The following is a 56,609-nucleotide window of genomic DNA, read 5'->3' as shown; positions in this document are numbered from 1 at the left end:
GTTGTCCTGTGATGATCTCTAGAACGGGTTATACCGGTGAGCGGGGATACGAGATTTTTTGTAAAGCGGCTGATGTGGGATTGCTTTGGGACACTATTTTAGAGAAAGGCCAATCGCTTGGCATTATTCCCTGTGCTTTTACTGCCTTGGATATGTTGCGGGTGGAGAGCTATCTGCTCTTTTATCCTTATGACAATTCGGAAATGTACCCATTTCCTGACGAAGCCGCTGGAGACACATTGTGGGAGCTAGGGCTGGATTTCACCGTCTCAAAAGATAAGCGTCACTTTCGAGGTTCGATTGAACATTTTCGTTTGGAAAATAAAGAAAGATTTAAAATATTTGGTGTCTTGTTAGAAGGCGATCAAGCAGCGGCGGAAGGGGATACTCTTTGGGTGGATGGTCAGCAGGTAGGTGTCATTACGTGTGCCATGTATTCACGGTTGACCAAAAAATCCATGGCCATCGCCCGTTATGAAGTGGCGTATGCCGTGCAGGACAAGCCGCTTCAAGTCAGGGGCAGTATTGAAGTGGCTGCTGTGGCGCATAGTTTGCCATTTGATGATCCGGAAAAGAAAAAACGCACCGCTAAAGGCTAATTGCGAGGAGAATTTATGGAAGCCGACTTTGATTCGAGTATTAAGAGTCGTCCACTGTATCAAGCTGTTAGCATTAATGATAAGGCGGATTTTTCTTTGTTTGTAATAGAAGCAGAAGCCAGTCAGGATTCACATTTAGAGACGTTATATCAATCTTGTAACACGCAAAAAGCCATTATGACCTTGTCCCTCGATGAGCTATCTGATGATTCATTGAAGGGGTTTGAGCGGACAGTATGTCCAGATGCGTTGTCCGTTGTTTTTGCTAACCTGCCTATGTCTGCGCAATTGTATGTCAGTGGATCGGAAGCGTTCTTGTGGGATGTCCATAAATTGGCGGTACAGGCAGGTCTGTTAGCTGAACAGATTATACTTAGCCAACCGACCACGCCTGCTCGTCGCGTTTTTTGTACACATTGTTATAACCAAATGGAGAATGTTTTGCATACGCCTGTGGTGTGTTCTGGATGCGGTTTACCCTTGTTAGTAAGAGACCATTTTTCGCGACGGTTAGGGGCTTATGTTGGTTTAAACATTAATGCTGAGGATAAAGCTGAGTTACCAGAAAGGGAGGCATTAAAATGAATAATGGACAATTAACGGTTCGAGTGGTCAATATCCATCAAGTTGCTCCGAGCATTCGTGAATTTGTTTTAGAAGCCTGCGATGATACCCCAACGTTATTGCCATTTTCACCGGGTTCTCATGTGGTGGTCACTATGCAAGATGGGGCTAAAAAATGGCGTAATCCCTATTCTTTACTCAGTGATCCGAGCCACCCTTTGCAATATAAAATTGCGGTACGTCTTCAGGATCAATCACGTGGTGGTTCTGTGTATATGCACAATAAAGTCAATGTAGGTGATCAACTGAGTATTTCCGCGCCGGCGAATTTATTTGCACCTTATTGGCGTGCCAAAAAGCATTTAATGTTGGCTGGTGGTGTTGGTATTACGCCATTTATGTCTTTTTTGCCTGAGATGCGGCGACGTCATGCGGAGGTTGAATTGCACTATATGTTTGATGGTTCTGTGACGGGAGCCTATCAAGCAGTGTTATCTGACATGCTGGATGACAAATTACATTGCTACGATTCCAATCAAAATAATCGTTGTTCTGTTGCTGAAGTGATGGCTGAGCAGCCTTTGGGGACGCATCTTTATATTTGTGGTCCACAAAGTCTGTTGGAAATGGTGAAAAACATTGCCGCTGACATGGGATGGCCGCAAAGCGCCATTCACTATGAAGCTTTTACGGCACCTGCACCGGGTAAGCCTTTTGTCGCGGAATTAAGTAATGGTAAACGCATCAAGGTTGCAGACGATGAGAGTCTATTAGATGCATTGGAAGCGGCAGATGTGGAAATTCAAAGCTCATGCCGTGGTGGGGTCTGTGGACGTTGTTTTACACGAGTCTTACAGGGCCAAGTAGAACACAGAGATGAATTTTTATCGTCGCCAGAGAAATCCCGTCAAGATTGTATGATGCCATGTGTGTCTCGCGCGATCAGCGATACACTTGTGCTTGATTTATAAAGGAAATGAAGTATGCGAGTTGCTCCAAAACCCATTCAAACCTTTCGTGATGACTTTTCTTATACCAACAGTGCTGCTGCGATAAAGCGTTTCCCTTTCCCTTTTCCTGATGACACTTATCGATATTCGGTCAATATAGAACCTCATCTGCCAAAAGAAGGTAAGGGCTCGGCTTATGAGTTTTTTTATGATGTGGATGAGCATTATTTGTCTGAAATGGCGGAGCGTGATCTTGTCTTGAACAAACGTCCTGCTAGTTGTTTGATGTTGCCTCATATGGACTTGGCTTGTTGGGACTTGATTGATGTTTCCATGACGCATCTTGCTAAAGATTATCCTGAGTATTTTGCTTTGAGTAAAAATGCTGATAAGTGGTGTTGGGAAAATAAGTTGTTAAACATTAAGGATGAGTTTGTGTTTGGCGATTCTTCAAGCTTACCTTTGCCACCCATGGAATACATAGGTAGACAAGTACAAGGGGATTTGGTGCTCATGGATCAGCGTGAGCAAAACCTTTATCTTGATGCGGGTATTTTGACCTGTCCAGCAGATTGGTCATTGGCCTTTGATGTGGGCATGGCATTTGCCGAATGGCACGGCCCAGTTCCTTTTGTGCACAGTGAAGGCATTATTGATCGGGCGCTTAAATTTTTAATGTCCATTCCTCAAGGTCAGGCAACACGACGTTTGAATTGGACCTTAACCGTTAACCCAAGAATGGATGTTTCACCTGAAACCTACCCTGAATGGGGGCCAGATCGCTTGACGGTAACGCCTGATAATATTGGTGAAAAAGTTTTTCTAAGGGTCGAGTTGCAGGTGTTTGATCGCATGCCACGCAGTAATGCGTTAATGATGAACATTCGAACTTATTTAATGAGTATGCAGGATCTGGTGACCAATCCAGTTTGGGCAAAAAGGCTTTATCATGTCATGAAAACCTTGCCACCAGAGTTGGTTGAATATAAAGGCTTAACCCGTTATCACCCTATGCTGGTCGATTGGTTGGCAAAATACTGGGAGTGAGTTTTTACTGTGGAGCAGGTAAGGCATCTAAAGTATTTGTTTTGTCGAGTGAGATTCACAAAATCATTCTTCTTGATAAGGGATAGAAAGACGTAAGGGCAGACGAATCTGAAAATGCGCCCCTAAGGAGGCATCTTGTTTTATAGAACGGATGTCACCTTGCAATCTTTGTGATATCAGATTGTATATTGTAGATAGTCCTAACCCCGTTCCTCCCCCAGATCGGTTGGTCGTAAAGAAGGGGGTGAAAATGTTTTTTGCTACTTCATCTTTTATGCCCACACCATTGTCTTGGTAGTCAATGATAAAGTCGTTTTGCTGAATAAACACCTTAATATAAATCTGATTATGGTCGTTATCGGAAGGTTGGAAGCCATGAATACAGCTGTTGTTAATTAGGTTGGATAATATCTGATCAATGGACTCTGAGTAGGTCACAATGGTTAAATTATTTGGAATGTCTAAGGTAAATTCTACCTCGTAAGGAGCGTACATGGGTTCAAGACTATTTATGATGGTATGAATAAGGGAATTAAGGTCGAATTTAACCAGTACTTTATGACTTTGGTTGGCTGCGGTTTGTTTAAATTCCTGTACCAAGTTCGCTGCACGACGTAGATTTACCTTGGCAATGTCATGTGCTGGAAGGGTTGCACCTATAAAATTAACAAAAATAGATTCGTCTAGGGTGCCCTTTTCGTAGGCATCCCTTAATTTATAGATTTCTTCACCAATTATAGAATGAGAGGTAATGGCAACTCCTAATGGAGTATTGACCTCATGAGCGACACCACTGACTAACTCTCCTAAAGCCGCCATTTTTTCCGATTCAACCAAATAGGATTGTGCAGTTTTTAAATCTTCAAGCGTCTTTTTTAATTCGGCGTTGCGTATAAGGATTTTTTGCTCTAGTTCTAAATTGGTATGAGTTAGCGCTTGTTGTAGTTTATTGTTTTGAGTAGCAAGAATAACGCGTCCAAAAACGTCGGCAAGCGCACAAGAGAATTGTAATGTGTTGTCATCAAATCGAGATTGATGATTCTGCCTTCTGCCTTGTAAGAAACCAACAACTTTTCCTTTATGATAAATAGGAGCAATGACTAAAAAGTGCTTGTTTAAGTTAACATTTGATAGCCATGAAGTCGTTGTGGCGTGGCTTGAATTTAATAGCAGAAAAGAGTTACTGTCTAGCTCTCTGATGAATCCTTCCACTTGTTGTTCATCCATTGGTGAAAAGGGACTGCTTGTGTTGTTGTGCAAATCCAGCATGAATGAACAGGTCATTGAGCCATTTTCATCCAATAACCAAATACTGGCATCTTTGAGGAAGGCTGCTTTGACATAACTGTTTAATACCGACTGTGATGCGTTATAAAGATTGCCTGTATCAATCACAGGATCCGATAAAAGCGCAGTTATGTACTTCTGGTATTTCATATTAGATGGGATTCCTCTTCGTCTGGAAATTGCTCGCGAATGTCCATGATGTGATCAAAATTTTTGATAACTAGATCACAGATTTTAGGATCAAAGTGCTTGCCTTTTTGTTCTGCTAACAAATTCAAAATCTGCTTATGACTCCAGGCTTTTTTATAAGAACGATTAGAACCTAATGCATCGATTACATCTGCAATCGCCATAATGCGACCTTCTAGAGGAATGTTTTCACCGGAGGTGCCGTTTGGATAACCTGAACCGTCCCATTTTTCATGATGTGCTATGGAAACCATTGCCCCCATTCTTGGTAAACCGTGTTTTGATCTGCTTAACAGATTATAGCCAATCATAGGATGAGAACGCATGATATCCCATTCTTCATCGGTTAATTTGCCAGGTTTATGCAGTATGCTTTCAGGTACGCCAATTTTACCTAAATCATGCATAGGTGCTGCATGTTTAATCATATAAATATGTTTTTCGGGCAGTTCAAGCAAACTACCAATGTATTCACAAATATGTGCGACACGGCGCACATGTGCACCCGTTTCTTTTGATCTTTCTTCGATCGCCTCACTGAGCATTAACATGAGTTCTTCTTGAACCTTTTCTACTTCCTGTTTGGCACAGAGCTTTTCCAAAGCCAGCGCTAAATTGGCAGTAAACAGAGGTAATAATTTAAGTTTATTTTTTGTCAAAGGTGCCTTTAATGATAATTGTATCGTTACATGACTAAACTCATCAGTCGACACTTGATGAGTTATCTCTAATGGTTCAGCGTGAAATAAAGTTTGTTGAATATGTGGATTATGTTGTTGTTTAAAATTTTCTAGCGCTTTGGATACCGGCTCAATGAAAGCATTTTGTTCTAACTTGCCATCTTTAACATAAAATTGGCTGATATTAGCTTCTGCATAGGGAACATAGGAATGATAGCTGACTCCCAAGCTAAGCTCATCTTGCTTAAGAAAAGCCTTAAGCTCATTTAAGGCGGTTAATAAGAAATCATCAAGTGAAGAAAACTTTAACACTTCACTACAGGAAGAAAGCATTTGTTGAACTTTCTCACGATTGCTTGAAATGGCTTTAATATCACGGTACGAGCGCAATGAAGTAAGAGTGGTTGTTTTTAAATGGGATGAAGACAATTCTGTTTTGTGCTTGTAATCATTAATTTCATACTCATGGATAATTCTGTCTTCCGGTGCTTGGCCTGGCTGCCCAGTTCTTAATACTAAGCGAATGTGAGGGTTTTGCTGCTCTTGTCGTATCCATTTAATAAGATCAAGGCCCGCATGATCCGTCTCCATCACAACATCAACAAAAGCCAAAGCAAAATCACTGTGAAGCTTTAATAATGTTTTGGCTTCACTTGCAGAATTTGCTTCATAAATCTCAATAGGAGCACCTTCAAAAGAGAGTCCCTTTAGTGCCATTTTGGATATTGAAATGACATCTTTTTCGTCATCGATTAAGAGTATTTTCCAAGGCCTTAAGTTTGAAGAGGATGCGGTTTTCGGGAGTGGTTCAGGCTTATTTTGTGCCAAAGCAAAAAGTGAATTTTTCATAATAGGTTTGGCCCACGAATAAAATGACTTAAAAAAATATGACAGTATGACTAATGCTAATTGATAAGATGATTTAACTGACTAAATGTGCAGGGATTATGCACAGTGTGATTTGTATAGATAATGTGTGATTATGAAAAGTTTCTTATTTAACTGTCCTCAAAGACTTTTTCCATATCGACTTTTTTATTTTCCCAGAAATCCAAATTGAGGTGGCTTTCAATCTCTTTTAAGTGGATTTTCATGCAATGAACAGCGGCCTTCACATCACTTCGTTCAAGGGCATCCACTATGTCCTTATGATCGTTACAACCACATAGATCTCCGGCTTCTATTTGATAGAGGGATATGATCAATGAACTTCTGGTGATGAGGTTTTGCAACATATCCGCCAGTACAGAATTGCCTGCCAATCTTGCTAAAAGTAAATGGAACTCACCGGATTCTTTGATGATTTGACCACGTTTATTTAACTTGATGGCGTCTAATTCTGTTTTCAATTGCTTTTTTAAGATGGCAATGTCCATTTGTCGACATTTTTCACTCAGGGTCTCAATGATGCCTCGTTCAACAATGGATCTTGCCGTAAAGACTTCTCGCGCTTCCTCTACGGAAGGTTGAGAAATACTGGCGCCTTTATTTGGCACTATGGTCACAATACGGTTAAGTTCTAGTCTTTTTAATGCGGAGCGAACGTGATTTCGGTTGGCTTTTAATCGAATGACTAATTCGGCTTCTATCAAACGTGTTCCTGGTGGTAAGCGTTGCTCTGCAACGGCATTACTGATGACATGGACAAGACGCTGGATTTCAGATTCTTTGTTAAGAGACATAATGAATAGCAGATTGTTAACAATATGATGTTTTTAATTTACCCTCGCTCATTCCCGAAATCAAACGACAATTTTGCACTAATTGAGTACTTTATGCGTAAAACCGCACCAAAATAACCTGTTTTATCTGGTCAGTTCAAAACATCTTCGTCTCGAATAAAAGTAGTTTATATAAGCATTTACTCAATATGGCACCAGTATTGCAGTATCAAAATATATGATTGCTAACAATTTTGGATGTTAATGTATGTCGGGTTCAGTGGAGTTGATTCAGACGACCAAAATCTATGATCAGGTTGCGGTGGTGGATGCGATAAATGTCAAGGTAGAAAAGGGAAGCTACTGCTGCCTGCTTGGTCCAAGTGGCTGTGGTAAAAGCACCACTCTTAGAATGATTGCGGGTCATGAAAACGTCACGGAAGGAGACATTCTACTGAATGATCGAAATGTGACGAATTTGACGCCTCGACAACGTGGCACGGCAATGATGTTTCAGAACTACGCCTTATTTCCTCATATGAGTTGTCTGGACAATATTGCTTATGGTTTAAAAGTCAGCGGTGTCAGTAAAGCCGAGCGCTATGCCAAGGCGAATGACATGTTATCGCTGGTGAATATGACTGAGCATGCGCATAAACTACCGGGGCAACTTTCTGGTGGACAACAACAGCGTATTGCTTTGGCTCGAGCTCTTATTTGTAAGCCGGATGTGGTGTTGCTGGATGAACCTCTGTCGGCACTCGATCCTTTTTTACGCATTCAAATGCGTAAGGAATTAAAACAGTTACAGCAACAGCTTGGCTTAACCTTTATTCATGTTACTCACTCGCAAGAAGAAGCCTTTGCTTTGGCCGATCAAGCCATTGTCATGTCGGCCGGTAAAATTGAACAAGCAGGCTCCCCAAGAAGCATATTTGAATCCCCTAAAACGGAGTTTGTGGCAAACTTTATTGGCGGACACAATGTACTCACTGTATCTGCTGCGCTTCCCATCCAAGATGTTACCAACACTTTTTCGGTGCGAGCCGATCATATTCAAACCTCAGCCACGTCTGCTAATGATGTTGTTGTGACAGTACACATTATAGACGTCGAATTTCAGGCGCAATTCTATCTTCTGGAAGCCAAATTAGAGGACGGACAACCGGTAATTTGTTATTTACCGGAAGATAAATTCGATGCCGAACGGATGAAGATAGGTAAGTCTATTAACCTGTATTGGTCCCCTGAGCGGATCAATGCGTTTCACTGTTAGTCAACCCAAACGGAGACAACAAATGAAAGAGAAAGCGATAATTGATCCAACACATCAGGCGGATACTGCTGCTACTGAGACGCAAGCAAATACTCCGTCTTTCAGTCGTCGTTCGTTATTGAAAGGGGCCGCAAAAGCGGGTGTCGCCGCGGGTGCCATATCAGGCTTCCCGATGATATGGGCACAAAATATCAAAAATGTAACCTTGCGTCAGTTTGGTACTGGGGTGTCGAATCTTAATGCCATTGCAGATAAGTGCAAGGAAGACCTTGGATTTAACTTACAACTAACTTCATTGGATTCTGACAGTGTCACTCAGCGCGCGGTGACGCAACCCAAATCATACGATATTGCCGATATCGAATACTGGATATGTAAAAAGGTGTTCCCAGCGGGTGTGATGCAACCATTGGATACCAGTAAATTAAAGAACTTTAGCAAAATATCACCGCTCTTTATTAATGGTAAGTTGACACCGGATGCTGAGATTGCACAGGGTACTGCGCCTCACACAGTGGGTTTCGTTGAATCAAAAGGCTCTACAAAATTTGCCACAGAGCAAACCAACTGGATGACCTTGATTCCAACTATCTACAATGCCGATACATTGGGTATTCGCCCTGATTTAGTGGGTCGTCCGATCACCACTTGGGCAGACATTATGGATCCGGCCTATAAAGGTAAAACCTCAATACTAAACATTCCATCCATCGGCATCATGGACGCCGCCATGATTTGTGAAGCGATGGGGGAAATTAAATACGCTGACAAAGGCAATATGAGCAAAGCGGAAATCGATAAAACCATCGATATTTTGATCGCTGCGAAAAATCAGGGGCAATTTCGTGCATTTTGGAAATCATTTGACGAATCAATCAACCTGATGGCATCCGGTGAAGTGGTGATTCAGAGTATGTGGTCTCCTGCGGTAACGGCAGTTCGCAGTCGCGGTATTCCATGTGTGTATCAACCCTTGAAAGAAGGCTATCGAGCGTGGGGTGGCGGTTTAGGCTTAGCGTCTCATTTGTCCGGCTTAGAGTTGGAAGCTGCCTATGAATATATTGACTGGTATCTATCAGGTTGGGTCGGTGCTTACTTGAATCGTCAAGGTTACTACAGTGCTGCGCCTGAAACCTCTAAGAATTATATGACACCAGATGAATGGGGCTTCTGGATAGAAGGCAAAGCCGCTAAGGGCGATATTTTAAACCCGGATGGTAAGGTCATGGAAAAAGCGGGTGCGGTTCGTGATGGCGGTTCTTACTGGGATCGTATGGGGGCTGTCGCTTGCTGGAACTCAGTAATGGATGAAAATAAGTATATGGTCAGAAAATGGAATGAGTTCATCGTTTCTTAATCTGTCCTTGGATAAGAGGGCAGGAAGCCCTCTTTTTTGATGAAGGTTTAATATTACATGGCGTTATCAAGAAACAATCACAGTTACTGGCAGTCTTTGCCCCTTAGTTTGGTACTTTTAGGCTTTCTGGTTTTTCCCATTGGCGTGATGCTAGTGGTCAGTTTTTGGGATTATAATGAGTATTCTCTAATACCGGATTTTATTTTAGACAATTATGAGTTTCTTTTAACCTCAAGTGTGACATTAAAAGCTTATTTACAAACCGTTAAGTATGCTTTTTTAACTTGGCTATGTACCTTTGGTATTGGTTTTATTCTGGCCTATTTTTTAGCCTTTCATGTCCGTACACAAAAAATGCAAACGCTATTGTTTTTGTTGTGTACTGTGCCATTTTTTACGTCAAATATTATTCGTATGATTTCTTGGATTCCGCTACTTGGTCGAAATGGCCTAGTGAATTCGGCATTGCAGACAGGCGGTTTGATTGATCAGCCAGTGGATTGGCTACTTTATAGTGACTTTGCCATTATTCTTGCCTATGTCCATCTCTATACCATGTTTATGGTGGTGCCCATATTCAACAGCATGATGCGCATTGATCGTCATCTTGTTGAGGCCGCTCTGGATGCTGGGGCAGCCCCTTGGCAAATAATGAAAGACATTATTGTGCCTCTATCTAAGTCCGGCATCATGGTCGGTAGTATTTTTGTGTTTACTTTGGTAATGGGCGATTTTATTACCGTCAAAATTATGGGAGGAGGGATTAAAGCCAATGTGGCTACTTTGATTTATAACGAAATTTCTTTACTGCAGTATCCAGCTGCTGCCGCGGGTGCCATTGTCTTGCTTATTACTGTGTTAATGATGTTGATGATTCTATTTCGTTTAGTGGATGTTCGTAAGGAGCTTTAGAATGAATAAACGACCTTTGAGCTTCTACTTTTTGGCCGCCTTCTTTGGCCTTTTTATGTTGTTTCTCTATGGGCCAAATATCACCATTGCTATTTTGTCTTTTCAAGGAGCCGATGGTGGTCTGACCTTCCCAATGCGTGGCGTGTCTTTGCATTGGTTTGCTCAGTTATTAGAACGTCAGGCGGTTGGTGACTTTGCCAGTGCTTTAGTGCGATCTCTTAGTCTGGGGGCCATGGTGATGGTGTGTACGGTAATCTTTTCCTTGCTGGCCGGTCTTGCTTTTCGCAAGCGATTTGCTGGCAGCCGTGTTATTTTTTATCTTACCCTTGCCAGTTTGATACTACCTTCTATTTTGGTGAGTCTTGGTATTGGTCTCATGTTTGATCGCTTGGGCTTAACGCCTGACTGGTTTACTTCTGGCTTTGGGGCGCATCTTACTTGGACCTTGCCTTTTGGTTTGCTCATTATGTTTGCCGTGTTTAATCGTTTTAACCCCAATTATGAGATGGCTTCTGCGGACTTGGGTGCCACGTCTTGGCAAACCTTTCGATTCATTTTGTTACCCTTGCTGGCACCAAGCCTGATAGGCATAGGCTTATTTGGTTTCACCTTAAGTTATGATGAGTTCGCTCGAACTCTGATGACGTCGGGCAGCTTAAATACTTTACCACTGGAATTGTTTGCCATGACCACCAACGTAACGTCGCCCGTATTGTATGCTTTGGGCACCGTGACGACCTTGGTGTCATTCGGGGTTATCTTATTAACCTTAATATTAGTAAAGCGGCTGAGTTCGACCTCAAAGAAATAATATAGCTGGTGCCGCTTGCTGCCATTTTTGCAGACTTTGAGTAGTCAATTTAAACGCGTTTTTCGCATGGATTAAACGGCTAAATAGGCTAAGGATGATCCGATGACAATTGCAATTATTAACCCCAATGCCTCCCATATCATGACCAAGCAAATGCAGGTATCTTGCTCAAATCTGACATTACATAATGAGACTTTATGGTTGGAATGTGAGAAAAGTCCGGTCAGTATAGAAGGACACAGTGATGGCATAAACGCAGCGTATCATTTGCTGGAAAAAATTCGGCAACTTGAGAATTCTGTCACGCCACCTAAAGCCTATGTTATTGCTTGTTTTGATGATACTGGCTTAGATGCTGCGCGAGAAATTACCGCCTCTCCTGTGATTGGTATTGGTGAAGCCGCGATGCATGCAGCAAGTTTTTTGAGTCAGAATTTTTTGGTTATGACGACCTTACAAAGGTCGGTTACCATACTGGAAGGTAATCTTAATCGCTATGGCCTAATGGTGAAATGTGCTGGGGTTGCGGCATCTGGTTTGCCGGTTTTGTCTCTTGAAGCGGATACGAACAGTTATTATATCGTGAAGCAAGCGGCACAGAAGATGTTACAGGAGAGAAATGCCGATGCTTTAGTACTAGGCTGTGGTGGAATGAGCCATTGGGTGGACGCTTTACAGCAGGACTTGGGCTTGCCGGTTTTAGATGGGGTGCGCATTGCCATTAGCTTTGCAGATAGTTTTATCGGCTTACAATTATCCACCAGTAAGACATTGGGATATGCTTGGCCAGAGAAAAAACAAATTTAGTATGGCGTTAACGGTTTTATTTTGTTCGTAATTATTTCCTAATGCGTTAACTTCTTTGAGTTCACTTCTGTGAATGAGATAAGTTGACTTAGCAACATACGCTAGCCTGGTATACAAAGCGCGTTTTAATACCGGGATTCATCGTCTCTCTAAAAAAATATCAACAAAAAGGCAGGCAGTGTCTCTTACTGAATTTTTATTAGCCAAATCGTCCAGTGATGTAATTTTGTGTACGTTCTGCTTTAGGGCGCAGGAACATTTCACTGGTATCAGAAGCTTCTATCACTTCGCCAAGATACATAAAAATAGTTTGTTGCGACACCCGCGATGCTTGCTGCATATTATGAGTGACCATGATAATAGTAAATTCTTCACGCAGGCTGTCCATTAAGTTTTCAATTTTAGTGGTTGATACTGGATCAAGGGCCGAGGTTGGTTCATCTAACAATAATATTTGTGGCTTTAAGGCGATAGTTCGAGCAATACAAAGGCGTTGTTGTTGGCCGCCAGAAAGGCTTTGTCCATTTTGATTTAGTTTATCTTTGACTTCGTCCCACAGGGCTGAGCTACGTAACGCTAACTCAACCCGTTCATCCATTTCTCGGCGAGTGGTTTTTTCGTATAAGCGAATGCCGTAGGCAATATTGTCATAAACGGACATAGGGAAAGGAGTGGGAGATTGAAACACCATTCCAACCTGGGCTCGTAAAGCGGGTACGTTGAACTTAGGGTCTAAGATATTTTTATCGTTAATAATGACTTGGCCTTTCGCTTTTTGTCCTGGGTAAAGGGTGTAAATTCTATTCAGAATGCGTAATAAGGTCGATTTTCCACAGCCTGACGGACCTATAATCGCAGTTGTTTTATGTCGCTGGATATTCAGGTTAATGTTCTTTAAGGCATGTGTATTGTGGTAATAAAAGTCCAGATTGCGAATGGCAATATCGATTGGTTCGGCTTGAGTTGACAGCTGCTGTTTTACAATATGATTGCTGTTAACGATAAAGTCTGCAGTAGTGTTTGCGGTGGATGACATGATCGACTCCAAATTAATCGTGTGTATTAGATTGGCGTAAAATGACTCGGGAGAAAATAGATAAACCGAGTGTAGATAAGGTAATGAGTAAAGCGCCCGCCCAAGCAAGGGCTTGCCAATCTGGATAAGGGTTCATGGCAAACTGGAAAATCATGACAGGCAAGTTGGCGATGGGTTCGGACATATTCGTGGACCAAAATTGGTTATTCAATGCCGTAAATAGCAAGGGCGCGGTTTCCCCTGCAATCCTTGCCACAGCTAATAAAATGCCTGTGGTAATGCCAACTTTTGCAGCACGGTAACTGACGCTCAAGATGACCCAAGAGCGACTTGCACCTAAAGCATAGGCTGCTTCGCGCATATTGTTAGGTACCAGATTTAGCATATCTTCTGTCGTACGTATCATGACAGGAATCGCAATGATGGCTAAAGCAGCCGAGCCTGCCCAACCCGAAAATCCGTTTGTTGGCGCTACTAGGATCTCGTAAATAAACAAACCTGCCAGAATAGAAGGTTTGGCTAATAACACATCATTGATAAAACTAACCACTGTCGCCAATCTGCTGCCACGGCCATATTCATTTAGATAGGTTCCGGCTAATACCCCTACCGGAGTGGCGATTAACATGGCTACAGCAACCAAGAGTAAACTACCAATAATTGCGTTTGATAAACCACCTGATTCACCCGGAGGTGGTGTGGTTTCAATGAATAAGGAAGGCGAGAAGGCAGAAAAACCTTCATATAATAAGACGGAACAAATCCATATTAAAATAGTTAGGACAAATAAGGTCGCCACTATGATTAAGATTCGCACGATATGGTTGGTAAGATAACGACGTTTAACAATTGGGCTCACATAAGACTCCTAAGAAGAAATACGGTTAAGCATCAAACGCGCAATGGCGAGGACGATGAAGGTAATAACAAAGAGCAATAAGCCAAGTGCAATTAATGCTGAAGAATGTATGGGGGTATAAGCTTCCTGAAACTCATTGGCAATGGTTGAAGCAATGGTATTCCCAGGAGCAAAGATGGCGGCTGTAATACGATTAGCATTACCAATAATAAAGGTGACTGCCATGGTTTCGCCTAACGCTCTGCCTAATCCTAAAAACACAGCACCTGCTAAACCAGTTCGACAATGAGGAATAATAATGTCGCGCATGACTTCCCAATCAGTGGCACCAATTGCATAACCACTTTCCTTGAGGCGTTTGGGGACGGTATTGATTACATCACGCATCACAGAAGCAACAAAGGGTAAAATCATAATGGCTAAAACAATGCCAGCAGTTGCCATACCAAGGCCAATGGCTGGTCCTTTGAAAATACAAGAAAAAATAGGCACATTCTTGAATAAATCGACAATCGGGCTTTCTATGTAATCGGCAAAGAATGGAGCGAAGTAAAATAACCCCCACATGCCATAGATAATACTGGGAATAGCAGCAAGTAATTCAATGGCCATACCGAGTGGATGACGTAACCATCTGGGCGCCAGCTGAGTAATGAAAATGGCAATTGCGAAGGACAAAGGAACCGCTAATAGCATGGCAATGCCAGACGTTATTAAGGTACCAGCAATCGCCGCTAAGGCGCCAAACTGCTCTGTAACAGGGTTCCAGCTCGTACTCCAGACAAAGGCCAACCCAAATTGTTTTATAGCAGGCCAGGCGCCCAGAGTTAAAGAGATGAAAAAACCACCTAAGATTAGCAATACAAAAAAGGCGGCTCCGATAGATAGCCATTTGAAGGTATGATCAACGGCTGTGCCATTTAAAAAACGCGGAGACCGCTGGAATGAACCAGCGACCTCTGCATGCGCTTTTGTTTGATCATTATTGTGCGTCATGGGGGAACTCATCAATACACTTATGAACCCATGTAAACGGATTGGCCGTTCCGGGTTTTTAAGTCGTGTTTCCAGGCAGTACGCACCATAGTTTTTACACTATCAGGAAAAGGGACATAATCGAGATTGGCAGCTGCTTGGTCACCATGTTTATAAGCCCAATCAAAGAACTTAAGTACTGCTTTAGTGGCTGTAGGATCTTCTACTTTCTTGTGTAATAGGATAAAAGTAGCGGCCGTCATCGGCCAACTTTTGGCGCCAGGTTGGTTAGCCAGAATGAGATAAAAGCCCTTGGCATGTTGCCAGTCCGCATCGGCCGCGGCGGCTTGGAAGGTTTTCATGGTTGGAGACACTACGTTGCCGTCTCTGTTTTTCATTTTGGCAAAGGTCAGTTTGTTTTGTAGGGCATAAGCATACTCAACATAACCAATGGAATTTTTGATACGTGAAACATAGTTTGCAACGCCCTGATTACCTTTACCACCTGTACCCACTGGCCATTGTACTGAAGCATCTACTCCTACTTTGTTTTGCCATTCCTGAGCGACATCTGAAAGATAATACGTGAAGTTAAAAGTGGTCCCAGAACCATCGGATCGGTGCACCACAGAAATGGTGTTGCTGGGCAAGTTAAGTTTGGGATTAAGTGCTCTAATTTCACTGTCATTCCAGTGCGTCACTTTGCCAAGGTATATGTCAGCTAAGGTTTTACCATCTAAGACTAATTGACCTGGCTTAATGCCTTTTACATTAAGAATCGGTACGATACCGCCCATCACGGTTGGGAATTGCATTAGGCCACTTTTATTAAGTTCTGTTGCCGTTAGTGGTTTGTCCGAGGCCCCAAAATCGACTGTTTTGGCTTTGATTTGTTTTATGCCTCCACCGGAACCAATTGCTTGATAATTAAGCTGTGAGCCATTTTCTTTTTGATAGGCTTGAGCCCATTTGGAATACACTGGATAGGGAAAAGTGGCACCAGCCCCCGTAATGTGATCGGCAGCGAAGGCTGAGGTTGCTGTCATGAGGTTTATGGCTGCACACGCAACCAAACTAGCAAATACGCGTTTCATCAGAGATCTCTCCTTTCGTACTTTACGTCGTACATTGAGTTTTCAATCTAATAGTGAAATAGCCAAAAAATGCGATTCGCCCCATTTGATGTGGGTACTTAATGAACCGCTTTCGGCGAGAATCGTCCCTGGAGTCGAATGATTAAATGCTTTGATGACAGTTCTGTGATGTTTTTATGACCAGTTTTTCGATAGGGCAGGAGTGTCTGTTTATGGCCACATAATCTGCTCATTCTGACAAATAAAAGGCAGTTAGGCCGACTTTTATACATGAGAAGGAGGTAATCTACTCTAATGCTTACATTATTTTGACAACCAAAGTGTCAGCATACATTGACAAATTACTCTGCAGATACAGTTTATTTCACTTTCAAACTCAATTATCAGCGACCTCTTATGGTTTTCCCATCAGGCATTTCGGGAATATGAAAAAAATACGATTATGAAATGTTTGCAAACGACAAGGCTCGTTTTCTTTCTAACTAGGCTTTAAAAAGGATGAGTTGTTCGCTTTATATCAATATTTTGACTTCATCATGAAGCGGAATTTAACCAACTGATCTTATGAATTATTCATTTGTTCATTATTTTTTTTCAATGAAAATATAGGCACTTTTGCTATAGTAACCTCGCTTAAATTTTTGTGAGGTAGTAAGGGTGTCTAAATCGGTGTCGTATTCTGTTCTTGAGCAGCGTCTATCTGAAAATGTATTGATCCTAGATGGTGCTATGGGAACCATGATCCAAGCTTATAAGCTTGAGGAACAGGATTACCGAGGCGAACGCTTTGCTGATTGGCAGAGTGACCTAAAAGGCAATAACGATTTATTGTCAATCACTCAGCCCGCGATCATTAAAGAGATACACGCCAAATATCTCGACGCGGGTGCCGACATCATAGAAACTAATACTTTTAATGCCAACTCAATTTCCATGCTGGATTACCACATGGAAGCATTAAGCTACGAATTAAATTTTGAATCCGCACGATTAGCCCGCGCAGCGGCCGATGAATTTACGGCAAAAAATCCTGCCAAACCGCGTTTTGTAGCGGGAGCAGTAGGCCCAACCAGCCGAACTTGTACTATTTCCCCAGACGTCAATGATCCTGGTTTTCGTAACATTCATTTTGATGAATTGGTGGAAGCTTATACCACTGCCGTAGATGGCTTGATTAAAGGTGGTGTCGACATTCTTTTAATCGAAACCATATTCGATACTCTGAATGCGAAAGCGGCTATTTATGCTGTGTTGGATTATTTTGAGAAAACTGGTGTGCGTTATCCCATCATGATCTCAGGAACCATCACGGATGCGTCTGGCCGAACCTTATCAGGTCAAACGACAGAGGCTTTTTGGAATTCCATTGCTCACGCCAAACCCATTTCTGTTGGTCTTAATTGTGCTCTGGGGCCGAAAGACTTACGTCAATATGTGGAAGAGATGTCGCGAATTGCAGACACTCATGTTTCCGCTCACCCTAATGCGGGTTTTCCAAACGCCTTTGGTGAATACGATGAATCGCCTGAAGAAATGCTAGAAGAGATTCAAGGCTGGGTAGAGTCTGGTTTCTTAAACATCATTGGTGGTTGCTGTGGTACAGCACCTGAGCACATAGAGACCTTTGCCAAAGCCTTCGCTGAGGCAAAACCACGCCTTATTCCTGAGGTTGTTAAAGAGTGTCGCTTGTCTGGCTTGGAGCCGTTCAATATTGGTGCTGATACCTTGTTTGTCAACGTAGGTGAGCGAACCAATGTTACGGGTTCCGCCATGTTCAAACGCTTAATCAAAGAAGGGGATTTTGATACCGCCTTGGATGTGGCGCGTCAGCAAGTTGAGAATGGTGCGCAGATAATCGACATCAACATGGACGAAGGCATGCTGGATTCGCAAGCGGCCATGGAGCGCTTTTTGAAGCTGATTGCGTCTGAGCCAGACATTTCTCGTGTGCCCATCATGTTGGACTCTTCCAAATGGGAGATTCTTGAAGCGGGTTTAAAATGGATTCAAGGCAAAGGCGTAGTGAATTCCATCAGCATCAAGGAAGGAGAAGAGAAGTTTAAAGAACAAGCTCGTAAGCTGATGAAATATGGCGCCGCGGTGATTGTTATGGCGTTTGACGAAGTTGGCCAAGCGGATACTCGTGAACGTAAGATCGAAATTTGTCGTCGCTCCTATCGTATCTTGGTGGATGAAGTGGGCTTTCCACCAGAAGACATTATTTTTGACCCGAATATCTTTGCCATTGCAACCGGTATTGAAGAACACAATCGTTATGCCTTGGACTTTATTGAAGCCACCGGCGACATCACACGTGAATTGCCTTATGCCAAAGTATCTGGTGGTGTGTCGAACGTGTCTTTCTCATTTCGTGGTAACAACCCTGTTCGTGAAGCTATTCATGCGGTCTTTCTTTACCATGCCATAAAACAAGGAATGACCATGGGTATCGTCAATGCGGGCCAACTAGCCTTGTATGAAGATATTCCTTTGAAACTGCGTGATGCAGTGGAAGATGCGGTATTGAATCGTACACCGGATGCCACGGATAACTTATTGGCTATTGCCGGTGAGTTCGCAGGTACCGGAGAAGCTGCCGAAAAAGAAACGCAAGAATGGCGTGGCTTACCTGTGGCGGAACGTTTGTCTCATGCATTGGTAAAAGGCATTACTGAATTTATTGACGAAGACACAGAAGAAGCACGCTTGTCTTACAATCGGCCTTTAGAAGTGATTGAAGGGCCTTTAATGGATGGCATGGGTATTGTTGGGGACCTATTTGGCTCAGGTAAAATGTTTTTGCCGCAGGTAGTGAAGTCGGCACGTGTGATGAAAAAAGCGGTGGCTTACTTGATGCCTTTCATTGAAGAGGAGAAAGCGCGAAACATGGACACGGCTTCGTCTAGTAATGGCAAGATCGTTATGGCGACCGTAAAAGGCGACGTGCATGATATTGGTAAAAACATTGTTGGTGTGGTGTTGCAATGTAACAACTTTGAAGTGATTGATTTAGGTGTCATGGTGCCGTCGGAAACCATATTGCGTACTGCGAAAGAAGAGGGTGCAGACATGATAGGTTTGTCTGGATTGATTACCCCTTCTTTAGATGAAATGGTTCACGTGGCCAAAGAGATGGAACGCCAAGGGTTTGATTTGCCAGTCATGATAGGCGGCGCAACCACGTCAAAAGCTCATACAGCGGTGAAAATTGAACAAAACTACAAACGTAATCAAGTCGTCCACGTTACCAATGCCTCTCGCAGTGTTGGTGTCGCCAGTGCTTTGTTAAGCAAAGATACAGAGCGTCGTCAGAAGTTTGTTGATGAGATTAAAACTGACTACGAGAAAACCCGTATTCGCTACAAAGACAGAGCGAAAGCTGGACGCCGTGTGGGGATCGATAAAGCACGACAAAACAAACCGCCAATTACTTTTAATGCAGAAGTTGTAAAACCGAATCAGCTTGGTGTGACTGTGCTCAGTGAGCAAGATATCGATCTTGCTGTAGTAAAAGACTACATAGATTGGACGCCATTCTTCCAAACATGGGAGTTAGCTGGTGCTTATCCACGCATTTTGACAGATAAAGTGGTGGGCGAAGAAGCCACGCGCGTGTATCAAGATGCCTTGGTGATGCTGGATAAAGTGATTGCCGAAGCCAGTCTACAAGCTAGAGCCGTGGTGGGGTTATTTCCTGCAAACCAAGTGAATCATGATGATATTGAAATTTATACTGATGAATCGCGTAGTGAGGTAGTAGAAACCTTGTCTTTCTTGCGCATCCAAAATGAATTAACCGCGCCGGGCAAATACAACCATAGCTTAGCGGATTTTGTTGCGCCAAAAGAATCGGGTGTGGCCGATTATATGGGGGCGTTTGCTTGCGCTGCTGGGTTTGGTATTGAGCCTTTGGTTGAGCAATATGAAGCGGATCACGATGATTACAACTCCATCATGATCAAAGCGGTTGCAGACCGTTTGGCTGAAGCCACTGCTGAGTATTTACACGAGAAAGTACGAAAAGAGCTGTGGGGTTATGCGCCAGAAGAAACCTTGAGCAATGAAGAACTGATTAAGGAAAAATACCAAGGCATTCGACCAGCGCCAGGCTACCCAGCGTGCCCTGATCATACCGAAAAAACGAAATTATGGGATCTGTTGGCGGCGCAAGAACGTATTGGCATGGAGCTTACCGAAAGCTTTGCTATGCTGCCAACAGCCGCGGTGAGTGGTTGGTACTTTGCGCATCCAGACGCAACCTATTTTGGGGTCGGCAAAATTGGCCCAGATCAGGTTGAGGAATATGCAGAGCGTAAAGGCATGAGCAAAGATGAGGCTGAGCGATGGTTAGCACCAAACTTAGGATACGACCCAGAAGACGACCGAGTGTAAAGTCAGCCAATCAATAGAGAGACATTATGGCAAAAGTTATTAAGGACTCTGAACAACATAAGAATCGCATGCAAGCGATTAAAAAACACGTTGATAAGCGGATTGCCAAAGCGCAAGAGGACAAGGGTACCTTTGTACTCCTAACCGGAAATGGTAAAGGCAAATCCAGCTCGGCTTTAGGCATGGTGGCACGCGCCTTAGGTCATGGTATGAAAGTGGGTGTCGTGCAGTTTCTTAAAGGAGAATGGAATACGGGGGAAATTGACTTTTTCCGTAAACAAGACAAGGTGCGTTGGGAAATTATGCCGTCGGGTTTTACCTGGGAAACCCAAAATCGTGACGCCGACATTCAGTCCTCTGAGCAAGCTTGGTCTCAAGCTGAAGAAATGCTACAAGATGATAGCTTCGATCTCATCGTCTTAGACGAATTAACCTACCTTTTACACTATGAGTATCTGGATGAAGGGAAAGTTTTGGAGGCTTTGATGGAGCGACCAGAGAATCAACATTTAGTCGTCACAGGGCGTGGGGCTTCTGATGCTCTTGTTGAGCTTGCTGATACGGTTAGCGAAATAAAAGAAGTGAAACATGCTTTTAAACGTGGCATTAAGGCACAGAAAGGGTTGGAGTTTTAGTTTTATTTAGCGATTTGGCCTGCAAAAATTGTATATTTTAGATGAATATACTTTTAATGGACTGGTATGATTTGCTTCTTTTTATTAGACGGATTATTTGAGGTGAGATATGTCTTCTATCGAACGTTTAGAAGTGGGTCAACGTATGAGTCGCATAGTGAAACACAATGGCACCATTTATTTGTGTGGTCAGGTTGCGGCCGATGCGAATGCAGGGATCACAGAGCAAACGCAAACTATGCTAGATAAAGTCGAAGCCTTGTTGGCTCAGGCAGGATCGGACAAAGAGCATATTCTTTCTGCCACTCTTTACATTCGTGATATGAAAGATTTTGCGGCGATGAATGCCGTTTGGGATGCATGGGTGCCAGAAGGTCATGCTCCTGCTCGCGCATGTGTTGAGGCAAGAATGGCTCGTCCTGAGTTGCTGGTTGAAGTATCCGTTATTGCTTCAGAAAAGTAATCTAGGATTCACAGTTTTCTTAATCGCGTTTCACGATGACATCATTTTCGACCAAAGCATTGCTTAATACACGAATGGTTCGTGCCATATCACGAGACAGGTTCATTAATAAAATGCCGAAGTCGAAAGGGTGATTATCGTGGAAGTCGCTGAACAGCTGACAAGATATTTCTAATAACAAGCTGTCTTCTAATGCGTATAAGCTGCCAGCTCGTTCGTGTAGAGCAATCATAGAGACAAAACCTATGGCTTCGCCAAATTGAACAGTGCGAGTGCGTGTCCTTTTTTCATTATGCTGTTTGTAAAAGTCTAAAGAGCCGTGTAACACGGTGTGAAAACTATTACCTTTGCCACCATAAGAAAAAATTTCTTCTCCTTGCAAGACTTGATGAATGATGCCATTGTCTAATAAATATTGGATGCCCGTTTCAGATAAAGCGCCAAAGATTGAGCCTTTTTTTAGCTCTGCAGGTGAAATATCGTATTCAGACTCAGTTGCTAAGACGGTATGCATAATGTCCTCCCGTCAATTTTCTCTCTCTTATATCTCTTCGACCACTTCAAACAAAACTGAATAGCCGATTTCCTATTAGGTATTATCGACACTGCCCCCAGATATCACTAAGGGCTTTTTGTTTGAACTGGTAACACTTTTGTTTTTCAAGTAACACATTATGCGGCTTTGTAAGCGTCAGTGACCTTGTGTGGAACTTATTCTACGTAAAGTCGCACCTTGAGTAACTTGTATGCGATAATGGGGCCAACTTTTTGCTGCTTATAGCAATTTTTATTATTTTCTGATCAAGAGTGGAAGAATACTTTGTTAACTACAGCCAACATCACCATGCAATTTGGTGCAAAACCTTTATTTGAAAATGTATCAGTCAAATTTGGCGAAGGAAAACGTTACGGGCTCATCGGTGCAAATGGTTGTGGTAAATCCACTTTTATGAAAATACTTGGCGGCGATTTAGAACCAAGTGCGGGTAATGTTTCAAAAGATCTTAATGAACGTTTAGGTAAGTTGAAACAAGATCAATTTGCTTATGAAGAATACTCTGTAATTGATACGGTCATCATGGGGCATACCGAGCTTTGGGCCATTAAGTCTGAAAAAGACGCCATTTATGCTAAGGCTGAAATGACCGAAGAAGATGGTTTGCGCGCTGGTGACCTAGAAGCTGAATTTGCCGAAATGGATGGTTACACTGCTGATGCGCGTGCCGGAGAGCTTTTATTGGGTGTAGGCATTCCGACTGAGCAGCATTATGGCTTGATGAGTGAAGTCGCTCCAGGTCTTAAATTACGCGTTTTGTTGGCACAAGCTTTGTTTTCCGATCCAGATATCTTGTTACTAGACGAGCCAACCAACAACCTGGACATTAATACCATTCGTTGGTTGGAAGGGGTGTTGGTAGAGCGTACTTGTACCATGATTATCATTTCCCACGACCGCCACTTTTTGAACTCAGTGTGCACCAATATGGCCGATTTGGACTATGGTGAGCTGCGTTTGTTCTCAGGTAACTATGATGAGTACATGACGGCTGCCACGCAAGCTCGTGAGCGTTTGTTGGCAGACAACGCCAAGAAGAAAGCACAAATTAACGAGTTGAAGTCTTTTGTCAGTCGCTTCTCAGCAAACGCGTCGAAATCTAAGCAGGCGACTTCTCGTGCTAAGCAAATTGACAAGATTCAACTCGAGGAAGTAAAGCCTTCTAGTCGTCAAAATCCGTTCATTCGTTTTGAACAAGAGAAGAAACTGCACCGTTTGGCATTGCAGGTTGAGAATGTAGCGAAATCTTATGATGAAAAGATTTTCAGTGATCTCAATATGATGGTCGAAGTGGGTGAGCGCATTGCAGTGATAGGCCCAAATGGTATTGGTAAATCAACTCTGTTGAAATGTTTAGTCGGTGATACTGAGCTGACCAAAGGTGAGGTGAATTGGTCTGATAATGCCAATATTGGCTACTATGCTCAAGACCATGCTCATGAATTTGAGAAAGACATGGATCTGTTGCAATGGATGGGGCAGTGGGGTCAAGAGGGTGACGATGAGCAAGTCATTCGCGGTACCCTTGGGCGCTTGTTGTTCTCGCAAAATGACATTAAAAAATCCGTTAAAGTCTTATCGGGTGGTGAACAAGGTCGTATGTTGTTTGGTAAGTTGATGCTGCAAAAGCCAAATGTATTGGTAATGGACGAACCGACCAATCACATGGATATGGAATCCATTGAGTCGTTAAACTTGGCCCTTGAACATTACCCTGGCACTTTGATGTTTGTCAGTCATGACCGTGAGTTTGTATCCTCTTTGGCGACACGCATTGTGGAAGTAACGGCCGATGGTATTGTGGATTTTCATGGCACTTATGACGAATACCTAGCCAAAATGGAAGGTTAATTACTCATTCTCGATAATGCCTTGTAAAAAGGGAAATCCACGGATTTCTCTTTTTTTGTAACTTTTAAAACGAGTTAGCGTCTATCTTGGTATGTATCGGCTTGTTGATATTCTAATATTTCCACTTCATCCCCTTGTTGGATAATGCCTTCGTTTAAAGCAATCAAATTGACACCAAAGGTAATTCCCTCATTTTTCAATTTGCGGAATTTAGCTAGGGTTTTCAGCGGTTCGCCTTTTTTACTGCGCTTAGCATCATCAGGATTTATGGTTGTGAAAATACAGCGTACACAGGGTTTTACATATTCAAATTCTACTGCCCCAATGCGGATGCGTTTCCAGCTGTCCTCTGCGAAAGCTTGGTTGCCTTTGACAACAAGGTTAGGACGGAATTGCGCCATCTGAATACTCTCAGGGCAGCTGCTATTCAATTCCTCAAGAGAGGCTTCGGTGGTTAATAAAAATGGATAACCATCAGCAAAACCAACAGGTGAGTTTGGGCGGCGACTGGTGTAACGTTGTGATGATTCGCCAAAGAAAACCAGCTCAGCTTCGAGGTCTAGGATAGATTGAAACCATTGGTTGGCTTCCAGGCTAACCGATTGTGCAGATAAGGTTTGCCCCCAAATAGTCACATCTTTATAGTTATCAGAAAAATCCACTGGGTCTAGAATCAACTTATGTTCATTACCGGGGTGACTGAGTTCTAGGCAATCATTGGGCAATAATTTGCCGTGTATTTGGGTAAGTTGCGGATATTTGCGTCCCGTAATGAATTCTCCGTCTGGTTTTACCAGCATATAACGTCGATCGTTGGCTAAACCTGAAAATTGCACCTTGGTTTGGTAAGGGTGGATAGAATGAATCGATTTTATTGGATAAACCGCAAGTTCACTGAGCAAAAAAGACATAACAACTCCTGTTTTGACATCGCATTATTATGTATTTTTTGAGTTCGTGAAAGAAGCATAAAAAAACCTCGGTGCCGAAGCGCCCGAGGTTTTCGTTACTCTGTGATTTAACTTATAGGTAATACGATTTTAATGGAGGGAAGCCATTAAACTCGATGGCGCTATAAGTGGTTGTATAAGCTCCTGTAGACAACCAATACATGCGGTCACCAATTGCCAAGTTCAGTGGTAAACCGTATTTGTAGTTTTCGTACATGATGTCGGCACTGTCGCAGGTTGGACCAGCAATGATGACTTCTTCTAATTCACCGCCTTTCTCAACATGAATCGGATACTTTATGGATTCGTCTAGGGTTTCGATTAAGCCAGAGAATTTACCGACATCAGTATATACCCAGCGATTCAAAGCGGTATGGGATTTACGGGAAATCAAGACCACTTCACTGACCAAAACACCCGCATTCGAAATCAAAGAGCGGCCAGGCTCAAGAATAATGCGAGGTATGTCGGTTCCGAAATCTTCTTCTAGAAAGCGGGTAATCTCTTCTGCGTATACGGCCAATTCATTGGTTTTAGAAAGGTAGTTAGCAGGAAAACCACCCCCCATATTGATCATTTGTAATACGATACCGTCTTCTTCTTTTAGGCGCTCGAAAATGACTTTAACACTCGCAATGGCGGCATCCCATGCACCAATATCACGTTGTTGAGAACCCACGTGGAAAGACACACCGTAAGGGACTAGTCCTAGCTCTTTCGCCAGAATCAGCAAATCCATCGCCATGTCAGGACGGCAGCCAAATTTACGAGACAATGGCCAATCCGCTGTTACTGTGCCTTCTGTGAGGATACGTACATAAACGTTAGACCCCGGTGCAGCTTTTGCTATGTTGCGTAAGTCTGCCTCTGAATCTGTGGCAAACATACGCACACCTTTTTCATAAAAGTAGCGTACGTCTTTGGCTTTTTTAATGGTGTTGCCGTAGCTCACACGATCTGGAGATACATCGCCAATACCGAATAATTTGTCCAGCTCGTATCGAGAGGCGACATCGAAGTTAGCACCACGATCACGTAACAGGGTTAAGATTTCTGGTGCTGGATTGGCCTTAATAGCGTAAAAAATATCGGCAACAGGAAAACCTTTACTAAGCTCTGAATAGGCTTCATCGATGATTTCAGTATCAATTACGACAAATGGGGTTTCTTTGCTTTCTGAAAAAGATTTGATACGTGCAAAGCGTTCAGGTGTGTAGAATGCATTAACGTCAATAGACATGGACATACTCCTGTTTAACAAACATAAACCGATAGTTAAGTAAACGCCTTTAGCTTCTCCCGTCCTACTTATGGCTGTTACTTATCCGGCTCTATGGCCTTAAGCGACGAGCGCAGCAGTTGAAGCGGTGCGGATTATGTTCAGCAATGACGCGGGGCGAAATTTAAGGCTGAATAGGCTGCTCGTCAAGTGTTTTTTGAGGGGGAGCTAAAAAAGGGGCAACAAAGCCCCTATAAATTTTTTGTATTTTTCCTGACTTCTATTTATGCAGAAAAACCGTCTGAATTTGGTAAATCGCGCTGCCAACAATCAAAGCTGCAATGAAATAAATCCCTTCCATTGGATTATTGGTTAACGCTGTCAAGCCTGGGCCCGGGCAGTAGCCACTTAATCCCCAACCAATCCCAAATAGACTGGCACCAACAAGTAATTTACTGTCGATTTGCTTTAAGTTGGGTACTTGCCATTCTTTGGCGACCATGGGGTTAAGGCGTTTGTTTTTGATCCAATAGCCAAGTATGCCAATGGCTACCGCGCCTCCCATGACGGCGATGAGGGAAGGGTTCCATTGACCAAAAATATCTAAAAAACCTATTACGACAGCGGGGTTTGTCATTTCCGAAATAGCCAGGCCCAACCCAAATAATAAGCCAGTTAAAAAGGTGATGAATGCGTACATAAGCGACTCCTATTATTTGGTGACTGCGACAGTGACGATGGCTGTTGCCATAAAGACCAGAGTAGCAATAATAGATCGAATGGATAGGCGAGAAATACCACATACACCATGTCCACTAGTACAGCCTCCACCTAAACGTGTGCCATAGCCAACCAATAAACCTGACAGAATCAATAACCAAGGACTCCTTAACTCTGGCAACGGAATACTGGGTTGAGTGAGTGTCCCGTAGGCACTGCCACCAATAATAAGGCCGATAATGAAAAGCAATGGTAAGCGTCGTCCCTTATTGAAAAGAAGCTGTGATAAAATACCGCTGATGCCAACAACACGGCCCATGGTGAGTAGGTAGAATGTTGTGGTAACACCGATAAGTAAGCCCCCAATTAGGGGGTAAAATAGTTGCTCCATAATATACTCCTAAATAAATATTAGGTTATTCTAATGTATAAACATTAGTTTTGCCTAATATTGTTTGTATGCAATAGTGGAAATAAGTGTGAATTCAATATGGTTGGGTCAAAACCCGTATCAATCAAAGTATATTTTTATTTTACCGAATCTGCCCAAATGGCCTAATGAAATGGATTTTTCTCAACCAGATGTGATGGATTTGATTGAGCTTAATGGAAATCACTGGCGCAAAATTTTGACCATAATGGCAAAATTGACCGTATCAAAAGAGGGTAATTGGCGTGATCATAGAGACCACACGCTATTTGAACAGCTTGCTGTTACCTTTGATGTGGCATCCTTTAAGCAGCTTAAGAATCTATCAAAGCATACATGGGTTTTTATCGTTGGTGGTAAATTACGCACAGAATTACCGGTTTCAAAAGAAAATACTAAGTTGAGCTATGAGTGTTGGCACCAAGCTAATCATGTCTGGTGTCCTTATTTGGATTATCGTCAGTTTCCAAATGCGCTTGTGAGCGAGTTGAAAGACGTTATGTCGGAGTCGTTTTAAATGTTAAATCTGTTAAAAAATTTGTTTCGTCTTCCTGACGAAGAGGAAGAACAAATTTCCTATCAAAAAGCCGTCGCTTCTTTGCTAATGGAAGTTATGTTGGCAGACTTTCAAGTAGCGCCACAAGAAGAGCAAGCAATTAAGCGTCTACTTAAAGAAGTGACGGATCTTGGTGAAGATATTGATCAGCTTTATATTGATGCTCGTTCTGGAGTAGAGAAAGCACATGATTTGTATCAATTCACTAAGGTCATTAATGAAAAGGCCTCGCTGTCTCAAAAAATGGATCTGTTGAAAGCCTTGTGGCATGTGGCGTTATCGGATGGCAACATTGACGCTCAAGAAGATCATAGAATTCGCCGCATCAGTGAGTTGCTTTTTATGCCCCATTCGGAATTTATTCAGGCCAAGTTGGCAGTGCAGCAAGAATTGCGCTCTTAAGTGTGTTTGAAGTGGTTTAAGTTAACTGACGCTGAAGTAAAAGTCTATTAGCAACTTATGTGAAACATGATGATTTGCTATTTTGCCGTTAGCTTTGGCTTTGGTTAAATAAATAAAAAACGCGGCTGTGACCGCGTTTTTTATGACTGGACTCAATAATTGAGTAGAGTGGCTTAGGCCGCGAAGTTCGCTGCTGCAAATTCCCAGTTTGCAAGCGCCCAGAAACCTTTTAGGTAATCAGGACGAACATTACGGTAATCGATGTAGTAAGCGTGTTCCCATAGATCAACAGTGATCAGTGGAGTTTGACCATCTGTAAGAGGAGTGCCTGCATTACTTGTATTGATGATGTCTAGCTCACCAGCAGCAGTTTTAACCAACCAAGTCCAGCTTGAACCAAAGTTGTTAACGGCTTTGTCGTTAAACGCTTCTTGGAACTTCTCGAAAGAACCCCATTTTGCGTTGATGGCATCAGCCAAAGCACCAGTAGGTTGGCCGCCACCGTTTGGTGCTAGGCTGTTCCAGAAGAAAGTGTGGTTCCAAATTTGAGCCGCATTGTTGAAAACTGGGCCTGCAGGAGCTGACTGAATGATCTCCTCTAGGCTCTTGCCTTCATACTCAGAGCCTGGCACTAGACCATTTAACTTAACAACGTAAGTATTGTGGTGTTTACCATAATGATATTCCAGCGTCTCAACAGACATGTGAGGCTCTAACGCATCTTTTGCGTATGGAAGAGCGGGCAATTCAAAAGACATTACGATTCTCCTTGCTTTTAATTAACTAAATTGCTTGTTATCAAGCAGTTAATGGTGCTTATATAGTAGCACCGATGGAACTAGGATAATATTATTTAGAATTGTTCTGTAAGGTTTTTCCATAATTTTTGTTAATAACCAATATATTAGAATTGATTAGAATTCCATGCGAAGAGATGATGATGTAGAGATCCCGAGTATGACTCTGGATCAAGATGAAGTGACTGAAAGAAGAGCAATGGACGCGACTAAAGCACGGCCTGCACCTTCTCCTGCACAACCTGCTCACGCACCGACTGTCGTTCACAAGAAGCAAAATTTGCTAGGAGTATACCTCTTATTGCTGATTGTGTTACTGATGTCTGCTGGCGCTGGGTTCTGGTTGTGGCAACAAAATCAACAATTGCGTGATGAACTGTATGGTGCCAAGAGTGAAATCGATAACTTGGATCATCAGCTCATCGCTGCCGACGTATCCGCTAATGAACAGGGTCAAACGATAGAACAAACACTTAAAACTCATGATAGCGAAATTCGCAAATTATGGGGGGTGGCTTACGATCGAAATCGCAAGAGTATCGCGAAAAATTCGGAAGGGGTGGAAGCCTTAAAGCAAGAAATTGCTTCCCTTAAAACTGACATATCCACCCAAACTAAGCTCATTGCTCATCAGAATGACGCTTTCAATGACCTTGAAGCCGCTTACAATAAATTGCTGGCTAGCGTTGCTCAGTTGGATAAGGACTCAAAAACTGCGTCAGACCAACTTAAAGCCCAACAAGTTAATCTACAAAGCCAAGCTGCGCAAATTGCTTCAGCAGAACAAAACCTTACTGCTCAAGCCAGTAAGGATGAGGCTCTAACAATAAGTCTTGATCAGTTGTCACAAAGTGTTTCTAACTTACAACAACAATTGAAACAAGTGGAAAGTAAGGCGTCCAGTGTTGGTAGTGCTGAGATTATTAATATGCAGCAAACACTGAAACAGCAACAGGAAGCCATTCAGTCCAACGATGCTTTTAGATCTCAGGTTAATACTGAGATTATCCGTTTGCGTAAGCAAATTAATCAGCTGATGTTAGAACAGCAGTTGAACACGCAATAAAAAACCAATTGTCTGTTATTGCACTAGGCTGATGCTGCGACGTATCGGCCTTTTTATTGGTGTCTTTATATAAGTCATTTCTATATAGCTTTTTTAATATGTATATTCTACTAAAGTCTAGAAGGAATGGTTTTTATAACCTAAAGGCATGTTATAGTGGCGCAATTGTAAAAGCCTTAAATTTTGAGTAGGACGTTATGACAGAGGCAAGACTAACACACCTAAAACAGCTGGAAGCGGAAAGTATTCATATTATCCGTGAAGTCGCGGCTGAATTTGATAATCCGGTAATGCTGTACTCTATTGGTAAGGATTCAGCTGTAATGCTGCATCTTGCAATGAAAGCCTTCTATCCGGGCAAACCCCCTTTTCCTTTGATGCATGTCGATACCGGCTGGAAATTCAAAGAGATGATTAAATTTCGTGATGAAATGGTTGCCAAGTTGGGACTTGAGTTGATCGTTCATCAAAACCAGGAAGGCTTAGAGCAGGGGATTGGGCCTTTCACACATGGTAGTGCCAAACACACTGATGTGATGAAGACTCAGGCATTGAAACAGGCTCTAGATAAATACGGTTTTGATGCCGCATTCGGTGGAGCGCGTCGTGATGAAGAAAAATCTCGTGCGAAAGAGCGAGTTTATTCCTTCCGTGATAATAAACATCGTTGGGATCCAAAAAACCAACGTCCTGAGTTGTGGAATATCTACAATGGCAAAGTAAACAAGGGCGAAAGCATTCGTGTTTTCCCATTGTCAAACTGGACTGAGTTAGATATTTGGCAGTACATCTACTTAGAAAGTATTCCAATTGTGCCTTTGTATTTCTCTGAGAAACGTCCTGTGGTTGAGCGAGATGGTACTTTGATTATGGTCGACGATGACCGTATGCCTCTCAATGGCGAACAACCAGAAATGAAATCGGTTCGCTTTAGGACTCTAGGTTGTTATCCGTTGACAGGCGCGGTGGAATCAGAAGCCAATACCTTGCCTGAAATCATTCAGGAAATGTTGTTGACCAAGAGCTCTGAGCGTCAAGGGCGAATGATTGACCACGATTCAGCAGGATCGATGGAAGAGAAGAAGAAACAAGGTTATTTCTAAGTTTGGAGTAAAAAGAGCATGTCTCATCAGTCAGAATTGATCAGCCAAGACATACTTGGTTATCTGAAACAGCACGAAGAAAAAGACCTGTTGCGTCTTCTTACCTGCGGTAATGTGGATGATGGAAAAAGTACCTTAATTGGCCGTTTATTACACGATTCAAAACTTATTTATGAAGACCATCTTGATGCGGTAAAGCGAGACAGTAAAAAGTCAGGCACACAAGGTGAAGAGGTGGATTTAGCTTTACTTGTTGATGGTTTGCAAGCCGAGCGTGAGCAAGGCATCACCATTGATGTGGCTTATCGTTATTTCTCTACTGAAAAACGTAAGTTCATCATCGCTGATACTCCTGGGCATGAACAATACACTCGTAATATGGCAACCGGCGCCTCTACGTGTGATCTGGCTATTATCTTGATTGACGCCCGTTATGGTGTTCAAACACAAACTCGTCGTCACAGCTATATTGCGTCTTTGTTGGGTATCAAGCATGTTGTGGTTGCCGTTAACAAAATGGATTTGGTGGATTTTTCCGAGCAAACTTTTAATGATATCCAAGCGGACTATTTGAAGTTTGTCGATCAGCTTGGTGATAGAAAGCCTGCTGATATCCATTTTGTCCCTATGTCAGCATTACGTGGTGACAATGTGGTGAATTTGTCGGATAGCACACCTTGGTACCAAGGTGACACCTTGATGGCCATTTTGGAGTCGGTGAAGATTGATCGTGATGTGAAGCAAGATGCTTTCCGCTTGCCTGTTCAATATGTTAACCGTCCAAATCTTGATTTTCGCGGTTTCGCGGGCACTATTGCAGCCGGTCAAGTCAAATCAGGTGACCAGGTGGTGGCGCTACCATCAGGTAAAACCTCTAACGTGGATAAAATTGTCACATTTGATGGTGAGCTGGAAGTAGCTAAAGCCGGTCAAGCCGTGACTATCACCTTAACGGATGAAATCGATATCAGTCGTGGCGATATGTTGTCTCATGTTGAGCATGAGCCGCTCATTTCCTCTGCCTTACGCGCCTCTATTGTATGGATGGCCGAGCAGGCTTTGGTACCTGGCAAGTTATATGATTTTAAACTTGGCACACAAACGGTTCCAGGTAAGGTACATCACTTCAATCATAGAGTGGATGTAAATACCCTTCAGAAAAGTGATATCAATGAACTTGAACTGAATGGTATCTGTGATGCAGTACTGCAGTTTGATGCGCCAGTGGCTTTTGATGAGTATCAAAATAGCCGTTTAACCGGCGCTTTAATCATTATTGATCGTTTGACCAATGTAACGGTTGGCGCGGGTATGGTGGAAGAGGCTGTATTGGAGCTGGATCAAGAGTCGCTTGTTACTGCTGAAGATCGTGCCGCTCGTCTTGGTCAAAAGCCTGCGGTGATCGCTTTAAGTTCTGATGTGCTTGAAAAATCTGACGCATTAGAGCGTTTGTTATTACGTCAAGGCATTACTTCTTTCGCTAATGTAAATGCAACAGCTGAAGAGGCGGCATTGCTTCGTGAAACTGGAGTGGTTATTTTGGTTTCCGATGAAAGTGTTGCGGACTATACGATTTCGACCAGCAACATGGATGACGTTGTAGAGCAAATTATCGCCAGCATTCGTTTATAAAGGCTATTTCAGGACGGGATAAAGAATGTAACAAAGGTCAGCACAAATAGCTGGCCTTTTGTTTTTGGAGGCTTTAACTGAATCGACTTAAGCCAATTCAGCGTCTTGTCGTTTTACTTCTTTGTGTTGATCTTCATTACTGCCATGTTTCCAATAACTGGAAATATAAAGCTCTTGCTTTGTTATGCCTTTTTCTTGTTTAAAGAAATCTCGTAACAATTTCATACTGCTGAACTCGCAAGCAGCCCAAACAGCGGGCAAGCCTGATAACCATGCCACGTTTTTAACTTGATCAAGTAAAAATGTTTCATTTTTGCCTGGGTTTGCGTTAACGGCCCAATGCAGAGTGATCCCTTCGGGGTGAGCAAGAGGTTGAATGTCTTCTTCAGAAACCACTTCGATAACCGCGTGACCTTTGGCATTTTCGGGTAATTGCGCTAGATTAACACTGATGGCAGGTAGTGCTGTCATGTCGCCTACTAATAAAAACCAATCTCCTGATTCTGCAATCATTTTCTTAGGACCAGGGCCGCCAATATTTATGTCATCACCCGCTTTGCAGTTACGAGCCCAGCTTGATGCAGGACCGCCGTCTTCATGCAGCATAAAATCAATGTCGAATTCATTATGACGTTGCTGGCGTATCGTATAGGTCCGAATCAGAGGCTTTGAGTCAGTGTTAAAAATCAGTTTTACATACCCACTTTCTTGATCGGCCGGAAGGGTGTGCATGTTGCTGCCGCCTAAAGTCACACGTAACATATTTGGGGTTACTAATTGTTTGCGAATAACGGTGAAATTACGAGGTTGCATTCTACTCATGATAACGACCCTTGTGATTGTATGGATGAGGTTAAGTTCTGTTTCATTCGATTGGCTAGGGCAATAAATTGCTCTAATTCAGCTTCGTCAATGTTATGACACATAATCTGACGATTTTGTTGGTCGATGTGCTGAATCTTAGCGAAAATGACATGGCCTTTATCCGTCAGTTTAAGTGACTGACAGCGGCGATTAGTAGGGTGTTTATCTTTGCTAATATAATCTTGCTGCTGCAAGTCTTTTAGTAATCTGGCAATTTGAGATTTATCAAGGCGAAGCTTTTTAGCAATGTCTCTTGCACTGCAGTCTGGGATCCTGCTGATGCATTTTATGGCTCTGATATGTGTAATAGTCAATTCTATATCAGAATTCATTGCTGCTGTTTTTAATGCTGCTCGATAGCTGCTAACCAAGCCATGTAAAGCTTCGCTGATGGATGCATTCATAAATAATAATCTCTATTAATTGAGAATGATTGCCAATATATTTAAATGGGTTGACTATGTCAACTCAACAGATTGCAAGAAATCGAAACATCTATTTTTTTGCAATATTCAATCTTTCTCTGTATTAGGATTTAAATACAAATGATAGATAAAAATTTTATCTTTAATGAGGTTTTGGCAGCGCTTGAGCAACGTTTTGTCACCGCCAAGAAGGCCGCTCAACAGGCTAAAGAAGCGGCGACCAATGAAGAAAGTGTTGCTGAAACCAAATACGATACTTTTGGTCTTGAGGCTTCTTATTTGGCGCATGGCCAATCAGAGCGTGTTTATCAGTGCGAGCAAGATTGGCTTAATTTTAAGCGTATCATGGCAACAAAGGGGCTATCTGATCATCAAGATGAGGTTATTGCTTTATGGAATATGGTACATCTTCAAACGTCAGCAACTGGCTCAGATGAAAAATATTTTTTATTGAGCAATATTGCTGGCGGATTAAATTTGCCATTGCTTGATAAGGGTAAAAAACTGGGGGATCTTGTTTTGATTTCGCCTAGTACACCAATAGGACAAATGCTTATGAATAAGAGCGAAGGTGACACAGTGCTTATTCCAAAAGCAGGGCAACAGATTGAATTTGAAATTGTGAATATCAAATGATGACTTCTAAGACACAAATTTTGTTCTACCTATAGAGAGTCGGCTTAGCTTCGCATATAATGCGTGACCTTTAAATTATTCAGTGAAACTGGCACTAGATAGAATCGCGTCATTAATGGCGACTGTTTGGCCAGAAAACATACTAAGAACACTAGACTCTCTTACTGAGACGGTAATAGGAAAGAAATTATGCGCAGCCATTATTGCGGCGAATTAAATGCTTCTAACATTTCACAAGAAATTACTTTATGCGGTTGGGTTCATCGTCGCCGTGATCACGGTGGTGTTATCTTTCTAGACGTGCGTGATCGTGAAGGTATTACTCAGGTTGTATTTGACCCAGATCGTGCTGACAGCTTTGCTTTGGCCGACAGCGTACGTAACGAATACGTTATTAAATTGACTGGTTTGGTTCGTGCTCGTCCTGAGGGCACCATCAATCCAAACATGCGTACTGGTGAAATCGAAGTATTAGGCACTAGTCTAGAAATTCTAAACGCAGCGCAAACTCCGCCTTTCCAGTTAGACGAACACCAAGCGGTTGGTGAAGACATTCGTCTTAAAAATCGTTTTATCGATTTGCGTCGCCCCGAAATTCAGCAAAAAATGCGTTTTCGTTCAAAAGTAACGTCTGTTTTGCGTCGTTACCTTGATGACAATGGTTTCTTGGATATTGAGACGCCAATTTTGACGCGTGCCACGCCTGAAGGCGCCCGTGATTACTTGGTGCCTAGTCGTACTCATCAAGGCAGTTTCTTTGCTTTGCCACAGTCACCACAGTTGTTCAAGCAATTGTTGATGGTGTCTGGTTTTGATCGTTATTACCAAATCGCAAAATGTTTCCGTGACGAAGATTTGCGTGCAGATCGTCAGCCAGAATTTACCCAAGTGGACATTGAAACTTCTTTCATGTCTGAAGAACAAATCATGAGCATGACGGAAGAAATGATCGTGAATTTGTTCAAAGAATTGATGGATATTGATCTTGGTGCTTTCCCACGTATGCCTTACTCAGAAGCCATGGAAAGCTACGGCAGTGACAAACCAGATTTACGTATTCCATTAACGCTAGTCACTGTATCTGACTTAATGGCTGACGTTGACTTTAAGGTCTTCTCTGGTCCTGCAACTGATCCGAAAGGTCGTGTTGCTGCATTGAAAGTGCCTGGCGGTAATAGTCTAACGCGTAAGCAAATCGACGATTACACTAAGTTTGTTGGTATTTACGGTGCGAAAGGTTTGGCTTACATCAAGGTGAACGATAAGTCTAACCTAGAAGAAGGTTTGCAATCTCCTATTGTCAAATTCTTACCAGTGGAAGTACGTGCTGCTCTACTAGAGCGTTTAGAGGCGCAAGATGGCGACTTGATTTTCTTTGGTGCTGACTCAGCGAAAATCGTTAACGAAGCCCTTGGTGCATTGCGTTGTAAGTTGGGTGAAGACATGGATCTTTACACGTGCGAATGGGCGCCGCTTTGGGTAGTTGACTTCCCAATGTTTGAAGAAACAAGTGATGGTGGTATCACAGCTATTCACCACCCATTCACTGCGCCTTCTTGCTCTCCAGAAGAATTGAAAGCGAATCCATTAACGGCTTTGTCTCAAGCATACGATATGGTACTTAACGGTACTGAGCTTGGTGGTGGTTCTATTCGTATTCACCAAGCTTCTATGCAGGAAGCGGTATTTGAATTGCTCAATATCAGTGAAGAAGAGCAAGAAGAGAAATTTGGTTTCTTGTTGGATGCATTGAAGTTTGGTGCGCCGCCACACGGTGGTTTGGCTTTCGGTTTGGACCGTCTGGTTATGCTGATGACTGGCTCAAGCTCCATCCGTGATGTGATTGCTTTCCCGAAAACTCAGAGTGCCACTTGTTTGTTAACTCAAGCGCCAGGTGAGGTGAGTGAGAAGCAACTAAAAGAACTGAGCATTCGTGTTCGTAAGCCAGTTGCAGAGTAAGAATTGCATGGTAAGCGATAGATTTCAGTTGCTTGCTGTTAGGGAAACGAAAGAATAACGTAAAAGGCCGCAAAAATGTGGCCTTTTTTGTATTTACAGATTGCATCTCTACTGAAGCCCTGTTGAAATATACAGTGATTTTATAACGCATGAGAAAACCATGGCGCAAACTCGAATTATGGCCATTGACCCAGGTTCACGTGTGACGGGCTTTGGCATTATCGATATCATTAATGGCAAGCCAAATTATGTAAACAGTGGCTGCATTCGTTTGCCTGATGAAGATTTATCCGTCAGGTTGAAACATATTTTTAATGGTGTGGAGTCCTTGTTAAAAGAATTTCAGCCAACCGAATTTGCTATTGAAGAAGTCTTTATGGCAAAGAATGCCAACTCAGCATTGAAACTTGGTCAAGCAAGGGGAGCTGCCATTGTTGCGGCCTCACTGCAAGAATTAGTGGTGAATGAATATGCCGCACGACGAGTGAAGCAGTCTGTTGTCGGCAACGGTAATGCCGACAAAGCACAGGTTCAAAGCATGGTGCAATTATTATTAGACTTGACGGAAAAACCGCAAGCCGATGCGGCAGATGCGCTGGCGATTGCGCTTTGTCATGCCAATACCCGCACGTCTGGTGGTTTGGAATACGGCACAGGTAAACGTGCTGGTAGAACGGCCAAGCGCTGGTCAGAACAAGATGTAAGGAAAATGATGTGATAGGTCGAATTGTCGGAATCTTGGTGGAAAAAGCCCCACCAGAACTGTTAGTTGACGTGCAGGGGGTTGGTTACGAGATCAGTGCCTCAATGACCACCATTTACGATTTACCTCAAACTGGTGAACAAGTCGTTTTGTTTACCCATCTCATTGTCAAAGAAGATTCTCATGCCTTGTTCGGTTTTTCAGATAAGAGTGAGCGCGCTCTGTTTCGTATCTTGATTAAGGTGAATGGCATAGGGCCCAAAATGGCGCTCGCTATCCTTTCAAGTATGTCGTCAGAAGAATTGATCGCCAATGTTCAGGATTCTGACGTTACGGCATTAACTCGTATTCCTGGTGTTGGAAAGAAAACGGCTGAACGGCTGATAGTGGAATTACGAGATAAATTGGGACAAGCAGCGAAAACCGATTTGTTTGCTGCGCCAACGGTTCTTCGTCAAGTGCAGGCTGACCCTCGTCAAGAAGCAGAGGCCGCTTTGATCGCCTTGGGTTATAAACCTCAAGAGGCTGCTAAAGCGATTGCAGCTGTGCCGGTGGATGGTGCTGACAGTGAAACGGTCATCAAAGCGGCACTTCAAGGGATGTTGAGGAAATAGTATGATCGAACAAGACCGTATTATCTCGGCAGAATTAAAAGGCAGTGATAGACAAGTTGATAGGGCAATACGACCACAAGCTTTAGCCGAATACATAGGTCAGCCTGTGGTGCGTGAGCAGATGGAAATTTTCATCCAAGCGGCTCGTCAGCGAGGTGAACCCCTTGATCACACCTTGGTGTTCGGCCCTCCAGGATTAGGTAAAACGACCTTAGCGCATATCATTGGCAATGAAATGGGAGCGGATGTGAAAACTACCTCTGGGCCTGTTTTAGAAAGGGCTGGAGATCTGGCGGCGCTGTTAACCAATTTAAATGAAGGCGATATTCTGTTCATCGATGAAATTCATCGTCTTAGCCCCGCCATTGAAGAAGTACTTTATCCCGCAATGGAAGACTACCAATTGGATATCATGATAGGAGAGGGGCCAGCGGCTCGTTCAATAAAAATTGAACTCCCGCCTTTTACGCTTGTCGGAGCTACAACGCGAGCGGGTTTGTTAACCTCTCCTTTGCGTGATCGTTTTGGTATTGTGCAACGTCTTGAGTTTTATGATGTTGAATCTCTTACAACGATAGTAACCCGATCTGCAGGTAAAATGGGTGTCGATCTGGATGAGTCAGGTAGCTTTGAAGTGGCTCGCCGCTCTCGCGGAACGCCGCGTATTGCTAATCGATTATTACGACGAGTAAGAGATGTTGCACAAGTAGAAGGCGCTGAGCTAGTCGGACAAAAAGTTGCTCAACGGGCATTAGATATGTTAAGTGTAGACAGTCAGGGATTCGATCATTTAGATAGACGTATGTTATTGACTATGATAGAAAAGTTTGACGGTAGGCCAGTAGGCTTGGATAGTGTTTCTGCCGCGCTTGGGGAGGACAAGGACACGATTGAAGATGTGATAGAGCCGTTTCTAATTCAACAAGGCTTTGTTATTCGAACACCTCGTGGTCGTCAGGTGACCAAACGAGCTTATGAACATTTTAATTATCAGTTACCAACCGATTTGAAATAGAGGTCAATGATGTCAATTTGGGGACTTATCGCCAGCGCTAGTTTAGTTGTACAGCTTGTAATGTTGACACTGTTGGCGGCATCTTTATTTTCTTGGATCGTCATTTTTCAACGCATCCGAGTGATTAAACAAGCGAAAAAAATCCGCTCAGAATTTGAAGATCAATTTTGGTCAGGGATGGATCTTAGTCAGCTGTATCGTAAGTTGACACAGGATGGGCGTAAAGTTGAAGGAATGGAAACCATTTTCACGGCAGGCATTAAGGAGTTTACTCGCTTAAGACAAAATCCAAATATGGACCCTGATGCCGTAATGGATGGTGTCCAGCGTGCTATGCGCGTTGCTTTGTATCGTGAAGAAGAGAAATTAGATCAACACCTGCCTTTCCTGGCAACAGTCGGTTCAACCAGTCCTTACATCGGTTTATTTGGTACGGTTTGGGGGATAATGCATTCTTTTATTGGTTTGGCTGAGGTTCAACAAGCAACGCTAGCGACAGTAGCGCCAGGTATTGCAGAAGCTTTGATTGCTACTGCGATAGGCTTAGCGGCTGCGATTCCTGCGGTGGTGGCTTATAACCGTTTTTCGACAGCGTCTGATTCTTTGAGTGCGAGTTATGATAATTTTGCCGAGGAATTCGCTAGCATATTGCATCGTAAAGTGCATGTTCGTGAGGGAGGCGCAGCATAGTGGCTCGCTCTAGACAAAAGAATAAGCGCCTTCCAATGTCAGAAATCAATGTCGTTCCTTACATTGATGTCATGTTGGTATTGTTGGTGATTTTTATGATTACGGCTCCTATGCTGACCCAAGGTGTGGATGTCGAGTTACCAAATGCCAATGCTGCCCCCATCAAAAATAGTGAAAACGATGTATTGATTGCATCCGTTGATGCAAAAGGCCTGTTTTATTTAGATGTGGGTGGAGAGCAAGAAACCATTAGTTTGTCTAATTTGCAAACTAAAGTACGTAAGATACTTAATCAAAACCCGAACATGTCGGTTTTGGTACGGGGCGATAAAAATGTATCGTATGGCGATGTTGTAGGCTTAATGGTGGCGCTTCAAGGGGCGGGTGCACCCAATGTAGGTTTGGTGACTGAGCCGGAAAATTGAATATGAAGTGGTTACGCAGTGACAGTTACAGTCTTCCAATAGTATTTGCTTTAGTACTTCATACTGGCATTGTTGTGGCTGCGTTTTTTGCGGTTGATTTTGGCAGTGGTGAGCGCAAAGAGCCTAAGCAATCTATCATTGTTAACGCTAAAATTATTGATGTTTCAGATACCATTATTGGTCGGCGAGAAGCGGAACAAAAGGCGGCAGAGAATCGTGCAGCGGCCTTGGCGGAGAAAAAGCGCAAAGAAGCAGAGCAGGCAAGACAAAAAGAAGTGGCTCGTAAAGCTTTGCAAGAAAAACAAAAGCGAGTCGCGCAAGCTAAGCGATTAAAAGAACAGGCCGCAGCAAAACAGCGTCAAGAAGCGCAAAGGAAAGCCGCTGAGCAGAAGCGTGTTGCTCAAGAGGCTGAGAAAAAACGTCTTGAAGAACAAAAACGTATAGCCGAACAAAAGCGACAAAAAGAAGTTAAACGAGTAGAAGAACAAAAACGCCGTGAAGAGGCTTTAGTTCGTCAAGCTGAAGCCGATAGACTGGCAGAGCAAGAGCGTAAGCGTCAACAAGAAGCTGCTCGTATAGCAGAACAAAAGAAAGCTGCGGAAGAGGCTGCTCGACAAGCTGCAGCGGAAGAAGAGGCGAAACGACTTGCTGCTGAAGAAGCGCAAATGGTTCAGTCTATTAGCGGTTTAATTAATGCTCGAGTAGCGGCCGCGTGGAGCAGGCCTCCAAGCGCACGTAATGGTATGAAAACGGAATTGCGCATTGAATTTTTACCGAATGGGGAAGTCATGAATGCACAAGTAACGAAAAGTAGTGGTGATGCTTTATTTGATCAAAGAGCATTAGACGCCGTGTATAAAGTTCGTCGCATTGAAGAGCTGGCTGATGTAGATTCTTATATTTTTGAGCGTAATTTTCGAAAAATAGATGTGATTTTTAATCCGCAGGACTTGAGAAACTAATATGTTAAAAAAATGCTTAGCTGCTGTATTTTTATTTTGTGTCATAATGAACACAGCAAAAGCCCAATTAGTGATCGAAATTACCAGTGGCGCAGATCAATTGCTGCCTATTGCTATTGTACCTTTTGGATATGATGGCGTAGATGCGTTACCAGAAGATATTGCGCAAATTGTTCAAGACGATTTAGCCAGAAGCGGATTGTTTCAAGCTATTCCTCGCAGTAATATGTTGAGTATGCCAAGTAAAGAGGAAGATGTTTTTTATCGCGATTGGCGTTTGTTAAAAAGTGACTATGTTGTTATTGGTTCAGTGAGAAAACTCTCAAATAACAATTATAGAATCGGTTTTGAATTATTAAATGTATTAAGTCAAAAGCCAGTTGAGAAACACGCTTCCATCGATGTTGGAGTGAATAACTTCCGTGATGCGGCGCATTATATTAGTGATAAAATTTACCAATTACTAACGGGTTCTCGTGGTGCATTTAGTACTAGAATCTTATATGTTACAGCGGACGGTGATCGCAGTGCACCTACTTATCGATTACAAGTAGCTGATGCGGATGGACATAGGCCGCAAATTGTTGTGGAGTCAAAAGAGCCAATTTTATCGCCATCATGGAGCGGTGACGGCAAGAAAATTGCTTATGTTATGTTTCGCAACCGACGTCCTAACATTTTTATACAAGAATTAGCTTCAGGAAGACGTCAGCAAATCGCACAATTTAGAGGTTTAAATGGTGCACCAGCTTGGTCTCCGGATGGAAAGAAACTGGCTATTGTGCTATCAAAAGACAATAACCCTGAAATTTATACGCTCGATATTGAAACACAAAAGCTCGAACGTATGACAAACCATTATGCAATCGATACAGAACCAAGTTGGGAGCCTGATGGTAAAGGAATAGTTTTCACATCAGATCGAGGGGGGAACCCGCAGATTTATCGATTGGATGTAGATAGTAAGCGTGTGGAAAGGGTAACATTCGAAGGTGACTTGAATACACGGGCAAGAATGACACCTGATGGACGTTATCTTGTTACTGTTCAGAAAAATGATGGCAATTATCATATTGCGTTACAGGATATGAATACTGGCCGAGTGCACATTCTGACAGAGACTTACTTAGACGAATCGCCAAGTATTGCACCAAATGGCAGTATGGTGATATATGCCACAACCTATCAAGGAAAGGGTATCTTAGCCGTAGTATCCGTTGATGGACTTGTTAAATATAGGTTACCATCAGCAGACGGTGATGTACGAGAACCATCTTGGTCCCCGTATTTCAAATAAAGACATTGAGGAGTGAATAATGAGTGTAAACAAACTAGGTAAGTTTGCTGTAATTGGGTTGTCTGCTGCGTGGCTAGCAGGCTGTAGTACAACAGCAACAGATACTGATTCTTCTACTGTAGCTGAGGGCGGAACGGCAACTGAGCAAGTTGATGATTCTGCTACTGGCTCTTCAGACCAATCTTTTGGTGCTGATGAAGATGGTGCTGTGACCAGTGTCATCGTTGAGGAATCCGCTGAAGATACAATGGTTGATCCGCTTGCTGGTGTTGACACTGTATTCTACTTCGACTTTGATAAATCTATTGTTCGTCCAGAAGCTCGTGAAGCTTTGGCGAAACATGCTGAATTTCTAGTAGCAAATCCAGATGCAAGCGTTGTTCTTGAAGGTCATGCTGATGAGCGTGGAACACGTGAATACAACATGGCATTGGGCGAGCGTCGCGCTAAAGCGGTTAGCCGTTACCTAACTATCCAAGGCGTTGCGGCTTCTCAAATTGAAACCGTCAGCTTTGGTGAAGAAGTGCCAGTTGCTTTTGGTCATGATGCTGAGGCTTGGCAACTGAACCGTCGTGTAGAAGTTCGTTACGAATAATGAACGGCAAAGACATAAAGATTCGCTCTTTAGCAGTGGTGCTGTCATTGGCAGCGCCACTGGCTTTGTCTGAATCCAGCCAACCTACAGGAGGTTTATCTCCAAGTGCCGCAGCAGACTTATTGTTTCAGTTGGAGACTCTTCAACAAGAAGTTCAGACTCTTCGAGGTCTGCTTGAGCAACAAGGTCATGAACTTAAATTAATGAAACAAAGCCAACGAGATCGTTATATTGATCTTGATAAGCGAATTTCATTACTCATGTCTGCTTCAGCAAATAAACAAACGGCGCCTACTACTGCCCCTTCTCTTCCTTCTACTCTTGTACCGAATACACAGACGCAAAGTGTGTTGTCTGATGTTGTTCCTACAGGAGTTCAACCTCAATCAACAGTGGTTGCAACGCCAACTGCTAACTTGCCAAGTACCCCATTAGCTCCTATACCCCTGTCTGCCCCTTCAGAACAGGCTAAAGAAGCATACACAAAGGCTTACAACCTGATTCGCGAAAGAGAATTTGCGCAAGCCGATGTGGCTTTGACTCAGTTTGTTATAGACTATCCTAGCAACACATTAACAGGAAATGGCTATTACTGGTTAGGTGAGGTAAAGCTAGTGCAGGGGAAGTCTCAGGAGGCATTGACTGCTTTCACCACAGTCATTCAAAAATTTCCAGGGCATGGCAAAGAGAAAGATGCTTTGTATAAACTGGGAACCGTAAATGATCAATTGGGTAACAGTGAGCAAGCAAAAACGTATCTACAAGACGTCATCAAACGCTTTCCAAACAGTAAAACCGCTAAGTTAGCTGCCGGGTATTTAGGAAAAATTAAATAACTTGCATTTCCCAACGGGCCCTGTATCATACGCATCCCGTTGGGTCGTTAGCTCAGTTGGTAGAGCAGTTGACTTTTAATCAATTGGTCACTGGTTCGAATCCAGTACGACCCACCAATATTATCTTTTACAATGGCTAACTTTATTCTTTTTTGTCATATTAAGACTAAATGAATTTCCATTCGATCTACTAGCCATACTTTTTCCTCGCCCAGTTTTAGTAGGGGTAATATTATGTTTGATACTTCCACCAAAGCCGCTCTTAGAAGCACAGTGCAAAAATATTTAGCTGATGCTGAGAAGCAATTGGAGCAACCAATTGTTGATAATGAGTCACTTCGCCAAGAGATCAAACAACTCCTTAAAGAGAAACAAGCTGTCCTAGTGGCGCATTATTATACGGATGATGCGATTCAAGAATTAGCTGAAGAAACTGGCGGTATTATTGCAGATTCATTGGAAATGGCTCGGTTCGGAGCCAATCACCCAGCACAGACTTTGGTTGTTGCTGGGGTAAAATTTATGGGCGAAACAGCTAAGATTCTCAGCCCTGAAAAGACCATTCTAATGCCAACTCTGGAAGCCACTTGTTCTTTGGACATTGGCTGTCCCATTGAGGAATTTTCTTCTTTTTGTGATCAGCATCCGGACCGTACTGTGGTGGTATATGCTAATACATCAGCGGCGGTAAAAGCTCGAGCAGACTGGGTCGTTACTTCTAGTATTGCGCTAGATGTCGTCAACCACTTGGTTGATAAGGGAGAAAAGATTATCTGGGCCCCTGATCAACATCTAGGCGGCTATATTCAACGTGAAACTGGCGCGGATATGATTCTTTGGGACGGTGCTTGTATTGTTCATGAAGAGTTTAAAGCAAAAGGCATTTTAGACCTTAAAGCGATTTATCCAGATGCTGCTGTGTTAGTCCACCCTGAGTCTCCAGAAGCTGTGGTAGAAGTGGCAGACGTAGTTGGCTCTACATCACAATTGCTAAATGCTTCAAAGAGTATGAGTAATAGCACCTTTATTGTTGCCACAGACCGAGGTATTTTTTACAAAATGAAGCAGGCTTCGCCTGAAAAGCGTTTTGTAGAAGCGCCTACAGCAGGTTCTGGTGCCAATTGTCGCAGTTGCGCTCATTGCCCTTGGATGGCTTTGAATAGCCTTGAGCTGCTTAGGGATTCGTTAAGAAACATGTCTGGCGAAATAGATGTTTCAGCTGAGTTGCGAGAACAAGCCTTGATTCCATTGCAACGTATGCTGGACTTTAATAAGCCCGCTTAAGTCATTTATTTAAGGTAGCCAGATATTTCATTTCTAAATCAGAGTACGCCAGTTGCAATCTGTCGTATTCTAAACTCTTTTTATTAAAACTTACTCTCAACTCTTGGTAATCATTTTCCGATATGTGAGTATTCAATTGGTCTTTTAGCTGAACAGTCGCTTGGACCAATTTCCGATTTCTCTCTTTTTCTTGCTTTAAAGGAATAGATTGAGCCCCAAAATCTGGATTTTGTAAAATGATAGTATCCACTTGTTGTTTTAATTCATTGTTTTTTTCTTCCGCCATTTCCAATTCTTGAGCCAGCAAAGTAACGCAAGTTTCCGATTCTTGTAACAGTCTTTCAAGGGCTTGAGTGTCCTTTTCCTGTTGTATTAGATTTTCAGAATTGTTATCGGCAGCCATGGCATCACTCAAATCATCGATTAATAAACCAAGGGTTTCTTTTTTGCTGCCGGCAAGGCTTTGTAAATTGCCAACAGCAGTTTGATTTTTATTTGATAATTGTTGTTCCATTTCCGCTAAACGCTTATCTTTGTCAGAAATGTTTTGCCGTAACGATTCGATAGAAAGGTCTGAGTTTTGTAACTCATTTTCAAGTTGTAATACCAGACTATTCGATTCTTCAGACATTCGCTCTAATTTCGCAACGGCTACCTTTTGAGATTCGAGTGTTTGATCTGAAGTTTGATGTTGCTTGGCGTATTCTAATTCGCTACGTAACTGCTCTATAACGAGTTTTTGTCTGTCTGCTAAACTATTTAATGACATGATTTGTTTGTAAGAGGCGGTGCGATTTGGCTTTTTATGACGTTCTTTTGAATTCAACTTAGTGGATACGTTGGATGTGTGCTCAAGGGTCTCATCTTGCACATCTTCTAACCTTTCAATTCGTTTTTTTAACGCGTCAGCTTCTTTCTGAAGACGTTGTTGTTCGTTTCTTTTGACTTTCAGTTTTTGTAATTTTGCGACAGCATTGTCAATACTCTTACATAAATCGTCGTTCAGTTTATATTGATTCTTAGATAATGTTTCTTTTGTAATGATGGATTCAGAGGTTTGATAGAACTCTTCTTCCATTTGTTTAAGATTTTTATGCAGCTCTTCAGGATCTGAAGTTTGTAGTTTGGGCGTGGTAAGTGCATATAATAAGCTAGATAAAAAACGGGCGAGAATAGGCTTAGGCTTATTACTTACTTGATTAAGTACAATCGCTCTTTCAGCTTGTAAAACGGTACCCCAGATTTTTAAGGTGGTTATCTGATTTGGCTCCATAGTGTCAGGTTTGATAGAAGAAGCGGCATAACTGATTTGTTTATCGAGAAATTGCGCAAAAGCCTTGTAGGATAAATCTTCAGTTTGCGCATCTTTTGATTTTGTATCATTCGTCTCAGTTATCTTATTGTCTAAGATTTGTTCTTCTGTGTCGGCTTGAGCCATTTTCTTTTTTACTGATCGGTTTAGCCATATGAAAACCAGATTGGTAACAAACAAAATGGTAGTGATCTCAAGTATTGTCCAAATTAACCACTTTGACATAAGCACTCCTCACGCAATTTTATCTGATATCCATTATCATTAACGTTTGATACTTGATAAACTAATTCTATTCTTATGAGCATAGTTTAAAGGAAAGCTGCTTTCTATGAGTAAAGATTTTTTAACCTTCATACGTAATCGTGTATCTCAACCTGCTTTGACCTCTCCAGCACCAAGTGAAGATGAGTGGCGGGATATTTTAGATGCGGCTAGCCGTGCTGCTGATCATGGAAACCTCAAACCTTGGCGCTATCGAATTTACGAGGCAGAAGGGCGTAATAAGTTAGGCGAGATATACTGGCAGCATGCTCTAGCTGAAGTACCTGATTTACCTGACAATAAACGAGAATCCTTTATTAAAAAAGCGTTTCGAGCTCCAACAGTGTTATTAATCTATGCTAGTACCCAAGAACATCCAAAAGTACCTGCCATTGAGCAAGTTATGGCGACCTCAGCCGCTGCCCAGCAAGTATTATTGGGTCTCAGCGCTTTGGGTTATGGTGGTATGTGGCGTAGTGGACCAGCATGCTTCACACAAAAAACAAAAAACCTTCTAAATTTACAAGCCAATGATCAGATCGTTGGTTTGATTTATGTCGGCACCCCAAAAGAAGCATCTAAAGTGGTAGCAGACACTCAATTAGAAGAACGTCTTAGTTGGGTAAGGGATTAATTTTTAACAATAAATCCCAAAAACAAGTTGCAAAAAGGCGCCTGCGTCACTAATATATGCGCACTCGTTGCGCTGTACGTAACAAAACCCTTTTGGTGAGCTGTCCGAGTGGCCGAAGGAGCACGCCTGGAAAGTGTGTATGTCGAAAGGCATCAAGAGTTCGAATCTCTTGCTCACCGCCATAATCGCTTAAATTCGATATTAAAAAACCGCTTTTATATAAGCGGTTTTTTAATATCTGTCATTTTTGACCGCAAATTAGTCATCAAATAGTTTATGAGCTTGATCAAAAATTACGGGGCGGCCGGCTTGGTTGGTCGAGGCAATGATCATTTTCGCTTCCAGTACAATTTGCTGATCGGCTTGTCGAATAATGGTTTGATAAAAAGCAAACTTCAGTTTTGATACCTTTTCAGTGCGGGTAGTGATTGTAAAAGTATCGCCACTTCTTAATGAGCGCTTGTAATCCAACTCAGCGCGCATCAACACCAAATTTATACCTTGTTCAGTGATCTCAGCAAAATCCAATCCTTTGGTTTTGATAAAGGTGTGGCGGGCATGTTCTAGGTAATTTTGGTAAACGGCATTATTAACTATGCCCTGCATATCGCACTCGTAATCCCTTACATCAAACAATAGAGCGTGATTGGATATTTCATTCGCCATTAGCTTTTTATCCTTTTATATGTGATGTGCAATGCGGTTATTTCCTGATCTTTGTGCGTAGGTTAGATAGTGTTGGGTACGTTTCACTAGATCCATTGGGCTTTCATCGCCAAGCAATGTTGCCACACCAACAGAAGCCGTTACTTGTTTCAACATACTATTGTCATTCTTGTTACGAATTTTTTGTTTAGAGATATGCAGACGCACTGCATCTGCTAATTCTGACGCTTCGCCTAATTCCATCTCTTTAATAATGGCTGCAAATTTGCCATTTTTGAGTCTGGCGAGAAAAGCACGTTCGGGCAAAAACTGAGTTAAGGTCTTGGCAATATAGAGAATCAAAGAGGCTGCTATTTTTTTGCCATATTCTTGCTGTAGACCAGACAAATCGTCAATTTCTATCAGTAACAAAGTGAGATCGTCTTCAGCGAAAGGGGCCAAGGAGAATAGGGTGCGTTCAAAGCCTTTTTCGTTAGACAGTAAAGTCATTGGATCCAACTCGGTATTTTTCTTAACTTCGGCTAGTTCTTGTCTCAATCTAACCAGTTCGTCTTGAGCCTGAGTAAGCGTCTCGCCAAATTGCGAAACGATTTGGTTGGCCTTGAAAGCTCGTCTATCGAGAAGTGTGGCAATCTGCCCAAGCTTTTTCTGATCCGTGTTACTATTAAGAGCGTTACGAGTGTCTTTGAGTGTTTGAGTGAAAACAGCAAGTTCTTTGGTTACCGTTGCACTTTCTTCAGATAAAGTTTCAGTTAAATGATTTAGGGATTGATGGTGGGCGTCAGACTGTTTGATGTCCTCGGCCATAATGAATTCATTGAAAAGCTCTTTTGAAACAAAAGCAGGAAGACTGCCAAAGCGACGAATAGCACGATCAACCACTTGATTTAATCGAGGGTTGCTATTCGATGCGTATTGATACCAAATGCCATAGTTGTAGGGTGTTGGCGGTATGTCCAACTTTACCATTAATGGTATGGCTGACCTCATTAAATGGTTGGCTTCTTTTGTACTATGTTGAAACATAGAAACCTCTATTGCGACTCATCACCACTAAACTGTTCTTTTCTTGGCGGCATTCCATCTATTGAGCTGTTGCTCAGCCATATCGATGATGTTGATATTAAAAAAATGATAGAAATATGAGTTTTTAAATTTGTCGGATTAAGCCCCCGACAACTTAGCTTTATAGCCTTCTTTTTCCAATAGATCCTTTAATTTGTTGCGATTATCGCCTTGAATTTCGATCTTTCCATCTTTTACCGAACCTCCAGTACCACATTGAGCTTTTAGCTGTTTGGCTAATGTTTTTAACTGCTCTGCTGTTAAAGGAAGTCCTGTTATAAGCGTTACCCCTTTGCCTTTTCGACCCTTAGTTTCCAATTGAATTCGAACATTGCCATCACCCATTATCGAGTCATTTTGGCATTGGCAATGGTCTACAGAGGATTCGCATTCAGGACATAAGCGGCCTTGATCTGTAGAAAAAACTAAGTTTCTTTTTTTCATAGGTAAAACATTAAAATTAGTATAAAAAACGGATACTTAGTATAACACTTATCCAGTCACTCTTAAGTGAATAAAAGTAAAATTGAACATTTTTCAGCAAAATTTAGCCAATTCGTCTAAGATCTTAGAATATGCTTTGTAAATCCTTTGCTGATCATGAAAAACTTCATTCAAATTCGTCTCGCTAAGCTATCAGATATTGATCAAATTTTACAATTTGAAACAAATAATCGTGAATGGTTTGCGCAATTTTTCCCCCATTACAGCTCGACACCACCAAGTGAGCAAAGTTTGCGCAAGGTTTTATGTGGTAAAAATGCCAAATTACATTACCTAGTGACGTTCGGAGACGATGAAATTGTTGGCCGTTTTAATGGGCAATTTTTGGATTATAAAAAAAAATCTATTGAGGTCTCATATCGGCTTGATAAAGCCTTCATTAATCTTGGTATTGCCAAATATGCGCTTAAACATTTGCTTTTAATTTGGTCTAGTCAGGGTATTCAAGAAATTTATGCCACGGTTGGTGACAATAATAAACCTTCTATGCGAGTACTATTATCTTGCGGATTTTTTGTCGACGAATTTTGCCCAAGTGCCGTTAATTTATCTTCTAAAATTGAAGATGGTTGGGTATTTCGCTGGACAGATCTTATCGAAGTTAATCAGCGTCTTAGTCAATTTGATAGGGTCTTAACTTACTAAACAGCATGTCAAGATCTGCGGGGAACGCTGCGCTGATCGTTATTCTTTGCTGGCTGATAGGGTGTGTAAACTCAAGTTTAGAGGCATGAAGTAACAACCTTAGATCCTCTCCCCAAGCTTTTCGTAGCGCGTTATTTATATGTCGACAACCATAGCAAGTATCGCCCACCAGCGGATTAAGAATATGCTTAAAGTGACGTCTAATTTGGTGCTTTCTGCCTTGTTTTGGTGTGACTTCAATCCAACTTAAACGCATTTCATCATAACGACTCACTGCAATAGGTAATTGGTAACGATGAATACGTCGATAAAGAGTTTCAGCGTCTTTTTCAGTGCCTATAATTTTATAACGTGAACGTCCTTTCTGTTCATTAAGTTTGGCCAATGGATAATCAATATGGCCTTTTTCATCACTAAAACCTCGCACCAAACAATGATACGTTTTTTGTGTTTGCGAATCGCTGAATTGCTCTGATAAAGCTCGTGCAACACTCGGTGAAAAGGCCATGACAAGTACACCAGATGTGGCGCGGTCTAAGCGATGGACAGGAAACACCCAGCGACCAGTTTGATCACGCAACCTCTGCACGACAGCATCTTGCTCATCTTTTGCTAAATGGGTGCGATGCACCAACAATCCGGATGGTTTGTTGACTGCAACTAGGTGTTCATCTTGGTAGAGTATTTCGAGTGTCATGCTTGGTGTTTTACAAAATGGCTGATGTGCCCGATAGCAAGATTAACCAGTTCGCGCATAGCGCCTTCACTGGCCCAGGCAACATGCGGTGTTAATAAAAAATTGGGGAATTGGCTTAACTGATTTAATACCGAGGATGTGGGCATTGGTTCTATCAGTGAAACATCGAAGCCGGCACCGGCAATGCTTTTGGTTTGAATGGCACGAACTAAAGCCTCTTCATTAACTATGCCACCACGACTCATATTGATAAGCAAAGCATGGGCAGGCATAAGATCAAACTCTCTTTCAGCAATCAAATTGCGAGTTTGTTCGGTCAACGGACAATGGAGGCTGATAATATCAGCCTGTTGTAAGGCTTGATCAAAAGCCACATAGCCTTCACGGATGCTTTTTGCTTGCTTACGTTCAGCAAAGAGAACCTTCATACCAAATGCTTTTGCCAAAATAGCAACTTGTTGACCGAGTTGACCGCTACCTAGAATAGTCAAGGTTGAACCGGCTAAATCCTTAATAGGGTAGTCCATCATGCAAAAGAATTCAGATTGAGCCCAATTTCTTGCTTTAACGTCCGACACATAAGACAAAAGATTTCGTCTCAATGCCAATAGCATAGCGAAGGTGTGTTCTGGCACGCTTACTTTTGAATAGCCTTCTACGTTTTGCACCTTTATACCTTGTTCCTGACAAGCTTGCAGGGCAACATTATTGGTACCAGTTGCCATAACTTGAACCAATTTCAAATGACGAGCTTGCTTTATTATCTGTGTTGACAACACCACTTTATTCGTCAGAACAATATCGGCATCTGAAATACGATCTAGCACTTCCTCTTCCTTAGTATTGTGAAACTCAACGTACTCAGAAACTAGGGAATGGAGGTCAATTTCAATGTCTTTAGGGAAAGAACCACGGTCCAAAAAAACGGCTTTCATGAAGTTTCCTCATTTAACGTCAACTTTTTATTTTTATCTTACGGCTAATTTTATTCAATCAAAGGCAATATATAGGGAAGTAAGTTATTGAGCACAACAGGCTGGCCGTTTTTATTTGGGTGAAGGCCATCACTTTGCATAAGTTCTTTGTTCAATGCAACGTCTTTAAGCATAAAAGGCATGTAGGCAATTTGATACTCAACGGCAATGTCTTTATAAAGGTTAAAAAACATTTGAGTATAGCGTTTGCCATAGTTTTGCGGAATTTGATTACCCACAAGCAAAATTTTTGCTTCTATTTGTTGAGCTTGCTCAACCATGGTTTTTAAATTTTGCGTGGTCTGATTAAGAGGGTAGCCGCGTAAAGCATCATTGGCACCCAACTCGAGAATGACGTAGCTAGGTTGATATTCCTCTAGTAAAGCAGGTAAACGAGACAGTCCACCTTGAGTGGTTTCTCCGCTAACACTGGCATTAATCACACTAATTTCAGGGTGTGATTGATTTAATTGATTTTTTAGTAAACTAACCCAACCATCTTGTTGTCTTAAGTTATAGGCAGCACTGAGACTGTCGCCCATGACCAATAGATTGGCGGCATGAGCAGACACATTAAGACAGAGTGACAACAATACAGCGGCAAAAATTTGAGCGATTTTAACGAACATAAACAACCTTTAGAGTATTCAAGTATGAGCAAAAAAACGGCAATTAAAGTCAGTAATCTTACTCACACAGTGACATCAAATACAGGGAATTTAACCATATTGAAAGGAATCAATATGGAAATTAACGAAGGTGAGTCGGTTGCAATTGTCGGATCATCTGGCTCAGGGAAGTCAACTTTACTTGGATTATTGGCAGGTCTGGATGTGAATACCTCCGGTGATATTTTGATTTATGACAAACCTTTTTCGCAACTAGATGAAGAACAAAGAGCCATCATTCGTGGTCAATTCGTGGGCTTTGTTTTTCAGTCTTTTCATTTGTTACCAAGCTTACAAGCAATAGAAAATGTGATGCTGCCTGCGGAACTCAAAGGCGATAAAGAAGCTCGATCAAAAGCAGAAGCCTTATTGGACAAAGTGGGATTGTCCCATCGTTTGACACATTACCCAAATCAATTATCCGGTGGTGAACAACAACGTGTCGCAATCGCTCGTGCTTTTGCCTCTCAGCCAAAAATTTTGTTTGCCGATGAACCAACGGGCAACTTAGATGAAGACAATGGAAAACTGATTGTCGACTTGCTGTTTGATCTAAACCGTTCACAAGGAACAACCTTGGTAATGGTTACTCATGACAATGATTTGGCGAATTTGTGTAATCGTCAATTGGTTATGTCTGCAGGTCAATTAACGGAAAAATCCCTATGATGTTCATTTTACGTTTAATGCTACGCGATTTTCGTAGCGGTGATTTAATTACCTTATTGGCCGCTCTGATCATATCAGTGGGCACAGTGACTTCTATCGGTTTATTTATTGATCGCTTACAGCTATCGTTCGAACAAGAATCCGCTAATTTGTTAGCCGCCGATCGTCTGGTAAGAACCGATTCACCGATTAATCCTGAATGGCAAGCTAAAGCATCAGAGCTTTCTTTAGAGCAAGCTTTGCGTACCTCATTTACTACCATGATGTTTGCCAACGATGCATTACAGTTAGCGCAAATCAGTGCGGTAACGGATAATTATCCCCTACGTGGTGCTTATTTAGTGGATCAAACACTATTTGGGCAAGGTGCAAGTTGGAATAAACCACCCAAGTCCGGAGAAGTCTGGTTGTCTTCTCGATTGGCCAGCATGTTAAGTGTTCAGCTTGGTGATAAGGTAGAAATTGGCGAAGCAGAATTTATCGTGAGTCAATTTTTGGTTCGAGACCCTGGTTCTACGACATCCGCTTTCGCAATTTCGCCGAGAGCTGTCATTAATGCTGCTGACTTAGATAAGACACAAGTTATTATTCCGGGCAGTCGTGTCCGTTATTCTTTGTTGTTAGCTGGAGACAGAGAGGCTTTAACTGAATATGGTGATTGGCTGCAACCGCAGCTTCAAGAAGGTCAAAGATGGCGAACGCCAACACAACGTGGTGAACGGGTAGGCGACACAATAGGGCGAGCGGAATCTTTTCTTTTATTAGCGGGAACCTTAGCTGTTGTGATGTCAGGCATTGCCATGGCATTAGCTTCATCGCGTTTTGTGAAACGCCATCTCATGCAAGTCGCCATTCTTAAAACCTTAGGAGCGACCCCCAAATTTTTAAGTTGGGCATTTATTCAACAACTTAGTTTGTTATTTGCCATTGGTACCTTAATTGGTTTAACCATTGGTTGGGGAATACAAGAAGTTATTGCATCCTTGTTATCCGGTTTAATGTCGACACAACTTCCAGAGCCCTCCGTGACTCGTATGTGGCTTGGTATCGCAACTGGCTTAGTTTCTATGCTGGCTTTTTGTTTACCTTTGGTTATGCGTCTCATCAAGATATCCCCTTTGTCAGTGTTACAGCCAAGTGTGCGTATTGAGCAAAATACCGCCATTATTTATGGTCTGGGGTTTGCGGGTATGTATGCCTTGATGTGTATTTACACGAAAGGCTTCTTATTGCCCACGGTAATGACTTTAAGCATTATTGGCATTGGACTCATTGTCGGTTTGCTTGGTTTTAGTGTTTTCAAATTGGGCCGTAGTTTGACCTCAGGTGCCACCAGCGGTTGGCAGATTGGTTTAGCATCCTTGTATCGCCGTTTAGTACCAAATCTCTTCCAGTTGCTTGTTTTTACCCTAATCATCATGCTTACCTTGATTTTGATAGGCGTGCAATCCAGTTTGATCAGTGATTGGCAAAAACAGCTGCCAGATGACGCGCCGAATCATTACGTGTTTAATGTGCAGAGCAATCAGGTGCAGGCGATTAATGAAACCAGCGCCGCACTGAAGATTCCACATTCGTCTTGGTATCCAATGGTTCGTGGTCGTGTTATTGAGCTTAATGGAGAGAGCGTTGATGAGTTGTATCCTGAGGGGCGTGGTGAACCTGAATTGGTAGATAGAGAGCTTAACTTGACTTGGTCTGATGAATTAGGACAAGGCAACAAGCTGCTAGAAGGGGACTTTGCTGCCAATGGTTTGTCTATTGAACAAAGAGCCGCTCAGGAAGTGGATCTTGGTATTGGTGATAAGTTAACCATAAATATTGGCGGTAACATTATTACTTTACCCATTACCTCTATTCGTGAGGTGGATTGGGGGTCAATGCAGCCGAACTTCTATTTAATCTTACCTAAGCAAGCCCTAGAAGATTATCCAGCGAATTTTGTCAGTAGCTTATTTGTGAGTGAAAATCAGGCGCAAAGCTTTTATAAAGCCATGTCTAACTTCCCTACAGTGTCTATTCTGAACGTGGGCGATGTATTGAAGCAAATTCAAACCATCATTGGACAGTTGTCTCAAGCGATTCAACTGGTCTTGCTATGTATCTTGTCAGCTGGAGCATTAGTCTTGCTAGCCAGCGTGCGTTCTACATTAGAAGAACGGCTTGAAGAAGGGGCCTTGCTGCGTGTCCTAGGAGCTAAGAGTCAACTTGTGAGGCAGTCTATCTTTATTGAATTTGGCGCATTAGGCTTTTTCTCGGGATTGATTGCTGCGCTGGGAGCAGAACTATGTTTGTATGGATTGCAAGTCTATGTTTTTAATAGTCAACCTAGTTGGCATTTAAATCTTTGGTTGTTTGGCCCGCTGATTGGTATCATAGTGATATTAACTATAGGTGTGTTTGCCAGCCGTAAAGTGCTAAAAGTACCGCCAATGCACCTATTAAGAGATATTTAATCTTATTAAATAAGAGTATTCATGTATAAAGAACAACAAGGCTACATCGTCAGTCGGCACACTAAGGAAGTAGATGGTCAGATTGAGATGAGCCTTTTTGTTAAGACGCCTGAAAAAACCGTTAAAGTGGTTCCGGATAAACAGTTATTGAGTTTTTTTAGTGACATCCCACTAGAAGACTTACCTGAAAAGGTATCGGGGGCCACCTATTCATCAAGCCAATTTCTTTCTTTTCAACACAACTCCGTTCTGCTTATTCAAAGCAAAAGTCAAAAAATCCATCAACAACTGGTTCAGTATGTTAAGCGAGCAGGTTATCAAGTTTTCGAAGAAGACATAAAAGCGCCAGATCGATATTTGATGGAGCGTAATATTCGTGGCGCAGTGCGTTTTATTGGTGAAGAAGCGCATGGCGGCAACCTCTATCGAAATGCCAAGCTCATTGCTGGAAAATTTCAGCCAGCTTGGAAGGTCTGGTCGTTAGACATTGAAACCTCAGTCACGCACAACCAAATTTTATCCATTGGTATTATCAGCGATGATTTGCGTATGGCCTTTGTGGTTACTCCGCAAGCATCTGAGCTTAATGCCGTGTCATGTTATCAAGATGAACGCAGCATGTTACTGGCTTTTATGCAATTTATGAAAAAGCATAACCCGGATATTCTGATCGGTTGGAATTTAATTGGTTTTGATTTGAATTTTATTGACCGACGTTGCCAATATTTAGGCATTCGTCCAGCCTTTGGCGTTAACGGTGAGTCTTGGAGTATTCGATCATCCGAGAATCAAGGTAAGTACTTTGCCACTATTCCGGGTAGGGTGGCGTTAGATGGCATTACTCTATTAAAAGTGGGTGGTTATCATTTTGAGT

At 42.4% G+C, this 56,609-nt stretch carries 57 protein-coding genes and 2 tRNA genes (2 of these 59 cut by a window edge); 37 read left to right on the top strand and 22 right to left on the bottom strand.

The genetic code is table 11. The annotated features are described in order from the left end of the window. The 4 genes in view from ACXAH2_RS13705 to ACXAH2_RS13690 are tightly spaced (at most 15 nt apart) and all read left to right on the top strand, a layout consistent with a single transcriptional unit that may run on beyond the window. Positions 1-599: the 3' portion of an aminomethyl transferase family protein gene (locus ACXAH2_RS13705; RefSeq protein ID WP_475079239.1), read on the top strand. The gene continues 532 nt to the left of window position 1, outside the view; the window shows 599 of its 1,131 coding nt (coding positions 533-1,131); its start codon lies beyond the left edge, outside the window; its stop codon occupies positions 597-599. A 15-nt stretch (positions 600-614) separates the two neighbouring features. After that, positions 615-1,184, top strand: coding sequence for a dimethylamine monooxygenase subunit DmmA family protein (locus ACXAH2_RS13700; RefSeq protein ID WP_475079237.1), 570 nt, complete (start codon positions 615-617; stop codon positions 1,182-1,184). Next, positions 1,181-2,134: a PDR/VanB family oxidoreductase gene (locus tag ACXAH2_RS13695; RefSeq protein ID WP_475079235.1), complete on the top strand. Its 954-nt coding sequence runs from the start codon at positions 1,181-1,183 to the stop codon at positions 2,132-2,134. Before ACXAH2_RS13700 ends, ACXAH2_RS13695 begins: the two co-directional genes overlap by 4 nt. A gap of 12 nt (positions 2,135-2,146) precedes the next feature. Further along, positions 2,147-3,160, top strand: coding sequence for a heme-dependent oxidative N-demethylase family protein (locus ACXAH2_RS13690; RefSeq protein ID WP_475079234.1), 1,014 nt, complete (start codon positions 2,147-2,149; stop codon positions 3,158-3,160). 63 nt (positions 3,161-3,223) lie between these two features. Here the strand turns inward: ACXAH2_RS13690 and ACXAH2_RS13685 are convergent, their stop codons facing one another. From ACXAH2_RS13685 to ACXAH2_RS13675, 3 genes are all read right to left on the bottom strand, one after another. After that, positions 3,224-4,597 carry a sensor histidine kinase gene (locus ACXAH2_RS13685; protein ID WP_475079233.1) on the bottom strand — a complete coding sequence of 458 codons (1,374 nt, stop codon included), beginning with the start codon at positions 4,595-4,597 and terminating at the stop codon, positions 3,224-3,226. Then, positions 4,594-6,165, bottom strand: coding sequence for an HD domain-containing phosphohydrolase (locus ACXAH2_RS13680; RefSeq protein ID WP_475079232.1), 1,572 nt, complete (start codon positions 6,163-6,165; stop codon positions 4,594-4,596). Before ACXAH2_RS13680 ends, ACXAH2_RS13685 begins: the two co-directional genes overlap by 4 nt. Positions 6,166-6,314: 149 nt before the next feature. Continuing rightward, positions 6,315-6,998, bottom strand: a complete 684-nt coding sequence (locus ACXAH2_RS13675; RefSeq protein ID WP_475079231.1) for a GntR family transcriptional regulator — start codon at positions 6,996-6,998, stop codon at positions 6,315-6,317. 247 nt (positions 6,999-7,245) lie between these two features. Here ACXAH2_RS13675 and ACXAH2_RS13670 point away from each other — a divergent pair, with 247 nt between their 5' ends. From ACXAH2_RS13670 to ACXAH2_RS13650, 5 genes are all read left to right on the top strand, one after another. Beyond that, the gene (locus ACXAH2_RS13670; RefSeq protein WP_475079230.1) at positions 7,246-8,253 is read left to right on the top strand and encodes an ABC transporter ATP-binding protein; all 1,008 of its coding nucleotides are present in this window, start codon (positions 7,246-7,248) and stop codon (positions 8,251-8,253) included. A gap of 22 nt (positions 8,254-8,275) precedes the next feature. After that, a complete protein-coding gene (locus ACXAH2_RS13665; protein WP_475079229.1) occupies positions 8,276-9,610 on the top strand; it encodes an ABC transporter substrate-binding protein in 1,335 nt (444 codons plus the stop codon). Positions 9,611-9,667: 57 nt separating this feature from the next. Further along, the gene (locus ACXAH2_RS13660) at positions 9,668-10,522 is read left to right on the top strand and encodes an ABC transporter permease (protein ID WP_475079228.1); all 855 of its coding nucleotides are present in this window, start codon (positions 9,668-9,670) and stop codon (positions 10,520-10,522) included. A 1-nt stretch (position 10,523) separates the two neighbouring features. Continuing rightward, a complete protein-coding gene (locus ACXAH2_RS13655; protein ID WP_475079227.1) occupies positions 10,524-11,333 on the top strand; it encodes an ABC transporter permease in 810 nt (269 codons plus the stop codon). A 102-nt stretch (positions 11,334-11,435) separates the two neighbouring features. After that, entirely contained in the window at positions 11,436-12,140 is a 705-nt protein-coding gene (locus ACXAH2_RS13650) for an aspartate/glutamate racemase family protein (RefSeq protein ID WP_475079226.1), read from the top strand. A 199-nt stretch (positions 12,141-12,339) separates the two neighbouring features. Here the strand turns inward: ACXAH2_RS13650 and pstB are convergent, their stop codons facing one another. The 4 genes from pstB to pstS are packed head-to-tail and all read right to left on the bottom strand — an operon-like array spanning position 12,340 to position 16,104. Then, a complete protein-coding gene (pstB, locus tag ACXAH2_RS13645) occupies positions 12,340-13,176 on the bottom strand; it encodes a phosphate ABC transporter ATP-binding protein PstB (protein ID WP_475079225.1) in 837 nt (278 codons plus the stop codon). Positions 13,177-13,189: 13 nt separating this feature from the next. Then, positions 13,190-14,035: a phosphate ABC transporter permease PstA gene (gene pstA, locus ACXAH2_RS13640; RefSeq protein ID WP_475079223.1), complete on the bottom strand. Its 846-nt coding sequence runs from the start codon at positions 14,033-14,035 to the stop codon at positions 13,190-13,192. 9 nt (positions 14,036-14,044) lie between these two features. Beyond that, positions 14,045-15,031, bottom strand: coding sequence for a phosphate ABC transporter permease subunit PstC (gene pstC / locus ACXAH2_RS13635; RefSeq protein WP_475079222.1), 987 nt, complete (start codon positions 15,029-15,031; stop codon positions 14,045-14,047). Positions 15,032-15,051: 20 nt separating this feature from the next. Beyond that, the gene (gene pstS, locus ACXAH2_RS13630; RefSeq protein WP_475079220.1) at positions 15,052-16,104 is read right to left on the bottom strand and encodes a phosphate ABC transporter substrate-binding protein PstS; all 1,053 of its coding nucleotides are present in this window, start codon (positions 16,102-16,104) and stop codon (positions 15,052-15,054) included. A gap of 657 nt (positions 16,105-16,761) precedes the next feature. Between pstS and metH the strand changes: the two genes are divergently transcribed. The 3 genes from metH (at position 16,762) to ACXAH2_RS13615 (ending at position 21,594) form a co-directional block, all read left to right on the top strand. After that, complete coding sequence (gene metH / locus ACXAH2_RS13625; protein WP_475079218.1) at positions 16,762-20,496, top strand: methionine synthase; 3,735 nt, start codon at positions 16,762-16,764, stop codon at positions 20,494-20,496. A 26-nt stretch (positions 20,497-20,522) separates the two neighbouring features. Beyond that, positions 20,523-21,131: a cob(I)yrinic acid a,c-diamide adenosyltransferase gene (gene cobO / locus ACXAH2_RS13620; RefSeq protein WP_475079217.1), complete on the top strand. Its 609-nt coding sequence runs from the start codon at positions 20,523-20,525 to the stop codon at positions 21,129-21,131. Positions 21,132-21,240: 109 nt separating this feature from the next. Then, complete coding sequence (locus ACXAH2_RS13615) at positions 21,241-21,594, top strand: RidA family protein (protein WP_475079215.1); 354 nt, start codon at positions 21,241-21,243, stop codon at positions 21,592-21,594. A gap of 19 nt (positions 21,595-21,613) precedes the next feature. On the opposite strand, the gene ACXAH2_RS13610 is transcribed toward ACXAH2_RS13615, so the two are convergent. Then, positions 21,614-22,108, bottom strand: coding sequence for a Crp/Fnr family transcriptional regulator (locus tag ACXAH2_RS13610; RefSeq protein WP_475079213.1), 495 nt, complete (start codon positions 22,106-22,108; stop codon positions 21,614-21,616). 306 nt (positions 22,109-22,414) lie between these two features. On the opposite strand from ACXAH2_RS13610, the gene ACXAH2_RS13605 reads away from it, so the two are divergent. Continuing rightward, positions 22,415-24,001, top strand: a complete 1,587-nt coding sequence (locus ACXAH2_RS13605) for an ABC-F family ATPase (protein ID WP_475079212.1) — start codon at positions 22,415-22,417, stop codon at positions 23,999-24,001. A 74-nt stretch (positions 24,002-24,075) separates the two neighbouring features. On the opposite strand, the gene ACXAH2_RS13600 is transcribed toward ACXAH2_RS13605, so the two are convergent. From ACXAH2_RS13600 to ACXAH2_RS13585, 4 genes are all read right to left on the bottom strand, one after another. Continuing rightward, positions 24,076-24,912, bottom strand: coding sequence for an MOSC domain-containing protein (locus ACXAH2_RS13600; RefSeq protein ID WP_475079210.1), 837 nt, complete (start codon positions 24,910-24,912; stop codon positions 24,076-24,078). Positions 24,913-25,024: 112 nt separating this feature from the next. Continuing rightward, positions 25,025-26,191 (bottom strand): type III PLP-dependent enzyme, encoded by a 1,167-nt coding sequence (locus tag ACXAH2_RS13595; protein WP_475079208.1) that lies wholly within the window; start codon positions 26,189-26,191, stop codon positions 25,025-25,027. A gap of 259 nt (positions 26,192-26,450) precedes the next feature. Further along, positions 26,451-26,870, bottom strand: a complete 420-nt coding sequence (locus ACXAH2_RS13590; RefSeq protein ID WP_475079206.1) for a DUF6691 family protein — start codon at positions 26,868-26,870, stop codon at positions 26,451-26,453. A 12-nt stretch (positions 26,871-26,882) separates the two neighbouring features. Then, the gene (locus ACXAH2_RS13585) at positions 26,883-27,281 is read right to left on the bottom strand and encodes a YeeE/YedE family protein (RefSeq protein WP_475079204.1); all 399 of its coding nucleotides are present in this window, start codon (positions 27,279-27,281) and stop codon (positions 26,883-26,885) included. A gap of 88 nt (positions 27,282-27,369) precedes the next feature. Here ACXAH2_RS13585 and ACXAH2_RS13580 point away from each other — a divergent pair, with 88 nt between their 5' ends. Both ACXAH2_RS13580 and ACXAH2_RS13575 read left to right on the top strand, forming a co-directional pair. After that, a complete protein-coding gene (locus ACXAH2_RS13580; RefSeq protein ID WP_475079203.1) occupies positions 27,370-27,837 on the top strand; it encodes a DUF6942 family protein in 468 nt (155 codons plus the stop codon). After that, positions 27,838-28,278, top strand: a complete 441-nt coding sequence (locus tag ACXAH2_RS13575; protein WP_475079202.1) for a tellurite resistance TerB family protein — start codon at positions 27,838-27,840, stop codon at positions 28,276-28,278. 173 nt (positions 28,279-28,451) lie between these two features. On the opposite strand, the gene ACXAH2_RS13570 is transcribed toward ACXAH2_RS13575, so the two are convergent. Further along, positions 28,452-29,036 (bottom strand): superoxide dismutase, encoded by a 585-nt coding sequence (locus tag ACXAH2_RS13570; protein WP_475079201.1) that lies wholly within the window; start codon positions 29,034-29,036, stop codon positions 28,452-28,454. A 166-nt stretch (positions 29,037-29,202) separates the two neighbouring features. On the opposite strand from ACXAH2_RS13570, the gene ACXAH2_RS13565 reads away from it, so the two are divergent. From ACXAH2_RS13565 to cysN, 3 genes are all read left to right on the top strand, one after another. Further along, on the top strand, positions 29,203-30,141 hold the full coding sequence (locus tag ACXAH2_RS13565; protein WP_475079199.1) for a hypothetical protein: 939 nt from the start codon (positions 29,203-29,205) through the stop codon (positions 30,139-30,141). Positions 30,142-30,338: 197 nt separating this feature from the next. Then, positions 30,339-31,244: a sulfate adenylyltransferase subunit CysD gene (gene cysD, locus ACXAH2_RS13560; RefSeq protein ID WP_475079197.1), complete on the top strand. Its 906-nt coding sequence runs from the start codon at positions 30,339-30,341 to the stop codon at positions 31,242-31,244. A gap of 18 nt (positions 31,245-31,262) precedes the next feature. After that, positions 31,263-32,876 (top strand): sulfate adenylyltransferase subunit CysN, encoded by a 1,614-nt coding sequence (gene cysN / locus ACXAH2_RS13555; RefSeq protein WP_475079196.1) that lies wholly within the window; start codon positions 31,263-31,265, stop codon positions 32,874-32,876. Between the two features lie 87 nt (positions 32,877-32,963). On the opposite strand, the gene ACXAH2_RS13550 is transcribed toward cysN, so the two are convergent. Then, a complete protein-coding gene (locus ACXAH2_RS13550; RefSeq protein ID WP_475079194.1) occupies positions 32,964-33,698 on the bottom strand; it encodes a siderophore-interacting protein in 735 nt (244 codons plus the stop codon). After that, positions 33,695-34,144, bottom strand: a complete 450-nt coding sequence (locus ACXAH2_RS13545) for a MarR family winged helix-turn-helix transcriptional regulator (RefSeq protein WP_475079193.1) — start codon at positions 34,142-34,144, stop codon at positions 33,695-33,697. The genes ACXAH2_RS13550 and ACXAH2_RS13545 overlap by 4 nt, the downstream gene beginning before the upstream one ends. Before the next feature lie 141 nt (positions 34,145-34,285). Between ACXAH2_RS13545 and ACXAH2_RS13540 the strand changes: the two genes are divergently transcribed. The 13 genes from ACXAH2_RS13540 (at position 34,286) to nadA (ending at position 45,181) form a co-directional block, all read left to right on the top strand. Further along, complete coding sequence (locus tag ACXAH2_RS13540; RefSeq protein WP_475079192.1) at positions 34,286-34,801, top strand: GreA/GreB family elongation factor; 516 nt, start codon at positions 34,286-34,288, stop codon at positions 34,799-34,801. A 189-nt stretch (positions 34,802-34,990) separates the two neighbouring features. Further along, entirely contained in the window at positions 34,991-36,760 is a 1,770-nt protein-coding gene (gene aspS, locus ACXAH2_RS13535) for an aspartate--tRNA ligase (protein WP_475079191.1), read from the top strand. 160 nt (positions 36,761-36,920) lie between these two features. Continuing rightward, the gene (gene ruvC / locus ACXAH2_RS13530; RefSeq protein WP_475079190.1) at positions 36,921-37,478 is read left to right on the top strand and encodes a crossover junction endodeoxyribonuclease RuvC; all 558 of its coding nucleotides are present in this window, start codon (positions 36,921-36,923) and stop codon (positions 37,476-37,478) included. Further along, the gene (gene ruvA / locus ACXAH2_RS13525) at positions 37,475-38,077 is read left to right on the top strand and encodes a Holliday junction branch migration protein RuvA (protein ID WP_475079189.1); all 603 of its coding nucleotides are present in this window, start codon (positions 37,475-37,477) and stop codon (positions 38,075-38,077) included. Before ruvC ends, ruvA begins: the two co-directional genes overlap by 4 nt. Position 38,078: 1 nt before the next feature. After that, a complete protein-coding gene (gene ruvB, locus ACXAH2_RS13520) occupies positions 38,079-39,092 on the top strand; it encodes a Holliday junction branch migration DNA helicase RuvB (RefSeq protein ID WP_475079188.1) in 1,014 nt (337 codons plus the stop codon). A 9-nt stretch (positions 39,093-39,101) separates the two neighbouring features. After that, positions 39,102-39,782 (top strand): protein TolQ, encoded by a 681-nt coding sequence (gene tolQ / locus ACXAH2_RS13515; protein WP_475079267.1) that lies wholly within the window; start codon positions 39,102-39,104, stop codon positions 39,780-39,782. 35 nt (positions 39,783-39,817) lie between these two features. Beyond that, on the top strand, positions 39,818-40,207 hold the full coding sequence (tolR, locus tag ACXAH2_RS13510; protein ID WP_475079187.1) for a protein TolR: 390 nt from the start codon (positions 39,818-39,820) through the stop codon (positions 40,205-40,207). Between the two features lie 2 nt (positions 40,208-40,209). Then, positions 40,210-41,169 (top strand): cell envelope integrity TolA family protein, encoded by a 960-nt coding sequence (locus tag ACXAH2_RS13505; RefSeq protein WP_475079186.1) that lies wholly within the window; start codon positions 40,210-40,212, stop codon positions 41,167-41,169. 1 nt (position 41,170) lies between these two features. Then, a complete protein-coding gene (tolB, locus tag ACXAH2_RS13500; protein WP_475079185.1) occupies positions 41,171-42,466 on the top strand; it encodes a Tol-Pal system beta propeller repeat protein TolB in 1,296 nt (431 codons plus the stop codon). A 19-nt stretch (positions 42,467-42,485) separates the two neighbouring features. Then, positions 42,486-43,061 (top strand): peptidoglycan-associated lipoprotein Pal, encoded by a 576-nt coding sequence (gene pal, locus ACXAH2_RS13495; RefSeq protein ID WP_475079183.1) that lies wholly within the window; start codon positions 42,486-42,488, stop codon positions 43,059-43,061. After that, positions 43,061-43,897 carry a tol-pal system protein YbgF gene (gene ybgF, locus ACXAH2_RS13490; RefSeq protein WP_475079182.1) on the top strand — a complete coding sequence of 279 codons (837 nt, stop codon included), beginning with the start codon at positions 43,061-43,063 and terminating at the stop codon, positions 43,895-43,897. Before pal ends, ybgF begins: the two co-directional genes overlap by 1 nt. Before the next feature lie 41 nt (positions 43,898-43,938). Next, positions 43,939-44,014 (top strand) — tRNA-Lys (locus ACXAH2_RS13485). Positions 44,015-44,131: 117 nt separating this feature from the next. After that, the gene (nadA, locus tag ACXAH2_RS13480; protein WP_475079181.1) at positions 44,132-45,181 is read left to right on the top strand and encodes a quinolinate synthase NadA; all 1,050 of its coding nucleotides are present in this window, start codon (positions 44,132-44,134) and stop codon (positions 45,179-45,181) included. Position 45,182: 1 nt separating this feature from the next. Here the strand turns inward: nadA and ACXAH2_RS13475 are convergent, their stop codons facing one another. Beyond that, positions 45,183-46,718 (bottom strand): hypothetical protein, encoded by a 1,536-nt coding sequence (locus ACXAH2_RS13475; RefSeq protein ID WP_475079180.1) that lies wholly within the window; start codon positions 46,716-46,718, stop codon positions 45,183-45,185. A 106-nt stretch (positions 46,719-46,824) separates the two neighbouring features. Between ACXAH2_RS13475 and ACXAH2_RS13470 the strand changes: the two genes are divergently transcribed. Next, positions 46,825-47,391: a nitroreductase family protein gene (locus ACXAH2_RS13470; RefSeq protein WP_475079179.1), complete on the top strand. Its 567-nt coding sequence runs from the start codon at positions 46,825-46,827 to the stop codon at positions 47,389-47,391. A 94-nt stretch (positions 47,392-47,485) separates the two neighbouring features. Next, a tRNA-Ser gene (locus ACXAH2_RS13465) sits at positions 47,486-47,573 on the top strand. A gap of 76 nt (positions 47,574-47,649) precedes the next feature. On the opposite strand, the gene ACXAH2_RS13460 is transcribed toward ACXAH2_RS13465, so the two are convergent. The 3 genes from ACXAH2_RS13460 to ACXAH2_RS13450 form a co-directional block, all read right to left on the bottom strand. Continuing rightward, positions 47,650-48,057, bottom strand: coding sequence for an acyl-CoA thioesterase (locus ACXAH2_RS13460; protein ID WP_475079178.1), 408 nt, complete (start codon positions 48,055-48,057; stop codon positions 47,650-47,652). Positions 48,058-48,072: 15 nt separating this feature from the next. Further along, the gene (locus ACXAH2_RS13455) at positions 48,073-49,083 is read right to left on the bottom strand and encodes a GGDEF domain-containing protein (RefSeq protein ID WP_475079177.1); all 1,011 of its coding nucleotides are present in this window, start codon (positions 49,081-49,083) and stop codon (positions 48,073-48,075) included. 138 nt (positions 49,084-49,221) lie between these two features. Beyond that, positions 49,222-49,566: a translation initiation factor Sui1 gene (locus ACXAH2_RS13450; RefSeq protein ID WP_475079175.1), complete on the bottom strand. Its 345-nt coding sequence runs from the start codon at positions 49,564-49,566 to the stop codon at positions 49,222-49,224. Positions 49,567-49,722: 156 nt separating this feature from the next. On the opposite strand from ACXAH2_RS13450, the gene ACXAH2_RS13445 reads away from it, so the two are divergent. Beyond that, a complete protein-coding gene (locus ACXAH2_RS13445) occupies positions 49,723-50,271 on the top strand; it encodes a GNAT family N-acetyltransferase (protein WP_475079174.1) in 549 nt (182 codons plus the stop codon). Here the strand turns inward: ACXAH2_RS13445 and ACXAH2_RS13440 are convergent. The 3 genes from ACXAH2_RS13440 to ACXAH2_RS13430 are packed head-to-tail and all read right to left on the bottom strand — an operon-like array spanning position 50,240 to position 52,571. Beyond that, positions 50,240-50,968 carry a pseudouridine synthase gene (locus ACXAH2_RS13440; protein ID WP_475079173.1) on the bottom strand — a complete coding sequence of 243 codons (729 nt, stop codon included), beginning with the start codon at positions 50,966-50,968 and terminating at the stop codon, positions 50,240-50,242. The genes ACXAH2_RS13445 and ACXAH2_RS13440 overlap by 32 nt on opposite strands. Then, entirely contained in the window at positions 50,965-51,903 is a 939-nt protein-coding gene (locus ACXAH2_RS13435; RefSeq protein WP_475079171.1) for a D-2-hydroxyacid dehydrogenase, read from the bottom strand. Before ACXAH2_RS13435 ends, ACXAH2_RS13440 begins: the two co-directional genes overlap by 4 nt. Before the next feature lie 50 nt (positions 51,904-51,953). Next, entirely contained in the window at positions 51,954-52,571 is a 618-nt protein-coding gene (locus ACXAH2_RS13430; protein WP_475079170.1) for an arylesterase, read from the bottom strand. A gap of 24 nt (positions 52,572-52,595) precedes the next feature. On the opposite strand from ACXAH2_RS13430, the gene ACXAH2_RS13425 reads away from it, so the two are divergent. The 3 genes in view from ACXAH2_RS13425 to ACXAH2_RS13415 are tightly spaced (at most 21 nt apart) and all read left to right on the top strand, a layout consistent with a single transcriptional unit that may run on beyond the window. After that, positions 52,596-53,279 (top strand): ABC transporter ATP-binding protein, encoded by a 684-nt coding sequence (locus ACXAH2_RS13425; RefSeq protein WP_475079169.1) that lies wholly within the window; start codon positions 52,596-52,598, stop codon positions 53,277-53,279. Continuing rightward, positions 53,276-55,735: an ABC transporter permease gene (locus ACXAH2_RS13420; RefSeq protein ID WP_475079168.1), complete on the top strand. Its 2,460-nt coding sequence runs from the start codon at positions 53,276-53,278 to the stop codon at positions 55,733-55,735. The genes ACXAH2_RS13425 and ACXAH2_RS13420 overlap by 4 nt, the downstream gene beginning before the upstream one ends. A 21-nt stretch (positions 55,736-55,756) precedes the next feature. Next, positions 55,757-56,609 carry the 5' portion of a DNA polymerase II gene (locus ACXAH2_RS13415; RefSeq protein WP_475079167.1) on the top strand. Its footprint extends 1,478 nt past the window's final position, so 853 of the gene's 2,331 nt are visible here — the first part of the coding sequence; it begins with the start codon at positions 55,757-55,759; its stop codon lies beyond the right edge, outside the window.

This window comes from Marinomonas sp. ABL3_031 (genome assembly GCF_056161265.1).
The sequence above is the reverse complement of the archived record's forward strand: the minus strand, read 5'-3'. Positions and strand labels throughout refer to the sequence as shown.

What these genes read in the sequence shown, in the direction of transcription:
- ACXAH2_RS13700 (WP_475079237.1), top strand. Translation starts at nt 615, where the DNA reads ATGGAAGCCGACTTTGATTCGAGTATTAAGAGTCGTCCACTGTATCAA.
- ACXAH2_RS13695 (WP_475079235.1), top strand. Translation starts at nt 1,181, where the DNA reads ATGAATAATGGACAATTAACGGTTCGAGTGGTCAATATCCATCAAGTT.
- ACXAH2_RS13690 (WP_475079234.1), top strand. Translation starts at nt 2,147, where the DNA reads ATGCGAGTTGCTCCAAAACCCATTCAAACCTTTCGTGATGACTTTTCT.
- ACXAH2_RS13685 (WP_475079233.1), bottom strand. Translation starts at nt 4,597, where the DNA reads ATGAAATACCAGAAGTACATAACTGCGCTTTTATCGGATCCTGTGATT.
- ACXAH2_RS13680 (WP_475079232.1), bottom strand. Translation starts at nt 6,165, where the DNA reads ATGAAAAATTCACTTTTTGCTTTGGCACAAAATAAGCCTGAACCACTC.
- ACXAH2_RS13675 (WP_475079231.1), bottom strand. Translation starts at nt 6,998, where the DNA reads ATGTCTCTTAACAAAGAATCTGAAATCCAGCGTCTTGTCCATGTCATC.
- ACXAH2_RS13670 (WP_475079230.1), top strand. Translation starts at nt 7,246, where the DNA reads ATGTCGGGTTCAGTGGAGTTGATTCAGACGACCAAAATCTATGATCAG.
- ACXAH2_RS13665 (WP_475079229.1), top strand. Translation starts at nt 8,276, where the DNA reads ATGAAAGAGAAAGCGATAATTGATCCAACACATCAGGCGGATACTGCT.
- ACXAH2_RS13660 (WP_475079228.1), top strand. Translation starts at nt 9,668, where the DNA reads ATGGCGTTATCAAGAAACAATCACAGTTACTGGCAGTCTTTGCCCCTT.
- ACXAH2_RS13655 (WP_475079227.1), top strand. Translation starts at nt 10,524, where the DNA reads ATGAATAAACGACCTTTGAGCTTCTACTTTTTGGCCGCCTTCTTTGGC.
- ACXAH2_RS13650 (WP_475079226.1), top strand. Translation starts at nt 11,436, where the DNA reads ATGACAATTGCAATTATTAACCCCAATGCCTCCCATATCATGACCAAG.
- pstB (WP_475079225.1), bottom strand. Translation starts at nt 13,176, where the DNA reads ATGTCATCCACCGCAAACACTACTGCAGACTTTATCGTTAACAGCAAT.
- pstC (WP_475079222.1), bottom strand. Translation starts at nt 15,031, where the DNA reads ATGACGCACAATAATGATCAAACAAAAGCGCATGCAGAGGTCGCTGGT.
- pstS (WP_475079220.1), bottom strand. Translation starts at nt 16,104, where the DNA reads ATGAAACGCGTATTTGCTAGTTTGGTTGCGTGTGCAGCCATAAACCTC.
- cobO (WP_475079217.1), top strand. Translation starts at nt 20,523, where the DNA reads ATGGCAAAAGTTATTAAGGACTCTGAACAACATAAGAATCGCATGCAA.
- ACXAH2_RS13615 (WP_475079215.1), top strand. Translation starts at nt 21,241, where the DNA reads ATGTCTTCTATCGAACGTTTAGAAGTGGGTCAACGTATGAGTCGCATA.
- ACXAH2_RS13610 (WP_475079213.1), bottom strand. Translation starts at nt 22,108, where the DNA reads ATGCATACCGTCTTAGCAACTGAGTCTGAATACGATATTTCACCTGCA.
- ACXAH2_RS13600 (WP_475079210.1), bottom strand. Translation starts at nt 24,912, where the DNA reads ATGTCTTTTTTGCTCAGTGAACTTGCGGTTTATCCAATAAAATCGATT.
- ACXAH2_RS13595 (WP_475079208.1), bottom strand. Translation starts at nt 26,191, where the DNA reads ATGTCTATTGACGTTAATGCATTCTACACACCTGAACGCTTTGCACGT.
- ACXAH2_RS13590 (WP_475079206.1), bottom strand. Translation starts at nt 26,870, where the DNA reads ATGTACGCATTCATCACCTTTTTAACTGGCTTATTATTTGGGTTGGGC.
- ACXAH2_RS13585 (WP_475079204.1), bottom strand. Translation starts at nt 27,281, where the DNA reads ATGGAGCAACTATTTTACCCCCTAATTGGGGGCTTACTTATCGGTGTT.
- ACXAH2_RS13575 (WP_475079202.1), top strand. Translation starts at nt 27,838, where the DNA reads ATGTTAAATCTGTTAAAAAATTTGTTTCGTCTTCCTGACGAAGAGGAA.
- ACXAH2_RS13570 (WP_475079201.1), bottom strand. Translation starts at nt 29,036, where the DNA reads ATGTCTTTTGAATTGCCCGCTCTTCCATACGCAAAAGATGCGTTAGAG.
- ACXAH2_RS13565 (WP_475079199.1), top strand. Translation starts at nt 29,203, where the DNA reads ATGCGAAGAGATGATGATGTAGAGATCCCGAGTATGACTCTGGATCAA.
- cysD (WP_475079197.1), top strand. Translation starts at nt 30,339, where the DNA reads ATGACAGAGGCAAGACTAACACACCTAAAACAGCTGGAAGCGGAAAGT.
- cysN (WP_475079196.1), top strand. Translation starts at nt 31,263, where the DNA reads ATGTCTCATCAGTCAGAATTGATCAGCCAAGACATACTTGGTTATCTG.
- ACXAH2_RS13550 (WP_475079194.1), bottom strand. Translation starts at nt 33,698, where the DNA reads ATGAGTAGAATGCAACCTCGTAATTTCACCGTTATTCGCAAACAATTA.
- ACXAH2_RS13545 (WP_475079193.1), bottom strand. Translation starts at nt 34,144, where the DNA reads ATGAATGCATCCATCAGCGAAGCTTTACATGGCTTGGTTAGCAGCTAT.
- ACXAH2_RS13540 (WP_475079192.1), top strand. Translation starts at nt 34,286, where the DNA reads ATGATAGATAAAAATTTTATCTTTAATGAGGTTTTGGCAGCGCTTGAG.
- aspS (WP_475079191.1), top strand. Translation starts at nt 34,991, where the DNA reads ATGCGCAGCCATTATTGCGGCGAATTAAATGCTTCTAACATTTCACAA.
- ruvC (WP_475079190.1), top strand. Translation starts at nt 36,921, where the DNA reads ATGGCGCAAACTCGAATTATGGCCATTGACCCAGGTTCACGTGTGACG.
- ruvB (WP_475079188.1), top strand. Translation starts at nt 38,079, where the DNA reads ATGATCGAACAAGACCGTATTATCTCGGCAGAATTAAAAGGCAGTGAT.
- tolQ (WP_475079267.1), top strand. Translation starts at nt 39,102, where the DNA reads ATGTCAATTTGGGGACTTATCGCCAGCGCTAGTTTAGTTGTACAGCTT.
- tolR (WP_475079187.1), top strand. Translation starts at nt 39,818, where the DNA reads ATGTCAGAAATCAATGTCGTTCCTTACATTGATGTCATGTTGGTATTG.
- ACXAH2_RS13505 (WP_475079186.1), top strand. Translation starts at nt 40,210, where the DNA reads ATGAAGTGGTTACGCAGTGACAGTTACAGTCTTCCAATAGTATTTGCT.
- tolB (WP_475079185.1), top strand. Translation starts at nt 41,171, where the DNA reads ATGTTAAAAAAATGCTTAGCTGCTGTATTTTTATTTTGTGTCATAATG.
- pal (WP_475079183.1), top strand. Translation starts at nt 42,486, where the DNA reads ATGAGTGTAAACAAACTAGGTAAGTTTGCTGTAATTGGGTTGTCTGCT.
- ybgF (WP_475079182.1), top strand. Translation starts at nt 43,061, where the DNA reads ATGAACGGCAAAGACATAAAGATTCGCTCTTTAGCAGTGGTGCTGTCA.
- nadA (WP_475079181.1), top strand. Translation starts at nt 44,132, where the DNA reads ATGTTTGATACTTCCACCAAAGCCGCTCTTAGAAGCACAGTGCAAAAA.
- ACXAH2_RS13475 (WP_475079180.1), bottom strand. Translation starts at nt 46,718, where the DNA reads ATGTCAAAGTGGTTAATTTGGACAATACTTGAGATCACTACCATTTTG.
- ACXAH2_RS13470 (WP_475079179.1), top strand. Translation starts at nt 46,825, where the DNA reads ATGAGTAAAGATTTTTTAACCTTCATACGTAATCGTGTATCTCAACCT.
- ACXAH2_RS13460 (WP_475079178.1), bottom strand. Translation starts at nt 48,057, where the DNA reads ATGGCGAATGAAATATCCAATCACGCTCTATTGTTTGATGTAAGGGAT.
- ACXAH2_RS13455 (WP_475079177.1), bottom strand. Translation starts at nt 49,083, where the DNA reads ATGTTTCAACATAGTACAAAAGAAGCCAACCATTTAATGAGGTCAGCC.
- ACXAH2_RS13450 (WP_475079175.1), bottom strand. Translation starts at nt 49,566, where the DNA reads ATGAAAAAAAGAAACTTAGTTTTTTCTACAGATCAAGGCCGCTTATGT.
- ACXAH2_RS13445 (WP_475079174.1), top strand. Translation starts at nt 49,723, where the DNA reads ATGAAAAACTTCATTCAAATTCGTCTCGCTAAGCTATCAGATATTGAT.
- ACXAH2_RS13440 (WP_475079173.1), bottom strand. Translation starts at nt 50,968, where the DNA reads ATGACACTCGAAATACTCTACCAAGATGAACACCTAGTTGCAGTCAAC.
- ACXAH2_RS13435 (WP_475079171.1), bottom strand. Translation starts at nt 51,903, where the DNA reads ATGAAAGCCGTTTTTTTGGACCGTGGTTCTTTCCCTAAAGACATTGAA.
- ACXAH2_RS13430 (WP_475079170.1), bottom strand. Translation starts at nt 52,571, where the DNA reads ATGTTCGTTAAAATCGCTCAAATTTTTGCCGCTGTATTGTTGTCACTC.
- ACXAH2_RS13425 (WP_475079169.1), top strand. Translation starts at nt 52,596, where the DNA reads ATGAGCAAAAAAACGGCAATTAAAGTCAGTAATCTTACTCACACAGTG.
- ACXAH2_RS13420 (WP_475079168.1), top strand. Translation starts at nt 53,276, where the DNA reads ATGATGTTCATTTTACGTTTAATGCTACGCGATTTTCGTAGCGGTGAT.